47 protein-coding genes, 1 pseudogene and 1 riboswitch (1 of these 49 only partly in view) are annotated in these 57671 nt (G+C 56.5%); of the genes and pseudogenes, 20 read left to right on the plus strand and 28 right to left on the minus strand.

Translation table 11 applies throughout. From position 1 onward, the window contains the following. Window positions 1-624 (plus strand): hypothetical protein (locus SACSAC_RS09200; protein ID WP_169833765.1); only part of this gene is annotated, 624 nt, incomplete at its 5' end. Window positions 625-820: 196 nt separating this feature from the next. On the opposite strand, the gene SACSAC_RS09205 is transcribed toward SACSAC_RS09200, so the two are convergent. The 4 genes from SACSAC_RS09205 to SACSAC_RS09220 form a co-directional block, all read right to left on the minus strand. After that, the gene (locus SACSAC_RS09205) at window positions 821-3370 is read right to left on the minus strand and encodes an MMPL family transporter (protein ID WP_037285518.1); all 2550 of its coding nucleotides are present in this window, start codon (window positions 3368-3370) and stop codon (window positions 821-823) included. Between the two features lie 13 nt (window positions 3371-3383). Continuing rightward, window positions 3384-4016, minus strand: a complete 633-nt coding sequence (locus tag SACSAC_RS09210; RefSeq protein WP_037285519.1) for a TetR/AcrR family transcriptional regulator — start codon at window positions 4014-4016, stop codon at window positions 3384-3386. Window positions 4017-4219: 203 nt separating this feature from the next. Next, entirely contained in the window at window positions 4220-5632 is a 1413-nt protein-coding gene (gene brnQ, locus SACSAC_RS09215) for a branched-chain amino acid transport system II carrier protein (protein WP_037285520.1), read from the minus strand. A 138-nt stretch (window positions 5633-5770) separates the two neighbouring features. Further along, window positions 5771-6439 carry a GntR family transcriptional regulator gene (locus SACSAC_RS09220; RefSeq protein ID WP_037285526.1) on the minus strand — a complete coding sequence of 223 codons (669 nt, stop codon included), beginning with the start codon at window positions 6437-6439 and terminating at the stop codon, window positions 5771-5773. Window positions 6440-6932: 493 nt separating this feature from the next. Here SACSAC_RS09220 and SACSAC_RS27005 point away from each other — a divergent pair, with 493 nt between their 5' ends. The 3 genes from SACSAC_RS27005 to SACSAC_RS09240 all read left to right on the plus strand — a co-directional run bounded on the left by SACSAC_RS27005 (window position 6933) and on the right by SACSAC_RS09240 (window position 12790). After that, window positions 6933-8666, plus strand: coding sequence for a hypothetical protein (locus SACSAC_RS27005; RefSeq protein ID WP_051507006.1), 1734 nt, complete (start codon window positions 6933-6935; stop codon window positions 8664-8666). Continuing rightward, window positions 8663-11863, plus strand: coding sequence for a DEAD/DEAH box helicase (locus SACSAC_RS09235; RefSeq protein ID WP_037285528.1), 3201 nt, complete (start codon window positions 8663-8665; stop codon window positions 11861-11863). Before SACSAC_RS27005 ends, SACSAC_RS09235 begins: the two co-directional genes overlap by 4 nt. Window positions 11864-12349: 486 nt before the next feature. Further along, window positions 12350-12790, plus strand: coding sequence for a GNAT family N-acetyltransferase (locus SACSAC_RS09240; RefSeq protein WP_037285529.1), 441 nt, complete (start codon window positions 12350-12352; stop codon window positions 12788-12790). Between the two features lie 136 nt (window positions 12791-12926). Here the strand turns inward: SACSAC_RS09240 and SACSAC_RS09245 are convergent, their stop codons facing one another. The 4 genes from SACSAC_RS09245 to SACSAC_RS27010 all read right to left on the minus strand — a co-directional run bounded on the left by SACSAC_RS09245 (window position 12927) and on the right by SACSAC_RS27010 (window position 17949). After that, complete coding sequence (locus SACSAC_RS09245; protein ID WP_037285531.1) at window positions 12927-13763, minus strand: endonuclease/exonuclease/phosphatase family protein; 837 nt, start codon at window positions 13761-13763, stop codon at window positions 12927-12929. A gap of 263 nt (window positions 13764-14026) precedes the next feature. Beyond that, complete coding sequence (locus tag SACSAC_RS09250; RefSeq protein ID WP_037285532.1) at window positions 14027-14476, minus strand: Lrp/AsnC family transcriptional regulator; 450 nt, start codon at window positions 14474-14476, stop codon at window positions 14027-14029. 58 nt (window positions 14477-14534) lie between these two features. Beyond that, on the minus strand, window positions 14535-15239 hold the full coding sequence (locus SACSAC_RS09255) for a response regulator (RefSeq protein ID WP_037285533.1): 705 nt from the start codon (window positions 15237-15239) through the stop codon (window positions 14535-14537). Next, complete coding sequence (locus SACSAC_RS27010; RefSeq protein ID WP_051507007.1) at window positions 15229-17949, minus strand: ATP-binding protein; 2721 nt, start codon at window positions 17947-17949, stop codon at window positions 15229-15231. Before SACSAC_RS27010 ends, SACSAC_RS09255 begins: the two co-directional genes overlap by 11 nt. Before the next feature lie 361 nt (window positions 17950-18310). Here SACSAC_RS27010 and SACSAC_RS27970 point away from each other — a divergent pair, with 361 nt between their 5' ends. The 7 genes from SACSAC_RS27970 to SACSAC_RS09285 all read left to right on the plus strand — a co-directional run bounded on the left by SACSAC_RS27970 (window position 18311) and on the right by SACSAC_RS09285 (window position 26618). Next, on the plus strand, window positions 18311-18418 hold the full coding sequence (locus SACSAC_RS27970; protein WP_156950980.1) for a hypothetical protein: 108 nt from the start codon (window positions 18311-18313) through the stop codon (window positions 18416-18418). After that, on the plus strand, window positions 18415-18495 hold the full coding sequence (gene kdpF / locus SACSAC_RS28770) for a K(+)-transporting ATPase subunit F (RefSeq protein WP_084777988.1): 81 nt from the start codon (window positions 18415-18417) through the stop codon (window positions 18493-18495). The genes SACSAC_RS27970 and kdpF overlap by 4 nt, the downstream gene beginning before the upstream one ends. A 28-nt stretch (window positions 18496-18523) precedes the next feature. Then, window positions 18524-20185, plus strand: a complete 1662-nt coding sequence (gene kdpA, locus SACSAC_RS09265; RefSeq protein ID WP_037292512.1) for a potassium-transporting ATPase subunit KdpA — start codon at window positions 18524-18526, stop codon at window positions 20183-20185. Window positions 20186-20231: 46 nt separating this feature from the next. After that, window positions 20232-22262, plus strand: coding sequence for a potassium-transporting ATPase subunit KdpB (gene kdpB / locus SACSAC_RS09270; RefSeq protein ID WP_037285534.1), 2031 nt, complete (start codon window positions 20232-20234; stop codon window positions 22260-22262). A 49-nt stretch (window positions 22263-22311) separates the two neighbouring features. Then, window positions 22312-22878: a potassium-transporting ATPase subunit KdpC gene (gene kdpC, locus SACSAC_RS09275; protein ID WP_037285535.1), complete on the plus strand. Its 567-nt coding sequence runs from the start codon at window positions 22312-22314 to the stop codon at window positions 22876-22878. A gap of 484 nt (window positions 22879-23362) precedes the next feature. Further along, a complete protein-coding gene (locus SACSAC_RS09280) occupies window positions 23363-25708 on the plus strand; it encodes a universal stress protein (protein WP_037285538.1) in 2346 nt (781 codons plus the stop codon). 187 nt (window positions 25709-25895) lie between these two features. Then, the gene (locus tag SACSAC_RS09285; protein WP_037285541.1) at window positions 25896-26618 is read left to right on the plus strand and encodes a hypothetical protein; all 723 of its coding nucleotides are present in this window, start codon (window positions 25896-25898) and stop codon (window positions 26616-26618) included. 167 nt (window positions 26619-26785) lie between these two features. Here the strand turns inward: SACSAC_RS09285 and SACSAC_RS09290 are convergent, their stop codons facing one another. From SACSAC_RS09290 to SACSAC_RS09300, 3 genes are all read right to left on the minus strand, one after another. Beyond that, on the minus strand, window positions 26786-28057 hold the full coding sequence (locus SACSAC_RS09290) for an outer membrane protein assembly factor BamB family protein (protein ID WP_037285544.1): 1272 nt from the start codon (window positions 28055-28057) through the stop codon (window positions 26786-26788). Between the two features lie 31 nt (window positions 28058-28088). After that, complete coding sequence (locus tag SACSAC_RS09295; RefSeq protein WP_037285546.1) at window positions 28089-29369, minus strand: hypothetical protein; 1281 nt, start codon at window positions 29367-29369, stop codon at window positions 28089-28091. A 567-nt stretch (window positions 29370-29936) separates the two neighbouring features. Continuing rightward, window positions 29937-30779, minus strand: a complete 843-nt coding sequence (locus SACSAC_RS09300; protein WP_037285549.1) for a helix-turn-helix domain-containing protein — start codon at window positions 30777-30779, stop codon at window positions 29937-29939. A gap of 160 nt (window positions 30780-30939) precedes the next feature. Here SACSAC_RS09300 and SACSAC_RS09305 point away from each other — a divergent pair, with 160 nt between their 5' ends. Beyond that, window positions 30940-31599, plus strand: a complete 660-nt coding sequence (locus SACSAC_RS09305; RefSeq protein ID WP_037285550.1) for a ThuA domain-containing protein — start codon at window positions 30940-30942, stop codon at window positions 31597-31599. Window positions 31600-31643: 44 nt separating this feature from the next. Further along, window positions 31644-32747, plus strand: a complete 1104-nt coding sequence (locus tag SACSAC_RS09310) for a Gfo/Idh/MocA family protein (protein WP_037285552.1) — start codon at window positions 31644-31646, stop codon at window positions 32745-32747. Between the two features lie 131 nt (window positions 32748-32878). Here SACSAC_RS09310 and SACSAC_RS09315 read toward each other — a convergent pair whose 3' ends face one another. The 4 genes from SACSAC_RS09315 to SACSAC_RS09330 form a co-directional block, all read right to left on the minus strand. After that, a complete protein-coding gene (locus tag SACSAC_RS09315; RefSeq protein WP_245608612.1) occupies window positions 32879-33388 on the minus strand; it encodes a GNAT family N-acetyltransferase in 510 nt (169 codons plus the stop codon). A 32-nt stretch (window positions 33389-33420) separates the two neighbouring features. Beyond that, window positions 33421-34158, minus strand: a complete 738-nt coding sequence (locus SACSAC_RS09320; protein WP_037285554.1) for a tetratricopeptide repeat protein — start codon at window positions 34156-34158, stop codon at window positions 33421-33423. A 266-nt stretch (window positions 34159-34424) separates the two neighbouring features. Further along, window positions 34425-34931: a peptide-methionine (S)-S-oxide reductase MsrA gene (msrA, locus tag SACSAC_RS09325; RefSeq protein ID WP_037285561.1), complete on the minus strand. Its 507-nt coding sequence runs from the start codon at window positions 34929-34931 to the stop codon at window positions 34425-34427. A 431-nt stretch (window positions 34932-35362) separates the two neighbouring features. Further along, the gene (locus tag SACSAC_RS09330) at window positions 35363-37690 is read right to left on the minus strand and encodes a glycoside hydrolase family 3 protein (protein ID WP_211251336.1); all 2328 of its coding nucleotides are present in this window, start codon (window positions 37688-37690) and stop codon (window positions 35363-35365) included. 137 nt (window positions 37691-37827) lie between these two features. Between SACSAC_RS09330 and SACSAC_RS09335 the strand changes: the two genes are divergently transcribed. Then, complete coding sequence (locus SACSAC_RS09335) at window positions 37828-38703, plus strand: aldose 1-epimerase family protein (protein WP_037285563.1); 876 nt, start codon at window positions 37828-37830, stop codon at window positions 38701-38703. A 57-nt stretch (window positions 38704-38760) separates the two neighbouring features. Here the strand turns inward: SACSAC_RS09335 and SACSAC_RS09340 are convergent, their stop codons facing one another. Continuing rightward, window positions 38761-39306 (minus strand): hypothetical protein, encoded by a 546-nt coding sequence (locus SACSAC_RS09340; protein ID WP_037285564.1) that lies wholly within the window; start codon window positions 39304-39306, stop codon window positions 38761-38763. Window positions 39307-39392: 86 nt separating this feature from the next. After that, window positions 39393-39887 (minus strand): MerR family transcriptional regulator, encoded by a 495-nt coding sequence (locus SACSAC_RS09345; protein ID WP_245608613.1) that lies wholly within the window; start codon window positions 39885-39887, stop codon window positions 39393-39395. Between the two features lie 145 nt (window positions 39888-40032). Here SACSAC_RS09345 and SACSAC_RS09350 point away from each other — a divergent pair, with 145 nt between their 5' ends. After that, a complete protein-coding gene (locus SACSAC_RS09350) occupies window positions 40033-40896 on the plus strand; it encodes an SDR family NAD(P)-dependent oxidoreductase (protein ID WP_051507008.1) in 864 nt (287 codons plus the stop codon). A 487-nt stretch (window positions 40897-41383) separates the two neighbouring features. After that, on the plus strand, window positions 41384-41875 hold the full coding sequence (locus SACSAC_RS09355; protein WP_037292520.1) for an EVE domain-containing protein: 492 nt from the start codon (window positions 41384-41386) through the stop codon (window positions 41873-41875). Window positions 41876-42034: 159 nt separating this feature from the next. Here the strand turns inward: SACSAC_RS09355 and SACSAC_RS09360 are convergent. Next, window positions 42035-43135: pseudogene (locus tag SACSAC_RS09360) on the minus strand (threonine aldolase family protein). A gap of 142 nt (window positions 43136-43277) precedes the next feature. Between SACSAC_RS09360 and nudC the strand changes: the two are divergent. Beyond that, window positions 43278-44132, plus strand: coding sequence for an NAD(+) diphosphatase (gene nudC / locus SACSAC_RS09365; RefSeq protein WP_037285565.1), 855 nt, complete (start codon window positions 43278-43280; stop codon window positions 44130-44132). 369 nt (window positions 44133-44501) lie between these two features. Then, window positions 44502-45434 (plus strand): cation diffusion facilitator family transporter, encoded by a 933-nt coding sequence (locus SACSAC_RS09370; protein WP_084778441.1) that lies wholly within the window; start codon window positions 44502-44504, stop codon window positions 45432-45434. A gap of 128 nt (window positions 45435-45562) precedes the next feature. Here SACSAC_RS09370 and ribD read toward each other — a convergent pair whose 3' ends face one another. The 3 genes from ribD to SACSAC_RS09385 form a co-directional block, all read right to left on the minus strand. Next, window positions 45563-46663, minus strand: coding sequence for a bifunctional diaminohydroxyphosphoribosylaminopyrimidine deaminase/5-amino-6-(5-phosphoribosylamino)uracil reductase RibD (gene ribD / locus SACSAC_RS09375; RefSeq protein WP_037285566.1), 1101 nt, complete (start codon window positions 46661-46663; stop codon window positions 45563-45565). A 6-nt stretch (window positions 46664-46669) separates the two neighbouring features. Beyond that, window positions 46670-47458, minus strand: coding sequence for a GTP cyclohydrolase II (locus SACSAC_RS09380; RefSeq protein WP_037285567.1), 789 nt, complete (start codon window positions 47456-47458; stop codon window positions 46670-46672). A 474-nt stretch (window positions 47459-47932) separates the two neighbouring features. Further along, window positions 47933-49024, minus strand: coding sequence for an FAD-dependent monooxygenase (locus SACSAC_RS09385; RefSeq protein WP_037285568.1), 1092 nt, complete (start codon window positions 49022-49024; stop codon window positions 47933-47935). A 326-nt stretch (window positions 49025-49350) separates the two neighbouring features. Here SACSAC_RS09385 and SACSAC_RS09390 point away from each other — a divergent pair, with 326 nt between their 5' ends. Next, a complete protein-coding gene (locus tag SACSAC_RS09390) occupies window positions 49351-49686 on the plus strand; it encodes a winged helix-turn-helix transcriptional regulator (protein ID WP_084777990.1) in 336 nt (111 codons plus the stop codon). Window positions 49687-50026: 340 nt separating this feature from the next. Here the strand turns inward: SACSAC_RS09390 and SACSAC_RS09395 are convergent, their stop codons facing one another. From SACSAC_RS09395 to SACSAC_RS09405, 3 genes are all read right to left on the minus strand, one after another. Beyond that, complete coding sequence (locus tag SACSAC_RS09395; protein WP_037285569.1) at window positions 50027-50341, minus strand: DMT family transporter; 315 nt, start codon at window positions 50339-50341, stop codon at window positions 50027-50029. A 2-nt stretch (window positions 50342-50343) separates the two neighbouring features. Further along, window positions 50344-50685, minus strand: a complete 342-nt coding sequence (locus SACSAC_RS09400) for a DMT family transporter (RefSeq protein WP_037285571.1) — start codon at window positions 50683-50685, stop codon at window positions 50344-50346. Window positions 50686-50763: 78 nt separating this feature from the next. Continuing rightward, window positions 50764-50862, minus strand: a riboswitch (guanidine-I (ykkC/yxkD leader). Window positions 50863-50934: 72 nt separating this feature from the next. Then, window positions 50935-51630 carry a thermonuclease family protein gene (locus SACSAC_RS09405; protein ID WP_051507009.1) on the minus strand — a complete coding sequence of 232 codons (696 nt, stop codon included), beginning with the start codon at window positions 51628-51630 and terminating at the stop codon, window positions 50935-50937. Window positions 51631-51830: 200 nt separating this feature from the next. On the opposite strand from SACSAC_RS09405, the gene SACSAC_RS09410 reads away from it, so the two are divergent. Beyond that, a complete protein-coding gene (locus tag SACSAC_RS09410; RefSeq protein WP_037285574.1) occupies window positions 51831-52403 on the plus strand; it encodes a 5' nucleotidase, NT5C type in 573 nt (190 codons plus the stop codon). A 92-nt stretch (window positions 52404-52495) separates the two neighbouring features. Here SACSAC_RS09410 and SACSAC_RS28640 read toward each other — a convergent pair whose 3' ends face one another. The 4 genes from SACSAC_RS28640 to SACSAC_RS09430 all read right to left on the minus strand — a co-directional run. Further along, window positions 52496-52630, minus strand: coding sequence for a hypothetical protein (locus tag SACSAC_RS28640; protein ID WP_281175770.1), 135 nt, complete (start codon window positions 52628-52630; stop codon window positions 52496-52498). A gap of 107 nt (window positions 52631-52737) precedes the next feature. Continuing rightward, window positions 52738-53559 carry a methyl-accepting chemotaxis protein gene (locus tag SACSAC_RS09415; protein ID WP_037285577.1) on the minus strand — a complete coding sequence of 274 codons (822 nt, stop codon included), beginning with the start codon at window positions 53557-53559 and terminating at the stop codon, window positions 52738-52740. A 113-nt stretch (window positions 53560-53672) separates the two neighbouring features. After that, complete coding sequence (locus SACSAC_RS09420; protein WP_156950981.1) at window positions 53673-55481, minus strand: right-handed parallel beta-helix repeat-containing protein; 1809 nt, start codon at window positions 55479-55481, stop codon at window positions 53673-53675. A gap of 477 nt (window positions 55482-55958) precedes the next feature. Beyond that, window positions 55959-57671, minus strand: partial view of an NAD-dependent malic enzyme gene (locus SACSAC_RS09430; protein WP_037285583.1) — the 3' portion only. Its footprint extends 87 nt past the window's final position; the window shows 1713 of its 1800 coding nt (coding positions 88-1800); its start codon lies beyond the right edge, outside the window; it ends in the stop codon at window positions 55959-55961.

Consider the following 57671-nt stretch of genomic DNA (forward strand, 5'->3'; position numbering starts at 1 on the left):
ATTGTGACGAAAGAAGCGCCTGAGCCTCAAAGAATCGAGAACCTCGATCGGCAGCAGATTGACAACCTGCCCGTAACCATGATCGTGTCAGCTCAAACGTCTGTACCAGAAAGTCTCCCGACGCCGGTAATTCCGGCAAGAAAGCTGCCTGATGCTTCCGTCACTTCCGTCGCTTCCATCATCTCGGCTGATCCAGCAGCTAAGGAAAGTGTTCCGACGGAATCAGAAGTATCCGCAATCACGACTCCAATTATCCCCAATCCGGTCCGGCCGGTCGGAATTACGGACCCTTACATGGTGGCTTCTATCAAAACGGCGGTAAAATTTCCAGAAACTCCGGTTGCTCCGGTTGTCGAAATACCGCAAGCTTCAATTCCAAAAAAAGTTCTTATAAACGCAACTATCAAAAATCCTACGCCCAAACCGGTGCTTGCGACTATGGTACAGCACGTTCGACATAAACCTGCCATTTCGCCTCAAGGCTTTATGAGAGCGGCAGTCCACCATTCTCTCCCCGATCGCCTACCCAAAACCAGCGAAGCTTCGCCAGCTTCTCTATATATGCTCGGCATACTGTTAATCGCGCTCGGGTCTAGAATAGGTAAGTCGGTTAATATAAAATAAAAGTGAAATAGTGCATATTTCGCTTTTTTTCATAACAGTCTACACTCTCCTTATACAGGAAAAGTGTAGACTGTTTCGTTAACCGATACTTTAATTAATTAGGGTCCATACATAAACTCATGCTTTTCTGCATACAAAAAAGCACCCGGTTCATCACCGGGTGCTTTCGTTTGCGATTTTTTTACGTGAACAATGCTTAACGCCCTCTCGCAGCCTCGGCCGCTTCCTGCGCCTTCAACTCTTCGATCAGCTTATCCCCTTCGACATCCAGGTTCGGCAAGATGCGATCCAGCCATTTCGGCAGCGACCAGGCTTTGTCGCCGAACAGCGACATAACGGCCGGAACAAGCGTCATGCGGATCACGAACGCGTCGATCAGGATGCCGATCGCCAGCGCGAAGCCGATCTGCTTGATCATGATGTCGTGCGTGAAGATGAAGCCCGCGAATACGGCGACCATGATGACCGCCGCCGCCAGTACGACGCGGCTGGCTTGGCCGTACCCATGGATCACGCTGTCGTTGCCGCGGTGTCCGTGCACGTAGGATTCGCGCATGGACGATACAAGGAACACCTGATAGTCCATCGCCAGGCCGTACAGGATGCCCGTAACCATGATCGGCATGAAGCTCAGGATTGGACCCGCCGTATCGAACGCGAACAGGTCATGCAGCCAGCCCCATTGGAACACGGCCGTCGTCAGGCCGAACGTCGCCAGGATACTGAGCAGGAAGCCGACCGTCGCCTTGATCGGCACGACGATCGAGCGGAATACCAGCAGCAGGATGATCAGCGACAGCACCACGATGATGCCGACGTAGATCGGGAATACTTCCGCCAGCTTCGCCGACATGTCGATATTGACCGCCGTAACGCCGGTAACGCCCAACTTGACGCCGTTGTCGGCGGACAATGCGGCATTTTCGTCGCGCAGCGTCGTCACCAGATCTTTCGTCGCTTCGTCGTTCGGACCCGTTTTCGGAATGACGCTGAACAGCGCCAGCTTGCCGTTCTCGCTGATGCCCAGAGGAGAAGCGACGGAGACGTTATCCACCTGCTGGATACCCTGCGTCAGCGCGCCTAACGTCTGCGGCGTTACGTCCTCGCCGTTTGCCGATTCGGCGACGATCAGCAGCGTGCCGTTGAAGCCTTCGCCGAAGCTTTTCGAGATGGCATCATAACTTTGACGCTTGGCGGTATCCAGATCGGCCGAAGCCGCCGAAGGAATCGCAAGATCCATTTTCAAAGCCGGAATTGCCGCGACGCCGAGCACGACGACGATTAGCAGGATTACCGGCCAACGGAATTTGATCACGCCGTGAATCCAACGTGCTTTGGACTGTTTTTGCGCGCGGGAAGCTTGGTTTGCCGCTTCTTTGTCGCGTGCTTTGCGGGAGCAGATGCGCTCGCCGATCAGGCCGAGCAGCGCCGGCAGCAGCGTGAGCGCGATCAGCACGTTCAGCAGGACCGTCACCGAAGCGACCAGAGCCATCGTGCTGAGGAATCCGATTCCGATCACGAGCAGGCCGCATAGAGCGATAATCACGGTCAGACCCGCGAAGAACACGGCGCTGCCCGCGGTTCCGATCGAACGGCTGGCCGCTTCTTTGGCACTCAGTCCTTGATCGAAGATCAGGCGGCGTTGACGGTTGATAATGAACAGCGCGTAATCGATGCCGACCGCCAGGCCGACCATCAAGGCCAGTACCGGCGTGATCGAACTCATGCTTAAGTAAGTCGAGAGCGCGTACGCGCCGCCGACCCCGATGCCGACGCCGAACAGCGCGACAACCAGCGGCAGACCCGCGCTGACTACGGAGCCGAGCGTCATGATCAGAACGATCACGGCAACGACCAGGCCGTAGACTTCATTCGTGCCGATCGGAATATCGAGCGGCAGCAGCGATTCGCTCGGAAGCGCTTGAAGACCGGTTTCGTTTGCTACGCCTTCAACCGTGCTGATGACCGATTCTTTGACTTCGTCGGAGATCGCGGATTGCTGTACGGTAAATTGGAATTGGAACAACGCCGCGCTGCCGTCGTTGGCGATCGTTACGCCGATCACCGGCATGCCGTCGACGACAAGCTGCGTGTAAGGCGGCAGTTCCATCGAACCCGCTGCACCCTGCTGAGCAGCAGCGTCCGCCCCTGCGGCCGGATCGGTTCCGGCTGCGCCTTCCTGTGCCGCGCCCGCTCCTTGCTGGGCATCGGCATCACTTCCGGTAGCGCCGGGCTGAGCCATCTCGGCTCCCTGCTGGGCGTCCGCGTCGGTTCCGGCCTGCGTATCGTTGCCGGCTGCGCCTTCGGCCCCCTGCTGCGTCGCGGCATCGGCTCCTTGAGCCGCTCCGGCGGACGTATCGCCCATGCCCGCTGCTCCTTGAGCAGCCTGTGCTTGAGCCATCGCCTGCGCGGCCAATTCAGGCGCATTCAACACTTGGTCGAGGCCGTATACTTCATTAACGGCTTCCTGAATCGCCGCGAGACGTTCGGGCGTATTCAGGCTTTCGCCCTCGGGGGCGACGAATACGACGCTGCCCTGTCCGCCGGAAGCTTCCGGCTGAACTTCGGCCAACTGGTCGAGCACCTTTTGCGACTCCGTGCCTTCCAGCTTCATTTCCGAGCTGACGCTGACTCCGTTAATGCCGAGCATCGAGATGACAAGCGCCAGAACGACAATCCATCCCCCAATAAACAACCAAGGTTTGCTGTATGCCGACTTGCCTAATCTGTAGAGAAATTTAGACACTTATTTTCGCTCCTCAAAATCCGTTTTTCAAATATCCGAACGTCATATCCAAAAATTCATCGAACGTCATCGCATCCGCTTCTTTCCGAGGTTCTTCTCCCGGAAGCTGAACCTGAATCTCTCCTTCAAGCACCGACAAGACGGCTCCGAATACGGCTCCTGCCAAAATATGCGGATAACCTTGCGCGTAGCGATCGCCGCACACCCGCTGCAACTCGATCTGAGCCGCCGCTTGAAGACGATGCAGGACGTTCAGCACATAAGGTTCCAACGTCGGGTACGACTTGGAAAGCCCGACCAGCTCGCGCAGCTTGCGCAGCAAATTGGCCGTAAAGTTCATGCGCAGCCACTGATACAACGCTTCGACGGGCGAGCCTTCCGCCGGAAGCGAATCCACTTCGCGCAGAACTTCTTCCCGCTGCTGATCCCCATTGACGCTGCTCAACGAAACGACCGCCATCGCGACCGCTTCTTCTTTGCATGAAAAATGGTTGGCGAACGTTCTCCGCGAATAATGCGCACGCTGCACTACATCCTCGATCGTAAAGCCGTCCAATCCTTTTTCCAACGCCAGTTCAAAAGAAGTCCGCGCCAAAACGTGCCAGGTTTCTTCCTTTTTCAGATCCCGTAGGCTTTGCTTGGTCATCTTCCTCCTCCTTTCCCTATCAAGCTCTTTCATTCATTTACTGAAACATCTGAAAATGACTATAACACTTCATTGCCCATTGTGCAACGTTTCCCATTGGGAATGGATTGAATTTTATATTTTGCGCTTTAAATAACACAAAAAAACCGGAATCCCGACAAATGTCGGTCCCGGTTTGATCGATATTCCAAGCATTTTTCGAGTCAGTCGCCAGCCGTCGATCCTTTATCCGCGTTGACCCGCGTCGTCGTTTTCGAAGCAGAGTCGGACGAGGTTTCGCGCGCGGTCAGTCCTTCCGGTTTACCGGTAAACTTGGCTACGAGCAATCCGCCGACCCCGCCGACAATCGCAGGAAGCAGCCAACCCAGACCTACGCTGTACAGCGGCAAAATTTCGGCAAACACATGCTCGACCGCCGTCAGTTCGATCCCCGCCGCTTTGATTCCGTCGAACAAACTCACCAGGAAGGTCAGCAGCATCACGCCTTGATACACTTCTTTTCTGCCTTTGAACAGCGGGTGCAGGAACGTCAGGATCACCAGCGCAATGACCAACGGATAGAGCATCATCAGGACGGGCACGGAGACTTTGATCAGCCCGTTCAGACCGATGTTGGCCACGAGCGCGCTGAACGCCGCCAATACGACCGCGATCTTTTTATAAGACAGCTTCGGGAACAGTCCGTGGAAAAAAGTCGAGCAAGACGTAATCAGTCCGACGCAGGTCGTCATGCAGGCTACCGTGATCATCAAGCCGAGCAACACGGAGCCGTAAGCGCCGAAGTAATGCGACGATACCGCGGCCAGCACGTCGGCGCCGTTGCCGAGCACGCCCAGCTTGCCGACGCTCGATGCGCCCATGTAGGCCAGCGACGTATAGATGAAGGCCAGCAGCACAGCGGCGATCAGAATCGCTTTGGCGCAGGCGCTCATCAGAGCCCCGCGTCCTTCTACGCCCCGGTCTTTCAACGCGCCGACGATGATGATCCCGAAGATGACCGCAGCCAGCGCGTCCAGCGTAAGATATCCTTCCTGGAATCCTTTGAAAAAGGCGTTCGCCGCGTAGCTCGCATCCGGTGCTTCGAATTTCGCGATCGGATAGATCAACGCAGCGGCGACAAGCACCCCGATAAAGGTCAGCTTAAGCGGCGTCAGCACCCGACCCACGACGTCGATGATCCGCGTCGGATTCAGCGACAGCAAGCAGGCGATGCCGAAAAAGATAATCGTGAAGATCGCCAGCGCCAGATGATGCGAATCGGCGGCGGGCAGCAGCGGCTTGACGCCGATCTCGAACGAGACGCTACCGGTTCTCGGCATGGCGAAGAACGGACCGATCGCCAGGTAAAGCACAACGGTGAAAATAAGTCCGAACGTCGGGTTGACGCGATTGGACATCCCCCGCAGATCGCGTTCGCCCGAGAATACGAAGGAAGCGACGGCGATCAGCGGCAGACCGACCCCGGTTACGAGGAAGCCCGCGTTGGCGGACCAGACGTTCGATCCGGCCATCTGGCCGAGCATCGGCGGGAAGATCAGGTTGCCTGCTCCGAAGAACAGGGCGAACAGCATGGCACCGAGTATGATGACGAACGACAAAGGCGCTTTTTTCGACATAATGATAAATCCTCCAGTTGTAAAACCCGATGCGTAGGCTGAGTGCGATGAATGCAGTCGACATACCAGGGAATCTAAGTGTGGCGGGCGACGCCTTCGCGTACACGCCCTAATGCGATAAAGGTAACAGGCAAGCGATTAACGAGTCGATTCGGACTTCGCATGATAAATGTCGACGGCGCGCAGCCAATTTCGACGGGAAATCAGTCTCGCTTCCTCGCTGTCGCCTCGTTCGAAAGCCTGAAGCAGCAATTCGTGATCCTCGATCGAATCCTGCGTCAGAATGATCGAGTTATGGAAAAACAAACGGCGAACATGCGCCTGGAACATGGAGAGGGTATTGGAAATGTACGAATTCTCCGTCAGTTCGACGATCGCGCCGTGAAATTCTTCATCAAGTTTCAGCGCATAGGCGGTGTCGCCTTTGCTTAATGCTTCGCCGAACTCGGCATTGAGCCGACGCAGCTCTTCGATCTGCTCGGGTACGATCGTCGTAGCCACAAGCTCGGAAGCCAATGATTGCAAAGCGGCAAGCGGCGGCAGAATCTTGGTGATGTCTTCTCCGTCCACCTCGGTCACCTGCGTGGACACGCCCGGATTCATCTCGACGAAGCCTTCGGCGTTCAGGAGTTGAAGCGCTTCGCGGACCGGCGTACGGCTTACTCCGAGCGCGCCCGCAAGCTCCGCATCGTTTAACTTTTCCCCCGGCCTCAACGTTCCGTCGATGATCCATTCCTGCAATTGCTGGAAGGCGCGCTGTTTCGCCGAGAGTCGGTTGGGTGTGGAAAATCCTGCTGGAATCGGCATAACGTCCTCCTTCAAATCTAGGGCGTGTCTTAAAACTCCGATGAAAGCAGATTTTGCCGAATTTTTGTGTTCAGCAAGGAACTTTTTCGAAGTCGTGCCGGGGCACGTCAAGAAACAGTGACGCCGCGGAGCGCGAAAAGGCGGTAAAATCTGTACATCGTTGAGTTTTAAGACACGACCTAACATTGTCATGACAAGATTCGTTCATTATAGACCTTCAAAAACCTTCATGCAATATATTGCATACGTTTTCGGAAAAATTTTATATCCGCGTCAGGCGTACATGGTGTTCGGAATCGTTTTCGAGAACCTTGATTCTACGTCCTCCGCTGGCAGAAGCGTCCGCGGTATAGCGCTTATATTCCGGGATGCGCTTTTCGACGGCAAAAAATCGCGTGCGCTGGCCGGGTACAGACGTTCGCTTATGCGTGTTATAATAGGCGGACATTGCAATCACTGCCCTTACGGGAGAAGAACGGGAGACGATAACGGAATGGACGGAAATATAGCATTCACCGACGAACAATGGAATACGCTCGTGCAGGGAGTCGCGGAAGCTTATGACGACCTGACGTTGAAAAAAGGCTTTATGCTCGAACGGATCGGGAGCATTCAGCAGTTGTCCCTGACCGAAGAGCGGCGGCTCGAAGCCGAGGTCAAAGATAACGACGGCATCCGCCGTGTCGAGCTGGCGTTGGACTTTCCCGCCGGAGGCAGCTGCGACTGCACGGACCGGAAGCCCTGCCGCCACCAGGCCGCTGCCCTGATGAAGCTGGCCCGGCTGTACGGGCGCCCGGTCTCTGCGCTGGCCAATGCGAGCGCCGCGGCCGCCGCTTCCGCCAAAGCCGCTGATCCCTCGAAAGAAGGTTTACCCGCGTTGGGAAAAGCAGCACGCAGGCAGACCGATTCCGCCTCGCCGCCAAATTCGACCTCGGATTCCGCGGCGGGTTCCGATGCGGGACACCCGACCGATCGCTCGGCAAGCCGCGCCGCCACCGAGGAAGAACAAGCCAAAGAAGCCAGCATCGAGCAAGCGTCGGTGCTCGCCGCTTCCGGCATTTCCGCTTGGCATCGTCGCTTCGAACAAGCGGCTGCGGCATTGGCCGGACGTACCCGCAATCCGAAGTTCGCGGAGCTGACACTAGCCAAAATTTTCGAAGAACTGCCGCCTTTTCGCCCGGGAATCGAGCAGTTGTATCGCTTGAATGCGCATCTGTTCGTTTTAAAAACAATGATCGCGTCCTCGACCGGATATTACGCGCATCTGGCTGTATCCGACACGGCCGCCGCGATGAAGGAATGTCTCACCGCACCGCTGACCGATCGAGATGATGCCCAGGTCAAGGAACGCTTGAGCGAGACGGTCGGGCTGACGCGGCGGCAGATGCTGACCGAAGACCGCGAACAAAGCGCTTTTTCGCAGGCTTATTATTCGCTGCTTCATCACTGGGCCGCTCCTTCGCAAGAAACAAGTCCGGCAGAACGCGACGACGTCTACGAGTCCGAGCTTCAATATTTAATGGATGAAGAGCGCGAGCTCGGACGTTCCTTGAACCGGCAGGCCTGGCTCGGAGCCAACGCCTGGAGCCGCTTCTGCCTGAAGCAGGACGAGAAAGCCGAAACCCTGCTGAACGAAGCGGCGGACAAACCTTATTTTTCGCTCAAAAAACTGCCCGACTTCCTTTCTACGCTCGAAGAAAACGGAGAATGGGATCGGCTGCTCGTCTGGTTGGAGACGTTCGGCCCTTTATTGGAACGCGCGCGTGCCGGCCTGACCGATTACGGACGATTATGGGACGAGATGCTGGCACAGCGGCCCGAGGCCGAAGAGATCATGTGGAAAACGCTCGGCGGCATGCTGCCGTACGCGTCGGACTTTTACGAAGCCAAGCTGCTGGAACGGGAACGTTGGGACGATTGGATGGACTTTCAACTGGCGACGGGCGCCGAGCCTTCCAACTTCAAAGTAACGGACCTCGCGCCGATCGAAAAAAACGCGCCCGAACTGCTGCTGCCTTTTTACCATCAGGCGGTCGAGCGGTTCGTGGAGCAGCGCAACCGCGACGGCTACAAGCGTGCGGCGAAACTGCTCAAGCGGCTGGAGAAATTATATAAAAAAACGAAGCGCGAAGAGCGTTGGGACGTGTTTATGGCGGGTTTTAACGCTAGGTACGGACGGCTGCGCGCGCTTCAAGAAGAATTGAAGAAAGGAAAGCTGATGCTATGAACGCAGTGATGGAGACCGTTACGGTGCATGCCGTGCTCAGCGAGTACGGCGACGCCCTGATTTACGGAACGAAGCCGACGTACGGCGCGGTGCCGGGATTGTATTTCAAGCAGTTGTTGTTCGCGCGGCACGAAGAGTCTTTTTACGGGACGGATCTTGAGATTCAAAACAGCGGCGATATGGAGCTTGTGCTGCTGCCCGCGGAAATGGTGCTGTCGTTTTTCGCGGATCAACCGTTGTTGAAGTCGATCGACTGGAGCTTCGAGGGCGATGCCGAGCTGCTGGCGCGCCATGCTCCGGCACTCGCGGCCAGCATCGCCAAGCGGGCGTTCAAACCGGACTTCGGCGCTTACCGCTCGGGCAAGCTGCAATGGAAATGGGATCGGCACGCGCTGAAAGAGCGTCAGTATGCTTCGGTGCTGGCGGCGCTGGATCGCGGCAAGCTTCAAGCGGCGAACGCGGAAGCCGAAGCGCAGGATGCGCGTAAAAAGCAGAGCAACGAAGAAGCGTACGAGGAAGCCATGTTCGGCGGGCGGGAAGAAGACGAGGTTACGGCGGAAGAGACGTTTCTGACCGGGCTGCGCGCGGCGTATTCGGCAGCCGTGTTCCAGCGCCGTTACGGCACCGAACATGCGGCGCTCGACCTGCGGCGCGAGCATCCGCGACTGTTCGACCGCGGCGCGTCGGCGGCCGGTCTGGACGAGGACGCATGGCTGGTGGCGGTCGGCTGGCGCGAAGATTCCATGCCGTTCCGTCCGGTCGTGCGCTTCCTGGAGCCGGATGAGGACAGCGCGGATTGGCGGTTGGAACTGGCTTTGCAGGATAAAAAAGACGAGACGTCGCTGTCTCCGATCACGCTGTCGGATACGGGCGTCGCGGCGGGAAAATGGCCTGCGGCCTGGGAAAAGCATGTGCGCGAACGCAGCGCGGAATGGCTCAAAAGCCTGCGTACCGGACTGCCGACTTCGCGCGTGGCGGCGGGGACGGATATTTTGGGACGCGGCATGAGCGGACCTGCCGCTTGGCAATTTCTGACGAAAGACAGCCCGAGGTTGTTGGATAACGGTTGGCGCGTGCTGCTGCCGGCTTGGTGGCAGGCCGCGAGCAAAAAGAAACCCAAGCTCAAAGCGCGGGTCAACGAAGAAGAAGGCGACGGCAAGAAGGGCGGCAAGTCCGTGTTCGGCCTCGATTCCGTGCTCAACTTCGATTGGCGCATCGCGATCGGCGACACGGAGTTCAGCGAAGAAGAATATATGGAGCTTGCGGCGCGCAACGAGCGGCTGGTGCAATTCCGCGGCGAATGGGTCGCGCTCGATCCGGCTTTGCTGACGCAGATCAGCCGGGCGATGAACGGATTGGACAAACGCAGCGGCTTGTCGTTCCAGGACATTATTCAGCTTCAATTGTTGAAAAAAGAAGAACAGGAAGGCGAGGACGAAGATCACGCCAAAGCAGAACTTCAGGCGCGGCTGGAGATCGAAGTGCAGCTCAGCGGCCATCTGTCCGCGCTGATCGACCAGCTCGGCCAAAAAGAAGCTTGGCCGGAGGTCAAGATCCCGCGCGGCCTGCGCGCCGATCTGCGCAATTACCAGCGCGAAGGCTTCGGCTGGCTGGCGTTCCTGCGCCGCTTGGGGCTTGGCGCCTGCCTGGCCGACGATATGGGCCTCGGCAAAACCGTGCAGCTCATCTCGTATCTGCTGCACGTCAAAGAAAGCCGCGCCGAAGCGTTCGCGGCCGGACAGCCGCTGCGCGGCGGCGATCCCGGCCGCTATGCTTCCGGCTCCGGCGGCGCGGCGAATCCCGCCGCGCCGGGCGGCTTGCCGGCCGCTCCCGCATGGCTGCCCAAGGACGACGGCATCATCCGTCCCGGTTCCTATCCGCTGGAGGCTTCCCTGATCATCTGCCCGACTTCGTTGCTCGGCAACTGGCAGAAGGAAATCGCGCGCTTCGCGCCCGACCTCCGCGTCATGCTGCACTACGGCGGCAACCGGCGAACCGGCGAAGCGTTCGCCGCCGCGGCCTCGGACGCCGACGTCGTGCTGACGTCCTATGCCACGTCCGCACTCGACCAAGACCTGCTGCGCGGCTTCGACTGGCTGACCATCTGCCTCGACGAAGCGCAAACGATCAAAAACGCGCAGACCAAGCAGTCCACCGCGATCCGCAGTTTCAAAGCGCTGCACAAGATCGCGCTGACCGGCACGCCGATCGAAAACCGCTTGGCCGAGCTGTGGTCGATCTACGACTTTATGGTCCCCGGCTATCTCGGCGGACCGAAGTCGTTCCAGGAACGCTTCGCGAACCCGATCGAAAAAGAACAAAGCGAAGACAAAATCGTCGAGCTGCAAAAGCTGGTCAAACCGTTCATGCTGCGCCGCAAAAAGAAAGATCCGAACATCCAGCTGGACCTGCCGGAAAAGAACGAAATGAAAACCTACATCCATCTCACGCCGGAACAAAGCGTCCTGTACGAACAGGTCGTCAAGCAGCTGCTCAAAGAAATGCCGCAGCTTGAAGGCATGAAGCGCAAAGGCGCGATCCTGTCGGCGCTGACGCAGCTCAAGCGGCTGTGCGACCATCCGGCGCTGACCGCCGGCGCCGACGGCGCGGTCGATCCGGACGAAGCGCCGGATCTCGATACGCTGATCGAGCAATCGGCCAAGCTGTCGCGGCTCGTCGCAATGGTCAAAGAGCTGCGCGCCGAAGGCGAGCGCTGCCTGATCTTCACCCAGTACATCGGCATGGGCGAAATGATGCAGCGCGTGCTGAGCGAAGAACTCGGCGAGAACGTGCTGTACCTCAACGGCAGCACGCCGCGAACGGTGCGCGAGCGCATGATCGAGCAGTTCCAGGAGAAAGAGCAGCCGGCCGGCGAGACGACCGCCGTGTTCATTCTCTCGCTCAAAGCAGGCGGCGTCGGCTTGAACCTGACGGCAGCCAACCACGTTTTCCACGTGGACCGCTGGTGGAACCCGGCCGTCGAGAACCAGGCGACCGACCGGGCGTACCGGATGGGTCAGACCAAAGACGTCCAGGTGCATAAATTCATCTCGATCGGCACGCTGGAAGAGCGGATCGACGATATGCTGGAAAGCAAACAGCAGCTCAGCGACAGCGTCATCGCGGGTTCGGAAGGCTGGATCACCGAGCTGTCGGACAGCGCGCTGCGCGATCTGTTTACGTTGCGGCAAGGCTGATCGGAGCATCACGTACGCGGTACCGAGCGCAGCAGCGACCTTTTCGACAACATCGGAGTTCACTCCCGTCGCTGTCCGTCGCTGTCCGTCGCTGTCCGTCGCTGTCCGTCGCTGTCGCAAATGTTGACGTTTTGATCATATTTTTGCTATAAAAAGACGCCTTGGAGTAAAATGTGTGCATTTCGTCAAGATTTTCGCTCCAAATTCGCCCCGAATGCTGATTTCAGACAAAAATGTGTGCATTTCGTCAGCATTTTTTCGAAAGCGGCCAAAATCAAGCCAAAATGTGCGCATTCAGTCAACATTTTTTGCGCCTGCGTCATCGTTCTATGAGCAGAACTGTTTGCAGTCGATTCTGTATCTGCGCCAAGGGCCAAGTTGCTTGATGCCCGACTATCCCGTGCCGCAAGCGGCAAGGCAAAATCATGTATGCCGTTCCATTCTACTTTTTACACCAACATTACTGCACACGCGAAGGAGACCCACATGACCGATCACGCACAACGCTCCGAACCGATTCTTGCCCACGAAATCCCGCAGCCGGAGGAATATATCGAACTGCGCGTCGCGGCAGGCATGAGCCCGCGCACGCTCGAAGCCGCGCAAAATGGCCTGCCGAACTCGCTGTTTTGCGTGACGTTGCGCGAAGAAGGCCGCCTCGTCGGCATGGGACGCGTGCTCGGAGACGGAGGCTGCGCCTACCTGATTTCCGATATCGTCGTCCATCCTTCGATGCATCGTCGCGGTCTCGGCAAGCGAATCATGATCGAGATCGAAACGTACCTGGACGCCAACGTCCCTCCCCGCTCGTTCGTCAGCCTGATCGCCGATACTCCTGCGGACGCGCTGTATCGGCACTTCGGATTTATCGATACGGCTCCGGCTTCGATCGGCATGTATCGCCCGAGTCCTCCGCGCCAGTCTTGAGCTTTTTTCAAAATCGGCCTGCAAAAAGCAATGCGCGCTTGAAGGCCAACGTTCGCCCAACGCCGAAAAGACCTCGTTCTCCGCTCTCCTGCGGATTTCGAGGTCTTTTTCATATTCAAATTCACTTGCTACCCGACTACACTTCCGCCGCAACTCCGAAATGATCGGATACGACCGGGCCGTTTTTACCGTCCAATACGACCTCCGACTTCTTCGCCGTGATCGGGCTACCGGACAGAATATAGTCGATCCGCAGAGGCCGCTTGTTATCCTCCCAGCCGCCGATCGCTTTGAGCACCGTCGAGCCTTCATCTTTTTCCAACGCGGACGTATACAGATCGCACCAACCATGCTCCATGACATAGTCATAGCCTTCGCCGCGAATCTGTGCCACATTGTTCAAATCGCCCAGCAGGAACAACTTCTCGCCTGCATCGCGCAGAGGCTTAAGCAGGGCTTCCGCCCGATCCCACTGCGGACGGAACGGCTCTTCCTCGTCATGCCACCAGCCGCAATGCGCGCTGCATAGCCAGATCGGCTCCGTATGAGGTCCGCCAAGGGTCGTCTTCACCCCGAGCAAACGTCGCGTCTTGTAGTTCAGGTAGTCGCGAAGACCCGAGACATAACCGTATACGGTATCCGTAATCGGCTCGCGCGTCAGCACGGCTACTCCTTCGTCGTAACGACCGTGGTAAGCGCCGTGCGTCGGCAGCCAGGTCCAATAATAAGGCGCGTCCAATTGTTCGAGCAGAAGCAGCGCGTAATTATCGGCACGAATGACGACGCCCGGCTCTGCCTCGACGTATTGCGTCAAACGTTCCGCTCCGGCCGCTTCGGCCGTCGCCAACTGATTCACTTCTTGCAGCGCAATGCCGTCGAAGCCTCTTTCGTTGATAAAGTCCGCCAATTGCGCGATCTTCTTCTCCTGCTCTTCTTCATGCCAAGCATGCGTGTTCAGTGTTAGCAACTTCATGATGATCACCCGTATCCTTGAATTTCCGCTAGCGTTGACCGTTGACAAGGTACCAGCGAATCGATAGCTTCAGTGTAACATACCCCCAAAAAACGACGCATGAAAGCAGGCAAAAGAAAAGCCGAAGCCGGCTCTTTCGAGCCAAGCTTCGACTTTCCGTTTCGTCCGCTCCGCCTGAAAACAGGCAAGCGACATAGCAAGCATGCTTTCGAGTTCTTCTTGTCGGTTGATCGAGGCTGTTCCCCGCAGATCCGGAGCGTCGTTTACTTCATCGCTTCTTCCGGCGGCAAAATCGGCCGATTCGCCACAGGCGAAGCTAACACGACAGACGTCTGCACATTGCCAAAATCCATCAGGCGGTCGACCAGCTCCCGCAGTCCTTGAGTTCCCGCAACGGTCGCCTGCAAGAAGTGACTCGCAGTTCCCGTTACACGATGACATTCAACGATATCGGATTCCCCCTGTGCCCATTCTTCGAACTGCTTCGGCGTGACCCGAAGATCCGAAACCTGGATGACAAGCCGGGTATCCCGCCCGACCGCCTGTGGAGAGACGCGAGCCGTATAGCCCTCGATCACTCCCCGCTCTTCTAGCCGGTGAAGCCTTTCCGCTACGCTGGGACGGCTAAGCGCCAATTCCTGCGACAGCGAAGTAACATTCATACGAGCGTTTTGTTGCAGCAAACTGAGAATCTTTACATCCAAAGCGTCCAAATCCCCATCACCCTATTCCGCTTTGCCATATTAAACGTTGAAACGTTTCTTAATTATATCATTCTTGAGCAAGGAAGCGGTATCCGACTCCAGGTTCGGTTACGATCAGGCGCGGCTGGGAAGGATCTTCCTCCAACTTTTTGCGCAGATGGCCGATGTAGATCCGCAAGTAATGGCTATCTCCTTCGTCATGCTGGTTTCCCCACACCTGCTGAAGCAGCTGGCGCTGCGTCACAACCTTACCCGCGTTGGACGCCAAAGCCTTGAGCAGATCGTATTCCGTCGGCGTCAGCTTGATCCGCTCCCCGCCGGATTCGACGATGCGCTGAGCGAGATCGATGGTCAGCGTTCCGCTGCGAATGACCGGCTCCTCTGCCGATTTGGCCGTATGGCGCAAAGCTACGCGGATACGCGCCACCAACTCCCCCATGCCAAACGGCTTGGTTACATAATCGTCCGCTCCTGCGTCCAGGGCAGCAATTTTGTCTTCTTCCCGATCCTTCGCCGTGAGCACAATGACAGGGATGCCCGACCAGTCCCGAATACGCTCCAATACTTCCATCCCTGTCAGATCCGGCAGACCCAGGTCCAATACGATCAGATCGGGATGAACCATGGAAGCTTGCAGCACGCCTTCTTGTCCCGTCTCCGCCTCATGTACGGAATAGCCGTGCGCGGCCAGCGTGACTTTTAACAGCTTCCGAATTTGCGGTTCGTCATCCACAACCAAAATCCGCGCTCCCGCCGTCGTTTCATTCGCCATCTGTTTTCCCCTTTTCCTCGTACGCTTCCTTTACGTCTTGCGACTTCCTGCTTGTATCGGATACCGACAGCTCAGGAAGCGGCAACGAAATCAGGACGATCGCCCCATCTTTTCCGTCCGTTCGGGATGCGGCCGATATCTCTCCGCCATGCAGGTCCACGATGCCTTTGCAGATCGCCAGACCCAGTCCCGTACCGGATACGTGCCGGGTCGAGTTGGATCGGTAGAACTTTTCGAATACGCGCTGCTCTTCGCCCGATGGCAGACCCGGCCCTTCATCCGAAATGCTCAGTACCAGCCGATTCCCGGTTGCCCGCGCTGCAATGCCGATCTCGCTGCCGTCCGGACTGTATTTGATCGCATTGCCCAGCACATTGCCCAATACCTGCTCCAGCAGCACCTCGTCCCCGCGCACCATCGGCAGATCATCCGGCAGATCCACGGTAATCTTGCGGCGACCGCGAATATCCCGGATCTGCGCCAATGATACACCGATGAGATCCTGAATATCGCACCATTCCCGCCGCAATTGCAGCATGCCGCTCTCCAGCCTCACCATGCCGAGCAGATTCTGCACCAGGCGGCTCATGCGCATGGCCCCGCTGCGAATCGTCTCGAGCAACTCCATCCGGTCCTGCTTGGAAAAAAGTTCGTCATTCTCGATCAATCCGGTTGCCGATCCGATCACCGCAGCCAGCGGCGTGCGCAGCTCGTGCGACACCGAATCGAGAATGGCCGACCGCAGGCGTTCCGATTCGGCAGTCAGATGCGCCAGCTTGGCCTCCTCGGCCAGCTTGAAGCGCGCAATGGCCGCAGCAGCCAAGCCGCACAACGCCGCAAGCAGGCGCTGCTGTTCGTCCGTGAGCGTCTTTTTGGGCGGATGTTCGCCTTGAGCCAAACGAACCACCAATACTCCGTAAGTTCGATCTTCTGTCCGAAGCGGCAGATAACGTCCCGGCAGCTCGCGCAGCGTATGCGAACCTTGTCCGGCTTCCTCGCCTTCTTCGTAAACCATGCGCACCACAACTTCCTCTTCCCGCACGCGCTCGCCGCTGTCAATCGCTTCCGCCGAAGAGACATGCACGCGGCGAAGCGCACCGGATTCGTCCGGCAAATAGACCGCCGTCTCGGCACCGATCGTTTGCGACAATTGCTTGGTCACGCCGTCGAGCAGGGAAGACACATCCGATACGGCGCCGATCTGCTGACTGAATGCGTACAGCGAGGCGGTATGAGCTTCGCGCTGATGCGCCTGTACGGCCTGACGCTTAAGCCTCTCGGCCATACTTGCGGTCAGACCCGCTACCGATAGATAAACGCCGAACGAAATGAGATAACGCAAATCCGAGACCGTGAAGCTCAACTGCGGTGCAACGAAGAAAAAGTCAAGCGCCAACACGCCGATCCCCGCCGCGAAAAGAGCCGGGCCGAGTCCGCCGTATACGGCGCTGAGCAGAACCGGGAACAAGTAGATCAACGCGATATTCACGATCTCCAGCTCGTCCGCGTACCGGCTCATGACAAGCGTCAACACGACGGTCAGCAGCGTGATGAGTCCATACGCGGACCACCGCGGCAGCGCTCTCGACTTCAGGCTGGCGCTCGAATGATGCCGCACGCTCCGATCTGGCAGCGAATCCCGGGTCTGTCCGCTATTAGGCACGACCCGTATATGAACGTCCCGACTCGCCCGGACTAACTTCTCGGCCAACGTGGCGCCCCGGCGCATACCGAAACGCGGACGAATACTTTCACCGACGAGAAGCTGCCTCACATGATGCTGCTCCGCGAAGCGCAATAGCTCGCCGGCCACATCCGTTCCCTCGATCACGCTGACCTGCGCGCCCAGTTCTTTGGCCAATCGCAAATTCCGTTCGGGTTCTCCCTGCCTCTGAACGCCGGTGCCGATAGCGCCTTCCGGAACACGCACATAGACCGCGAACCAGCCTGTTTTAAGCGCCGCCGCCGTTCGTCTTCCGATCCGAAGCAGCTCCTCCGTGGAAGGCGCCGGCCCGATCGCCACCATGACCTTTTCCGCAACCGGCCAGGGACCGGCGATTCCTCCTCCTGCTGTGCGTCGGCCGTGCAAATAATCGTCGAGATGGCTGTCCGTGCGCTCGGCGGCATATCGGAACAGCATTTCACGCATCGCGGATAACGCGCCGACTTCCGACGGACTTTGTCCGCTGCGGCGGATCATCTCCTCCGGCGGGGCATCGGCGATGCGCAGCGTATCGGCTTGCTCGACGAAAGCATCCGGAACGGTCTCCGGCAGCGCTTGCCCGAGTATCCGGCTTGCCAGTGCGTTCAAACTCTCCACATGTCCCACATTCAGCGCCGCATACACGTCGATTCCGTTCAACAGCAACGCTTCGACATCCATATATCGTTTGCTGCGCAGCGTTTGCGGCGAATTCCGGGCTTCCAGCCGATCCACGACCACGAGTCCGGGCTTCGTCTCCATCAGCTGCTCGACGTCCAACTCGCCGCCGCGCTCCGGCGCTCCGGGAAGCCCCGAACCTTTGAGCAGTGCCAGCGTATCGGGATATCTAGCTTCTGCTCCGGATACCGCGCAGCACACCGCCGTCCCTGCCGCCGCCTCGCGAATCGCCGCGCGGAGCATGGCCTGAGTCTTGCCCGCGCCGGGCGCGGCTCCCATAAACAACGTCAATTTGCCTTTACGCAGTCCGTTTCTCTCCAAGTCGCTCACTTACGCTCTCCTGCCCGGCCGACGGCCCTGATTTCATTCCGTGTTTTCAGTATAAATCACCAGGAGCGGCAATAGCTAAATCCACGCCTGCAAAACCGCATAAAAAAGGTATAAAGATCTGCTATAAAGGCGTAAAAATAGCGTAAAAATCAATAAAATCGAGAGAAAAAGAGCGTATACGGGAATAAACGGAACAATATAGATCTCCAAATTTCAAAAACGATCAAAAAAGAACAAAAATCATCTTTTTTCGCATTTATCTTGTTTTACACCTTTCCGCTTCGGGACTAAGATACGTCACATGAATCGCGAAGCTTGGACATGTCGCGGTATCCCATCCCAAAGTCAAAGGAAGGTTAACATGACCGATATTTTAATGCTCGGCTTGATCGCATTGATGACGCTGGCGGTGCTGGGGCTGTCGCTTTGGTCCGGCAGCGTCGTCAAGGAAGGACGTGACGACCGATGATCGCAGTGCTTGCCGGCGTCGTCGCCTTATTGTTTTTGTATCTCTGCTACGCCCTGATCAACCCGGAAAAGTTCTAGTACAAATGGAGGGAATTTCGTGACCACAATCAGTATCCTCGCAATAGTCGTCACCCTGCTGATCGTCGTGCTTCTGGCGAAGCCGGTCGGCCTGTACCTGGCGGCGGCGTTCGATTACGCGCCGAACCGGCTGAACCGGATTTACGGTCCGGTCGAACGGATCATTTATAAAATCAGCGGCATCCGCGAAGACAATCAAAGTTGGAAAATGTACGCGGCGTCGCTGATCGGCAGTAACGCCGTCATGATCTTGATCGTGTACCTGGTGCTCCGTTTTCAAGGCATGCTGCCGCTCAATCCGGCGGGGATCGCCAACATGGAGCCGTCGCTCGCTTTTAACACCGCAATCAGCTTCATGGCCAACACCGACTTGCAGCATTACAGCGGCGAAAGCGGCGTCTCGTACCTGTCGCAAGCCAGCGTGCTGGTGTTCGCGATGTTCGTGTCGCCCGCGACCGGCCTCGCGCTCGTCATGGCGTTCATTCGCGGCCTGACGGGCAAAGCGGCGGGCAACTTTTTCGTCGACCTGATCCGCGGCCTGACCCGCGTCCTGCTGCCGGTCGCGTTCGTCTCGGCGCTGCTGTTCGTGTTTATGGGCGTTCCGCAAACGTTCGAGCCGGCTGCGACCGCAACCACGCTAGAAGGCGCGCAGCAGACCATCGCCCGCGGACCGATCGCTTCGTTTCTTGCGATCAAAGAAGTCGGCAATAACGGCGGCGGCTTCCTCGGCGTCAACTCGGCGCATCCGTTCGAGAATCCGAGCGGCTTGAGCAATCTGCTGCAAATCCTGCTCATGATGTTAGTGACCTCGGCGCTGCCTTTTGCTTACGGCAAAATGGCCGGTTCGATCAAGCAAGGCCGCGTGCTGTTCGTGTCCATGCTGATGATGCTCATCATCATGACGACCCTCTCGCTCACTGCGGAAAGCGCGGGCAACCCGGCGCTGAACAATCTCGGCATCCAGCATGAGCAAGGTTCGATGGAAGGCAAGGAAGTCCGCTTTGGCGAAGCGCAGTCGGCCTTCTACTCCGTGATTACAACAGCCGCCGAGACGGGCGCGGTCAACACGATGCACGATACGCTGACCCCGATCGGCGGCATGGTCCCGCTGGCGAACATGATGCTCAATACCGTGTTTGGCGGCATGGGCGTAGGCTTTGTCAACGTTCTGATGTACGCGATCATCGCCGTGTTCCTGTCCGGTCTGATGGTCGGACGCACGCCGGAATTCCTCGGACGCAAGATCGAAGGCAAAGAAATGAAGCTGATCGCCGTCACGCTGCTTGTCCAGCCGTTCCTGATTCTCGTTCCGACCGCGATCGCGCTGGCGACGAATCCGGAAACGATCTCCAATCCCGGGTTTCACGGACTCACTCAAGCGCTGTACGAGTTCACGTCGGCCGCGGCCAACAACGGCTCCGGGTTCGAAGGGTTGGGCGACGCGACGACGTTCTGGAACGTCTCGACCGGCATCGTCATGTTCCTCGGCCGCTACATCTCGATGGTAACGCTGCTTGCCGTGGCCGGTTCGCTCGCCGCCAAAAAGCCGATCCCGGAATCGTCCGGCACGTTCCGCACCGATACGGCGATGTTCGGCGCGGTATTCGTCGGCATCGTGCTGATCGTCGGCGCGCTGACGTTCTTCCCGGCGCTGGTGCTGGGCCCGATCGCGGAACAACTGACCTTATAACCCGGAACGCTTATACACCTCACACACGGAATGGAGACGCTGATTTATGGATAAGAAAAAGACCATGCTGAGCGGCGAGATTGCGAGCGCCGCTTTGCGGGAGTCGTTCGTGAAACTCGACCCGCGCATCATGATGCGCAACCCGGTCATGTTCGTCGTCGAGATCGGTTTTCTGGTCACCCTGCTGCTGTGCTTCGTGCCGGACGCGTTCGGCGGCACCGTGCCGCGTTGGTTCAACATCGTCACGACGGTCATCTTGCTGCTGACGCTGCTGTTCGCCAATTTTGCCGAAGCGCTGGCGGAAGGACGCGGCAAAGCGCAGGCCGATTCGCTCAAAAAAACCAAGCAGGACATCAGCGCCAATAAAGTCTCGAGCAGCGGCGCAATCAAAGTCGTACCCGCCTCCGAGCTGCGCAAAGGCGACTTCGTCGTCGTGGAAGCCGGCGAACTGATTCCCGGCGACGGCGAAGTGGTCGAAGGACTCGCTTCCGTCGATGAATCGGCGATCACGGGCGAATCCGCTCCGGTCATCAAAGAAGCCGGCGGCGACTTCAGCTCCGTTACGGGCGGCACGAAAGTCGTCAGCGACAAGATCAAGGTCCGCATTTCCGCAGATCCCGGCGAATCGTTCCTGGATCGCATGATCTCGCTCGTCGAAGGCGCGAAGCGTCAAAAAACGCCGAACGAAATCGCGCTGAATACCGTGCTGGTCAGCCTGACCCTGATCTTCCTGATTGTCGTCGTCACCCTGCCGTTCCTGTCGGACTTCCTCGGCATCCAAATGGAAATCCCGATCTTGATCGCCCTGCTCGTCTGCCTGATTCCGACCACCATCGGCGGCCTGCTCTCCGCGATCGGCATCGCGGGCATGGACCGGGTCACGCAATTTAATGTACTCGCCATGTCCGGTAAAGCGGTCGAAGCGTCGGGCGACATCAACACGATCATTCTCGATAAAACAGGCACGATCACCTTCGGTAACCGGATGGCGAGCGAATTTGTTCCGGTCAAAGCAATCCGCGAAGAAGAAACTGCCTATTGGGCGGCAATCAGCTCGCTCAAAGACGAGACGCCGGAAGGACGCTCCGTACTGGAATTGATGAAAAAGAACGGTTTTCCGTACGACGAAAAGCTCGGCGAAGGCGGCGAGTTTATCGAATTCCAAGCCGAGACCCGCATGAGCGGCATCGATCTGCCGGACGGACGCCAAGTGCGCAAAGGCGCGGTCGACTCGGTGAAGCAGTGGGTCCGCTCGCAAGGCGGTTCGGTGCCGGACGATCTGGACGACGGCAGCAGCGCGATCGCCACGGCAGGCGGCACGCCGCTGGCCGTGGCGGTAGACAACCGGATCTACGGATTGATCCATCTTAAAGACACCGTGAAGCCCGGCATGCGCGAACGGTTCGAACAGATGCGCCGCATGGGCATCAAGACGATCATGTGTACCGGCGACAATCCGCTGACGGCGGCGACCATCGCCCGCGAAGCGGGCGTGGACGACTTTATCGCCGAAAGCAAACCGGAAGACAAGATCGCCGTGATCCGCCGCGAGCAGGCCGAAGGCAAGCTTGTCGCCATGACCGGCGACGGCACGAACGACGCGCCCGCGTTGGCGCAGGCCGACGTCGGCATCGCCATGAACAGCGGCACCGTCGCCGCCAAAGAAGCGGCCAACATGGTCGATCTGGATTCCGACCCGTCGAAAATCATCGAAGTGGTCGCGATCGGCAAGCAGCTGCTCATGACGCGCGGCGCGCTGACCACGTTCAGTATCGCCAACGACGTCGCTAAATATTTCGCCATCATTCCGGCGATGTTCATGGTCGCCATTCCGCAGATGCAGACGCTGAACATCATGCGGCTTGATTCGCCGCTGTCGGCGATCCTGTCCGCGTTGATCTTCAACGCGATCATTATCCCGCTGCTGATTCCGCTCGCGATGAAAGGCGTCGCCTACAAGCCGATGAGCACCAGCCGCTTGCTCGGCAAAAATCTGCTGATTTACGGCTTCGGCGGTCTGGTCGCCCCGTTTATCGGGATCAAATTGATCGATCTTGCGGTGCAGGTATTTATCTGATCCGCCGTTTTTTACCAGTCGCTTCTTATTATAATGGAGGAATTTACTTATGCGAATCATCTGGATGACGCTGCGCACGACCTTTTCCGTAGCCATCGTCTGCTGCATTATTTACAATATCGCCGTCTGGGCCGTCGCCCAGGCCGCCGCGCCGGACAAAGCGAACGGCAGCTTGATCGAAAACGCCGAAGGCCAAGTAGTCGGCTCGTCGCTGATCGGCCAAAGCTTCACCGATCCCGGTTATTTCCACGGCCGCGTGTCGAGCATCGACTATGACGCGAACGGCTCCGGCACGCCGAACTACGCTCCGTCCAATCCCGAGCTGCTGGCCCGGGCCGAGCAGTCGATTACCGATTGGCAGTCCCAAAACCCGGACGTTCCGGTCTCGGAGCTGCCCATCGATCTGATCACCAACTCCGGTTCCGGCCTCGATCCGCATATCAGTCCGGCTTCCGCCGAAGCGCAGGTTCCTCGCGTTAGCGGAGCAACCGGCATCGCGGCCGAAAAGCTGGAGCAGATGATCGCGGAACATACGCAAGGACGCTCGCTGGGCTTATTCGGCGAACCGGCGGTCAACGTGCTGGAGCTGAATATGGCGGTGCAGGCGGCTCGATGAGCCGGCTCGTTTTGAACGAATCGGGACGAATATCGGGATCCGGACACGTCCACGCAAGCTGCGCGTGCAAAACGATGCCCTCTATAAGCTGACCGCCGACGCGGGCAGACGCACTTTCCGTTGCTCCGATAAAAGTCGCTCTGACCGTCGGAATACGCCGCTGCTGAATCTAACGGATTGACATGACGCTTAGCGTACGTACTTGACGCTTTCGAATTTTTAACGGATCGAGGTGACGCTTAACCGGTAAAGCAGAGCGTTTTCACGCCTTTTTTCCTGCTTTTGCGCAGCTAAGCGCTTGTACGATCCGTTAAAATTCCACGACCCGCCGGATGGGACTTCTAACGGACATGCGATCCTTTAGAGCATAGAGCAACCGCTGGCGGCAATTTCGCTATTTCACTATTTCACTATTTCGCCGTTTCCCGACATCCCCCGGCATGCCCCGGCACGCCGGACCGCTCAACCGAAAGGAAGAACGACCATGCCCGACTTCAAACGCAAATCGCCGGAAGAAATCCTGCAATCGATCCACGCGCTCTACACCGGACGGCTCAAGATCATTATCGGAGCCATCTCCGGTTCCGGCAAAACGTACCATATGCTGCGCGACGGCCAAACTTTAAAAAGTCAAGGCGTCGACGTGGTGCTCTGCGCCGTATCCACCATGCAGCGCCCGGAAACGATGGAGCAGCTGCAAGGGTTGGAGCGCGTCCCGAGCATCCATTGGCGGTACGGCGACGGCAGCGAACGCAAAGACCTGGATCTCGACGCCATCCTGGCGCGCAATCCCGAGGTGCTGCTAACCGACGGGCTGGCTCATCGCAACCGCCCCGGCGCCGCGAACGCGAACAGACTCGACGACATTCGCTTTTTGCTGGAAAAAGGCATCAGCGTGATCGCCACCGTCAACGTGTACGAGCTTCAGGGGATCACGGAAATGGCTCGCAAGCTGATCGGCATCGAGGTGAAAGAAACCGTCCCTGCCGACACGCTGGAACTGGCGGACGAGGTGCGGCTGATCGACGTCACGCCCGAAGCGCTGCTTGCGCGGATCGAAGACGGCCTGCTCAAAAACATGCCGGACAAAAGCCTGTTCAGCCGCGGCAATATCGGCGTGCTGCGCGAGCTGACGCTGCGGCTGGTCGCCGAAGGCGTTAACGGATCGCTGCTCAAATACCGCGACGAACAAGGCTACGTGGGCGCTTCCGGCACGGCCGAGCATATCCTCGTATCCGCGCAATACCATTGGAACGGCTCGATCCATATTCGCCGCGGCCAGCAGATCGCGCAGCGGCTCGGCGGCGAACTGTCGGTCGTCACCTTCGTCAATCCAGGCGAAAAGCTCGGACCGGAACGCGAAGAGTTTCGGCGTTCGATCCGCAAGCTGTGCGAAAAAATCGGCGCGACGCTGCACGAAATCCATATTCGTTCCAGACGCGACATTCCGCCTACGCTGGTCCGTTTGGCCCTGGAACAAAACGTGTCGCGGATCGTGATCGGACATTCGAACCAAACTCGGTCGCAGGAGTTTTTCAAAGGCTCGATCGTCGCGGAAATGGTCAAATGCATGCGCAACGTGGACATGTTCGTCGTCGCGGATCGTTCGGCAGGCGGCGGCGAGCGCATTCTGCCCACGAAACGCAAAGAGCCGCTGCAAGACCCGGCAGGCCCGTATCGGCGGTTGAGCGAAGAGCAGGCGGGACGCAAGATCGAGGAGATTACGCGCGGACGGTTCAAAGTCTATATCGGAGCCGCTCCCGGCGTCGGCAAAACGTACACGATGCTGAGGGAAGGCAATATTTTGCGCAAAAAGAACATCGACGTCGTCATCGGACTGCTGGAAACGCACGGACGCAAAGAAACGCAGGAACAAGTGAGCGAACTGGAACTGGTGCCGCGCGCGGTCGTTCCGTACAAAGGCGCGCAGCTTCAGGAAATGGACACCGACGCCATCATCGCCCGCGATCCCGAAGTGGTGCTGGTCGACGAGTTGGCGCACACGAACGTGCCGGGCAGCGTCAATAAAAAGCGGTACGAAGACGTGATCCGTTTGCTGAACGCGGGCATTTCCGTCATTTCGACGCTCAACGTGCAGCATCTGGAAAGCCTGAACGATAACGTGGAGCAGCTGACGGGCGTGAGAGTACGGGAAACCGTACCGGATTCGCTGCTGAGTCTCGCCGACGAGGTCGAACTGATCGACGTCACGCCCAAAGCCTTGCAGGAACGCATGCGGGCAGGACGGATTTACGCGCGGGAAAAGGTGGATCAGGCGCTCGGCAACTTTTTTAAAACGGGCAATCTGATCGCGCTGCGGGAACTAGCGCTGCGCGAGATCGCGGACGACGTGGACGAGCGACTGGAGTCGTGGGAGCGGAAAACGTCGCTGCGCGGCCCGTGGCGGCGCGAAGAAGTCATTTTCGTCGCGGTAACGATGAGCGACAACGCCGAACGGTTGATCCGGCGCGGCTTCCGGATCGCGTACCGGCTTAAAGCCCCGTGGCATGTCTGCTATATCCCCGACGGCGCATGCGCGATCGAACAGGAACGGGAGCGAATCGAACAGCTTCGGCGCCTGACCCGACGGCTCGGCGGCAGCTTCGATCTCGGCGAACGCGTTCCCGCAAGAAGGCTGCACGAAGAGCTGCTGATACGAGCGGACGCCAGACGCTGCACGCAGCTGATCGTCGGCCAGTCGCGGCGATCCAGGCTGTACCGGCTGCTATTCGGTTCGCTTACCCGGAGGCTGCTGCGGACGGCGCGCCATATGGACCTGCTGGTGGTGGCGAGATTCGACCACGCGGCTCAGGTGAAAAAGGATGAATAAACCGGCGCGCACAGACGCATAAAACTTTTTCATAAGCGGGGCTTTTTCTATTCAAATGGACGCACGAAATGCCGATCTATGTAGAGGGAACGCAATGGGCTGCCTGATGCCGACACTTCCGTCGGCTGGAGGAACGGCTGCATTGCGATGCAAAATACAGGCTGAGCCAAGGAGGAGAACAGGCAGAATGAACGAAAGAAAGTTGTCGGGTATCGAGATGTTCGCGTTTGACGTAGTGGAGGAAGCACGGGAAAATGAGCCGCGCAAAACCGTGCGCCGCTACGGTCTGCTCAAGCTGTCTTGCGGGACCGCCGCCGGATACGGCGTCTGCCTGATCTCCGAAGGCTTTGCCCCGGCCGATCTGGTGCGCTGGAGCACCTGCTTCGGCCGGCTGCGCGGCCTGACACCGGAAGAAGCGTCGGCTGCTGTCGCGGCCGACCGCTGGGGCGCGCGCGAGCGGCATGCTGAGCAATACGCGCTGCTTCGCCGCGCGCTAGCCGATCTGCTCGTTGCGCTGGAAGCGCGCCGCGCCGGCGCGCGGCTGCTGCTCGGCCTCGGCGCGGCCGGCCTGCTGGGCGGCATGGCCGCCCGGGCGTCGGCGCACGGCCCCGACGCTCAGATCGTCTCGGCCGCAAGCAGCCGAGACCTCTCCGGCGGCTATGCGCCGCACCCGCCGGTCCGCTACGCGCCGGACGCGGTGCTCCGCGCGGTGCGCGGCGCGGCGGCGACCATGGTCGCCGAACGCGAAGAAGCGCCGACCTCGTTCGTCGGCGCTTCAAGCCCGTCCGGCGGCAATCCGCAGCCGGACGACAACGACATGCTGCGGCAGCTCTACATCGCTGCCGCGATCGAACGCCCTTCGTCCGATGCGCTCATGGATCGCGCGGACTCGTATTGCGCGTTTTTCTAAACGCCGCAAACCGTTCGAACAAAGGCAAAGTGCTTGGTTTATGCGGCTTCCGACGCATGCGCTGTTTATCCATACAAAACGCTCCGGCATCTGCCGGAGCGTTTTTTTGATTCGCCATCCGTTTTGCATTGCATGATTGGTTGAAGTTTAAGACGGGATTCGAAACGTTACTTCAACGTATACGCAGACACGACGTTACTGTCTTCGGCTTCGGCATCATGGACGTACAGCTTGCCTTGTCCCGCATACAGGAACCCGTATTTGTCTTTCCCGTCAGCCGAAGGCTCCAATTCGACATGATGATTCACGCTCAGGGTTTCCGCGTCCAGCGCGTAAAATTCTCCGCTCGCCGCATTGGACATGACGATTTCTTCATTTGGTGCTTTGTAAAGGTTGAAATCTGCCTCTTCGAAAGTCTTGCTCGTTTTCAGTTTGTTGTCCGGACCGTAAAGTTCCAACTTCAGGCCGTTTTTAACCAGCAGGTTCTTGCCTGCTTGAATCGCTACTGCGCCTTTCGGAAGCTTGCGTTCCCAGACCTTTTTGCCTTTGCTGTCGAAGAAGACGAACGTGGTCGATTTTTGGTGATCGGCAGGGTCGAGGATTTCGACGCCCGGACCTTTGCTTTTCGTTTGCTCGTTCCATTCGAACCCGACCAGCTTGCCCCCGTTGAAGGGGTATACCGCAGGTCTTGACGCGTTATCCCACGATCGGAAATCGCTCGCTACGGCGGTTTGCTTCAGCAGCGAATACGAGAATGTCGGTTTGCTCAGATTGTTGATGCTCGGGTACAGTTCCAACTTTTGGCCCATCGTGTCGGCGACTTGACCGTTCGGCAGAACCGCCAGGTTCTTGCTTCCCTTCACCGTGCTCTTTTTCTTTAATTTGCCGTCTTTCGCGAAATTATAGACGGTGGTCGTTTTTCCGTCCATCGCTCCCGTGGCCAGCATGATATCTTCGTTAGGCTGGATTTGCAGCGTGCCTATAATTTCGACGTCGACGGGCTTGCTCCATTTCAGTTTGCCTTGCGAACTTATCGCATACAGTTTGTACGATTTTTCGTTGTCCTTTTTGGCTGCATAATAAACGTCTCCGCTGGTCGGGGAAATGATCGGCTGTCCGAACATGCTGATACTTTCCGAATCGCCTTTAAGGTCGTAAATCCAGTTTTTCTTTCCGTCTTTGCGGTCGAACGACTGAAGCTGCGTGCCGCCGCCTTCCGGCGTATACAGCGTAACGTACAAGCGGTCTTTGGTCGCCTTGCCGAAATCGAACACCCATCCCAGATCGTGGCCGGAAGGAACGTCGTACGTCCAATCCGCGCTCGGCAATTTGCTTGTCGGTTGCGCCGCTGCGGCAACCGCGCCTCCCGCGTTCAGACTCGCGCCTACGCCTACCGCCATCGCCATGCCGAGCATCAAAGGTTTGAATCGAAATTTCATAAGTTACTCCTCCTTTTGGTTGTTTGTCGGATTATTTCAAACTGTAGTGCGAGATCGATTTGTTCACGTTCCAGTCCATCGTGTGCACGTACAATTCGCCGTCGCCTTCGTAAAGGAACGAATAGTCGGCTTTTTCCCCGGCCGTTTTCTTCATGTCGATCTCGTATTTGACGCTCAGGTCTTTCGGATCCAGCGCTTTGAACGTGCCGGCTTTTTTGCTGGTCAGCACGATTTCGTCCGTCGTTTTGGCTTTGGCCAGCCAGAGATCGTCGCCTTCGAACGTTTTGCTCGTTTTGAGCTTGTTGTCTTTGCCGTACAGTTCAAGCTTATTGTCTTTTTGCAGCACGAATCCGTTTGCGGTCGGCACGGCAGCCGCGTCTTTCCACAGCTCGCGTTCCCATTTCTTTTTGCCTTTCGCGTCGAACAGCACCAGCGACCTGCTTTGTTTGACGATGTCCAAGTCGATCTCCTGGAAGCCTTCCTTGAATTCCACCGCGCTGTAATCTTCTTCGCGAAGCGCAAGGAGGATATCGCCTCCGGCGAGGGAATAGACGGCATCGCTGAAGTTGCCGCCGCGCACGTCGAAATCGAGCGAATTCCATTCCGGCAGCTCGTATTCGAGAATCGGCTTTTTCAAATCGTTCAGGCTTTTGAAAAGCTGAAGTTTCGGCGCCATCGCCAACACTTTTCCGTCGGGAAGAATTTTCACGTACGCGCCTTTGTTTTTGATGTCCGCGTCCCCGATTTTCTTCGTGTTTTTCAGCTTGCCTTCTTTTCCGAAAACATAAAAGATCTGATGGCCTTCAGTCTTCTTGGTCGGAGCGATGCTGCCGCTGGCGATCACATCCCCGCTATCAAGCACCTGCAGCCGTTCGATCGCTTTGCTGCCGGTATCTTTCGACCACTTCAATTTGCCGTTCGCGTCGACGGCTTCCAGCTTGTACGTTTTGTCTCCGTCTTTTTTGCGGACGAAATACGAATTTCCGTCTTTGTCCTGAATCGCGTACCCGCTGCTCGTCAGCTGCTTGGTATCGCCTCGGAAATCATAGATCCAATTGTCTTTGCCGCCGTTTTCTTGATCGAATGCCTGCACCATGCTCGAGTTCCGTCCTTCGACCGCCCAGAGATACAGATTGTCGCCCGCGAACGTACCGAATCTCAGACCGCTGTCGAGATCCAAAGCGGCCGGAACGTCGTACGTCCATTCCAACTTACTTGTCGACTGTGCCGCAAAAGCACCTCCTGCACCAATGCCGGTAATTCCTACTACGATCGCCATACCGAGTACGGTAGGCTTGAATTTAAATTTCATGGGTAGCACCTCCTGAAAAGTGAATAATGCGCGGAATGGGTTAAGTTATTCGCAGCGCGCGCTTGCCTCGCATTCTGTACAAGGGACGATTTACTCTTGAATACGGTTCGCAAAAAAGAATATTTTTCTTCAAATTCTTTTTTTTGCATAAAAAAAGGCCACCTGATTGAAGGCGGCTGGATTATGGAGAAAGTCACTTTGGCGGGGGAAGCGAGAAGACTGCGAGAGAAATTGCCAGCATAGGCTTCCGAAGTGCATTTCTTCGAAATGCTTCACAAAACGTTGTCTCACTCGGAAAATGGATGGGATTTGAATAAGGAATTTTCCTCAAAGGCTTCAACATGGTGCTGAATGTTACCGCAGGTTTTCTTCGAAAACCTGTATTTCACTGAATTTCTCTCTCCGTCTTCTCGCTTCTAGCTACGTTGGATTTTCTTGATAAGTAACCGATAGATCAAAGGCGGCTTGTTTGCTGCGAACTTGCGCATATTCGCTTTTGCTTTTGGTCTCTTTCTTTTTGACGGTCAAGGTGGACGAACGGTTTGCGTCATCGCGATTTTTATTTATTTAACGCAGCTCCGACGGCGTGCAGCCTCGAAGTTGTCTGAATACTCGGTTGAATGTGCGCACGTTGCCGAATCCGCATTCTAAAGCAATATCGATTAATTTTGTATGGCTTTCGGCGATCATGCGCTCCGCGCGACCGATCCGCAGTTCGTTGACGTAGGTGTTGTAATTCATTCCGGTCACGTTTTTGAAAAAGCGGGAGAAGTGGAAGACGCTCATCCGCGCGCGGTCCGCTCCGTCTTGAAGCGTCAGCGGCAGCTCGCAGTGATGTTCCAGATACTCCAGCAGTTCCTGCATCGTTTTGAGGTGGGAGGCCGAACGGGCGCTGCGCTTGGGTTCGGATGCGCCGATAGGCACGTAACGCAGCGTCAGGCCGCATAGCATATGCAAAAGCCCGGTGATCACCGTATCCGATTGCTCCGACTGTCGCTCGTTTTCGTCCATAATCCGCTGCATGACCGATGCCAGATCCGCCAGTGCTTGCTTTTCGAATTCCGAAGCGGCCGCGCCTTTGGCATAGGGGATAAACGAAGACAATACGCCCCGCTCCTCGGGCCAACCGGCCGGACTGCCGACCAATCTCGGGTTGAAAATAATCATCAGCACTTCGGAGTCCGTCTTCCCGCTATCGTAATAATGGATATCCCCGCTGCCGCTGAACGCGAATTCGCCTTTTTGCAGCAGTCTCGTTTCCGAGTTGATGCCGATCTGAATCGCGCCTTCGCGTACATAAATAAATTCCAGATCATGATGCCAATGCGCCAAAAAGTTCATGTTGCGCACGCAGGAGATTTGTACGGGCAGTCCGCTGCCGTAGATTCGGTTTTCATGAAAAGCACGCATCTCCCTCACTCCGATTCCTTTTCGTCATGGCTAGACTTTAGCAAAAATTGTCCACTTGTACAATGAAAATGACGCGAAAAAGAGAACGCTTTCCTTTACAATGTGGCTGTAAGCGTCAAACGCAACCTCAACTAACTTATTCAGATAGGAGTTTGATGTCATGAGCAAGCAAGCCTTGATCGTAAGCGGCGGATGGGACGGCCACCAGCCGAAGGAAGTCGCCGATATTTTCGCTGACGTTCTGCGCCAAGAGGGCTTCGAGGCGGAGATTGCCTATACACTGGATGCCTTTTTGGATGAAGAACGCCTGATGAAGCTCGATCTGATCGTGCCGGTATGGACGATGGGCGAGATCAGTAACGAGCAGCTTCAACCCGTGCTCAAAGCGGTCGAATCGGGCGTCGGCATGGCGGGCTGCCACGGCGGGATGTGCGACTCGTTCCGCAACAGCGTCGAGTGGCAATTTTTGACCGGATCGCAGTGGGTGGCGCATCCGTTCAACGACGGCGTGGAATATGAAGTCCGCATGACTCGTTCTTCGTCCAGCCCTCTGATCGAAGGCATTCCGGACTTCACCGTGAAGTCGGAGCAGTATTACCTGCATGTCGATCCCGTCGTGGACGTGCTCGCCACGACGACGTTCCGCATCAGCGAAGGCCCGCACTCCGCCAACGGCGAGATCGTCATGCCCGTCGTATACACGAAGCGTTGGGGCGCCGGCAAAGTGTTCTACAATTCGCTCGGCCATCAGGCCAACATTTTCGATATTCCGGAAGCCAAGGAATTGATGCGTCGCGGAATGCTGTGGGCGGCGAAGTAAGACTTACTTGCAGACGAAACCAGGTCAGAGAGGCGGAAATATAGATGCGTAAAGTGAAGATCGGTATCATCGGATGCGGCAATATCAGCGGAATCTATCTGGAGAACCTGACTCATACCTTCACCAATACGGAAGTATTCGCGGTGTCCGACATCAGCGCAGAACGGATGCAGGCGGCAGCAGAAAAGTACGGCGTGCCTAATCAATGGACTTCAGAACAAGTGTTGAACAGTCCGGACGTCGAAATCATCGTGAACCTGACGACGCCAGGCGATCACTTTAAGTTTTGCAAATTGGCGTTGGAACACGGCAAACACGTCTATGTGGAAAAACCGCTATCCCTGCTGCCCGAGCAAGGTCACGAGCTGGTGGAACTGGCGCGTGAAAAAGGATTGCTGCTCGGCGGCGCGCCGGACACGTTCCTCGGCGCGGGCCTGCAAACGTGCCGCAAGCTGATCGACGACGGCTACATCGGCCAGCCTGTCGCCGCAACGGCATTCATGCTGGGGCACGGCCACGAAAACTGGCATCCGAACCCGGCCTTTTATTATCAGGCAGGCGGCGGCCCGATGTTCGATATGGGACCGTATTACCTGACGGCGCTCGTCTCGCTGCTCGGTCCCGCGCAGACCGTGGCCGGCATGACCGCCAAGTCTTTCGAGCAGCGCACGATCACCAGCCAACCGCATTTCGGCGAAAAAATCGATGTTGAAGTGCCGACGCATATCGCAGGCACGCTGCGGTTCCAAAGCGGCGCGATCGCAACCATGATCACCAGCTTCGACGTCTGGAGCAGCACGCTGCCGCCGATCGAAATCTACGGCACGCAAGGCACGCTGTTGGTTCCCGACCCGAATAACTTCGGCGGTCCGATCTCGCTTCGCCCTGCCGGAGCGACGGAGTTCAAAGAAATTCCGGTCGTCCACCAATATGCGGAAAACAGCCGGGGCATCGGCGTGTCGGATATGGCGAACTGCGTGCTGAACGGCGGCACTCCGCGCGCAAACGGCGAGTTGACGAACCACGTGCTGGAGATCATGCATGCGTTCCATGAAAGTTCGGACAGCGGCAGCTATGTGGAGTTGAAGTCGAACTGCGAGCAGCCGAGACCGCTGAAGACGGGCTTGGTGAAGGGGTATTTGGAGTAAATCGGCTTGCGGCGGGCGAGATCAGGTATTCGTTAAGTTCGAAGCATGAAAAAAGGCAAAGATTCGTACGCCGGAGCGTCGAGGTCTGCATATGCTGCGGACCCGGCGCTCCTTTGTCTTCTTTGCCTTCCTCACTTTAACTTTTTTCTCATCACGTAATGCGGAATTCCCATCTCTTCGAACAGTTCGCCTTCGCGAGTATACCCCAGCTTTTCGTAAAAGATCACCGCGACTTCACGGGCATGCAGCATGATCTCCCTGCAGCCTTGCCGCGCCGCAAGCTCTTCCGCGTATTTGACGAGTTTGCGCCCCACATTCATGCCGCGCAACGATTCGTCTACCGCCACCTGCTTCATCTGAAGCAGGCCCTCGCTTTTGGGCTTCAGCAGCAGGATGCCGACCAGACACTCCTCCGCAAACGCGCCTACATGCAGCGCTTCGACGTCTCCCGACAGATCGTCGTCCGCGATGCTGCGCCCGAGAGGGCGGCGCAATACAGCGTCTCGCAATTGCAGCGAGCGCCGGTAATCGTCGCCTCCGTAATCGATCCGGCGCGCTGCGACCTCGCTCGATGCCGGAACATTAGAGTTTGCTCGAAGCATCGTATCGGGCCGAGGCCGGATTTGTTTTTGATCGCTCATTGATCGGCCCCTTTCTCAACCATTGATCGGAATTACGTCTGGCTTCCGTCGCGCCCGTCATATAATTTTCGCTTACGGGCACGATCCAGACATTGTTCCGCCTTGCTGTACTGACGATCCCTTTTATATAGCTCCGCTAATTCCAGATTCGCTTCCCGGTCCTGCGGATTGATCGCCAGCAGCTTTTCAAAAGCCGTCTTGCTTGCGCCGTAACGACGTAAATCCTTATAAATCAACCCTTTGTTGAATAACGCATCGGTCGAGTGAGGATTGAGGACAAGCGCCCGATCCAACTGCTCCAGACACTTCGAGTACGGTTCCCACATTTCGTAATACACGACGGCGAGATGAACATGGGCTTCTTCCAATGTCGCATCGAGTTCAAGCGCGCGCAGATAGCAGGATTTGGCTTCCTTGAGCCGCAGCGTTCGTTCGCAGACATACGCCAGAATCGCCCAGCTTTCCGCGGATTCGGCATTGAGCATTAGAGCGCGACGCGCCAAGGCTTCCGCTTCTTCGTATTCCTCCCGATTGGCATGCAGTCTGGCTTTGCCCTCGTAGGGACTTTCCCAAGTCGGCGTGATTTTTATCGTCTGATTGAACAGCTCCAGCGCTCCGCGCGAGTCGCCCAGCATTAAACGGCAGCGGGCCAGGTAGTCCAGGGTCTCCGCCTGTAATCCTTTTTCCACCAATGCTTTTTTAAAATGAAAATCGGCGTTCAGAAAATCTTTCCGTTGATAGCAGTCGATGCCTTTGTCGAAATGATTCATGCGGATTCACCCTCCTCTCCTTATGCTCGATTGTACCTTAAATATGGGGGAGTGGGGAGCGAGTGGCGCTGGCTACGGGAGAAATTCGTTCAAGACGCTGTCTCACTCCTAAAGCTTTCAGCTTTACGAGTTCAAAGGCGTCTTTCACTGAATTTCTCCCTCCGCTTGGTCAGTCGCCGCGAAGTGGAATTATTAAAAACCTAATATGTTCAGTGCATGATCAGCCTGCAAAGGCTGTTTATAGAGTAAATACTAGCTTGATCAAGCTAGTATGACTTAGAGTCGTTTAGTTTTTGGCGCTTTTTCTTTTCGTAATGTTGGTGCTTTTCTTCTGCGGGGTAAAATGGTTGAATGGCCCGTAGGCCGGTTGCTTGGCTGGAGAAGCCTTGGTCGGTCATTTTTTGCTTCATGCGTTCCATCGTGGCTTGCTGCTCCTCGTTTCGGTAGAACAGAAGAGAGCGGTAGCGGGAGTCTTCGGGCTTGTAGCCTTCGATTGCCGACGGATTATGGGTGTTCCAAAAATGTTCCAGCAGCTCTTCCAGCGTGACTTGGCCTGGATCGAATTCGATCTCGACGACTTCGGAGTGGCCGTTCAAGCGGCGATGGGTCGGTGGCATATCAGTATGTCCCTCTTCAGCTTCTCCACCGCTGCCGCTATCGTTGTCGCCGCCCGAATAACCAACCCTCGTTCCGGTTACGCCGGGAATACGGGAAAAGCGATCCTGCGGTCCCCAAAAGCAGCCCATGGCAAAGGTCAATTTTTCGCAGTTCATGTGATCGTTCCTTTCGGGTTGCTGCTTTTTCAGCAGTATGCGGGTTTAACTGCCGACGGTAGAGTCCGGTGCATAAGCGAAAAAGAGCGAAATAAGCAGTTTAGGCATACATGCAGAGCGTTTAGGAGTCTGCCTAGGGCGTGTCTTCAAACCTGCCAACGTGCATCTTTTACCGCCTTTTCGCCCTGCCCAGCGTCTCATCTTGCAAAAATCACAACATTTTCAGCAATAAAAGTCGGTTTCTCAGCTTCAAGTTGCAGGATTTACAACATTTTAGCTCCCATCAGGCTATTTGATTCCGGATTTTATGTAAAATGCTGCATTTTCTGCAACTCGACTTCGAAAATAGGGCCTTTCGCACTTATTATCTTGCATATTTTACAACTTGCTTCCTATCCAACATCGGCTGGTATCTAAGACGTGCACGCATTTCACCGATACTTCCGTACCCGCTCGTCGTCGATCACGCCGCCGAAGTTCAACCCGTAGGCGAAGTCGTACGTGTTTCCTTCCGTATCGACGTGGCATCTCATATCCCTCGGCACGTCCTCTAGCTGTTCTTCGACCGTGCGCATGTCCGCAGGCATCTGCATCGGCAGCAGGCCGGACGGTTCGGCTTTGCCGCACAAAATCTCCAAAAGCGCCTGATCCTGCAAACCGAAATTGACCAGAATGACATCCGCCGCCTGCTCGAACTCCGCGACGATTGCCGGATTCGACAACAGCATGGACACGATGACCGGCTTGTCGCCCATTTGCGCACGGGTATCCAGCACCAAATCCAGATCCGACTCGTTGCGCGTACGCACCGACTTGCCCAGATGCGATCGGTTGAGCACATCGCTGGAGCGCGGGTCGCCCGCCAGACTGACTTCGCGTCCGAACTCTGCCATATAAGGGCGATACTGCAAGCTGATCGGCACGTATCCGCTGCCTCCGGCTTCCGCGTCTTCGCGGCTGTAGCCCATGCCCGAATCCGGGTTTTCGATGCACACGAGCGCAAAATCGGCCTGCGACGGATCGTCGACCGCATCGAAGTATTTGGCGGCGATGTTCCGGTTCAGCGGATCGACCGTTTTCTCCGGCGTCGGATTCCCGAACCAGTCGCGGCCGGGAGCGATGTAGCGGCGCGGGATATAGATCTTTTTACGCGAAAAGGAAGACGGTTCGACTGCGGAAGATTCGCCCCGGGAGTCTTGGAGCGAAGAGCCAGCCCCCAACGGAAGCACGCCGCCTTTGTTTTTCAACAATACGACCGACTTCAACTGCGCCTCGTAACCTGCCTGCATATAATCCGGTTGCCCGACGATCCGCTCGCTCTCCTCCGGGTCGACGTAAGGATTCTCGAACAGGCCCAGCCGGAAAAAGTTCTTCAGCAAACGCACGGCGGAACGTTCGAAACGCGCACGCATCCATTCTTCGCCGTATTCTTGCACGCCCATCTCGTACGCTTCCATTACCGGACCCGCTTCGTTGTTGCCGCCGAACTGGTCCACGCCCGCCAGCAGCAGCTTGTAATGACGTTCCGCGACGCTTAATCCTTCTACGCCCCACGGCTTGCCGCTGAGAAACGAATCTTTTTCCCCGTTCTCGTCTGCGGTAATGAGCCAATCGGTGCAAACGACGCCGTCGTAACCGTACTTTTCGCGCAGCAGATCGGTGATGAGATATTTGCTGTAAGAGTTGCCGACGTTCTCGCCGCCTACGGTATCCTGCTCCCACGACACCGTATAGTACGGCATGACCGCCGAAGCTTGCCCGGTCGCGCCGTCCAGCTTGAACGCCCCTTCGGTGAACGGCTTCAAATGCTCGTCGAACCGTCCGCCCGGATATACCGCGTATTTGCCGCTTGCATAATGCGCGTCGCGGCCGCCTTCGCCCGAACCGCCGCCCGGCCAGTGCTTAACCATCGCATTGACGCTGGCGCGTCCCCAGCCGTTTGCGATCTCGTCTTCGCCTTCGGAAGTCTGGAACCCGTCGATATAGGCGCGTCCAAGATCTGTCGACAGCTGCGGATCTTCGCCGAACGTCCCGTTAAAACGGAACCATCTCGGATCGGTCGCGATGTCCACCTGCGGCGACAGCGCCGTCGTCAGGCCAAGCGCCCGATATTCCCTTGCCGCAATTTCGCCAAAACGGCGGACGAGCTGCGGATCGAAGGTAGCGGCAAGTCCCAGCGTTTCCGGCCACATCGAGATTTTGCCGCCGGAACCCGCATTGAACTCCGAGCTGGAATCCGAGCCGTGGCGCGGGTCCGAGCTGTTATTCGCCGGAATGCCCAGGCCGACCGATTCCGCGTACGCCTGCACGAGATTGTTCCAACGCGCGGCAACGCCCGGACTCTCCACCGTCGTCACGAGGATGTGGCGCAGGTGGTCGTTTTCCAAAAAGTTTCGCTGCTCGTCGGTCAGATCCCACGCGTTCGCGCCGCTCTCCTCGTAAGGCTTACCATTGTAGGTAGAAGACATCCAATTGGTGCTGCCGGCCGGGATCGATTGGTGACGGCTGTACAGCATCAAGCCCGCGATCTGTTCCGGCGTCATGCGGGAAGCGAGGTCTTGGGCACGCTCTTCGGCCGGAAGCCGCCAGTCTTTGTAAGGCTCCAACGCTCCGCTGCGGTTCAAGTCTTTGAAAAACAAACCGCCCTGCTCGATCACATTCACGCCGGATAAAGCGGACAGGCCGATCGTCGGCCCTCCTTCGTTATGTACGTAGCGGATTTCCCCCGATGCTTGGTCTTGCCGGGTATCGTTGCTCATGCCATCGCCTCCCTTTTTCTTCATTATAGCTAATCTGCTCCGCTCTCGCCTGTGGCAACCTTTCTCCGGCGGGTGCTTTTTTGCTACACTAAAGGCAGATTCAGATCGACAATCCATTCGCCCGGAGGGAAAAGCCCATGAATGCCATCTTGAAAAGCGAGTCCGCCACGGTCGAAATCCGGCCGCTCGGCGCTGAATTGATCAGCTTCAAAGACAACGAAAGCGGACGCGAATACATGTGGAGCGGCGATGCGGAGTTTTGGACAGGACGCTCGCCGGTGCTGTTTCCGATCGTCGGATCGGTGTACGACGGCGTGATGCGCGCTGAAGGCGGCGAATATGCGCTGAAAAACCACGGCTTCGCGCGCAATCGCGAATTCCGGCTGGTCGAGTCGGAAGAGACGCGCGCGGTGTTCCATCTGTCCGCGGACGAGGAGACGCTGGCGATCTACCCGTACAATTTCGCGCTGACGCTCACCTATACGCTGGAAGGCTCAAGCCTGCGCATCCAGTACCGGGTAGACAACGACGACGATAAAAACATCTACTTCCAGCTCGGCACGCATCCGGCCTTCAACTGCCCGATCGGCGGCGACGGCGAGTTCGAAGATTACGTGTTGGAATTTAATCAGGAAGAAACGCTGGAGCGCTTTTACGTAACAGGCGGCAACATCCAAATTCCGGACAAATCGGAGATCGTGTTGGAAAAAGGAACCGTATTGCCGCTGACGCGCGCGCAGTTCGAAGAAGGTGCCATGATCTTCCGCGACGTGAAATCGGACCGCGTGACGCTAAAAAGCGAAAAAAGCGAGCACAGCGTCAGCGTGTCGTCCGAAAACTTTCCGTACCTGGGCGTCTGGCAGCCGAAAAACGCGCCGTTTCTCTGCATCGAGCCGTGGCACGGATTGGCGGACGCGGATCAGTTCGACGGTGAGCTGAAGGATAAAGAATTGGCTGTGGAGCTTGCTCCGGGGGAGTATTTCGAGGCGGCTTTGGTGATTGAAGTGAAATAAATGCAATAAAAAGAAGCTGCGGTTCCCATCATCGGGATCCCGCGCTTCTTTTGCGTTTCAAGGAATGAATTCTTCGATTTTTCGCATAAAGCGCTTGGTATCCTGCTCAGACAGCTCTACGTTTTCGTTGAACCCTTCTTCCAAATAAAAAGCATGAACCCGGTTCACGAACTCGATAAGCCGATTCATTTGCGTCAAAGACTCGTCGTTCAATTGGATTTTCTTCGCGGCGGCATCCGGTGAATCCCGATCCTGCACGTCCGCATTCAGATAAATCGCATAGAAGTCCACGAATTCCATTTTTGTCGCATTAACAAAAGACTCGTCTTGAAACAAAAGGAACAAATCCTGATAATGCAGCATAAGACCGCTTTGCTCCTGCTCGATGTCTTTCAACTGTTGAACGGTATATTGTCGTCGATCGGGTTCGGCCAAATCATGGATTTGAACCGCGCCGGATACGATATCGGACACCGCTTCTCGATAAAAGTATTGGCTTGTTGCTTTGTAATGAGAATAAGATCGGAAGAACAAAACGGCTACGACAACAAGCGCCAGCATACAGAATAAAGCAGCGTACATGATCTTTTTGGAATGCTTCATAACCCCTCCTTAAGACTGATCGGCCTTTCTTTTTATGAACGTGCATTATCCGTATTTGGTTTGACTTCCGCGCGATCGAAACACAATCAGCGGAACTTGCTGTCCCGCTTCGCAGGCAGCCCCGGCCCTTCCTGGGGATCGGCGCCGCAATCCTGCTTGTTCATCAGCGTCCCCTGCGCGAGCTTGAGGTCGATAAAATCGACGATCGTTTGCAGCGAGGAGATCTGCTCCAGCACATTTGCGCGATACTGCCGGATGCGTTCGAACGCTTCGGGCGTTTCCGACAGGTCTCCGGTGCGGGACATATCCAGATACGGCTTCATTTCATCCAGCGGCATCCCCGTTTTTTTCAGGCACAGAATCAACTTCATGGTCTCGACGTCGCTCTCCGCGTAGATCCGATGACTGTTCGCGCGCCGCTTCGCTCTCGGCAGCAGGCCGATCTTCTCGTAATATCGAATCGTGTCCTCGGGCAGTCCGGTCAACTCCGAGGTTTGCTTGATCGTATATCCCGTCGGTTCGGCTTCGGCCGTATCGGTTCTCGGCATAACTTCCGTATATTCAAGTGCCTGCTTTGCCATGATCATCTCTCCTTTGCTGACGGCTCATCGTTCGTGTGGGTTGAACCGAGTATACCGCTTGGAGCCGGCTCCAAGTTATACACTGTCTCCAATCCGCGAGAATACTCGCAATTCCGACTACGTTGACCACATTGGAGGCTTTTCCATGAATACTTTAACTCTCGCTCGTCCGGCTGCACGAACAGCCTTAATTACCGGCGCCAACAACGGCATCGGCTTGGAATTGACGCGCCGTCTGTTGACGGAAGGCTGGCATGTCGCGGCGCTGATCCGCTCTTCTTTTGCCGCAGACGACGAAGTGACGGCCTGCGCAATCCGCGACGGCCGAGTTCGAATCTACGCGGCGGAACTGACCGACTTTTCGCAACTGGCTGCCGCGCTTCAAAAGATTCAAACCAACGAAACGGCAATCGACGTCCTGTTCAACAATGCGGGCGGAAGCCTGCCGGAACTCCGTTTCTCTCCGCAAGGACGCGAGATGCACTACGAATTGCAAACGGTCGTGCCGTATATCATCTACCGCGAGCTAAAAGATTTACTGCTGCGCGGTTCGCTCAAGACCGTCATCGGCACCTCGTCGAACGCGTTCAACTACACGAAAATATTCGATGCCGACAACCTGGCTCAACCCCAACGTTTCAAGCAATTGACCGGCGCTTACGCCGACACCAAACTCGCCATGTCCCTCTGGACGCAAGCACTCGCTCCACGCGAAGCGAAAGACGGCATCTTTCTGCGCAGCGCCGATCCCGGACCGAACAACACGATCCGCAAAGGCAAAAAGTCCGGCCTGCCGTTCCCTGTCAATTACTTGATGCGATTCTTCTTCGCGCCGCCAACGCAAGGAGCAGGACGCTTGCACGATGCGGCTTTCGGCTCCCATAAAAGCGACGTCGGCGCATTGATCGACAAGAAAGGCATCGTAACCTTAAAATTCGCCGACCAGGCAGAACGCATACTGGAGAACGTGGACCGAATTTACCAAGAAGAGTTTCGAGTTTTGATGTAAAAAATACTACTGATCATAGAGTTGATAGAGCATAGTAGCCAACTCGCCTAGGGCGTGTCGCATAAAGGTATTTCAAACAAAGCCACATCGTGTCGAAAAAGTCCAACGCAGCTGGAAGCGAGAAGACGGAGAGAGAAATTCAGTGAAATACAGGATTTCGAAGAAAACCTGCGGTAACATTCAGTTCTATGTTGACGCCTTTGAACTTGGAAAACTTCAACTCAAACTTTCAATCGACTTTTCCAAGTGAGACAGCGAATTGTGAAGCATTTCGAAGAAATGCACTTCGGGAGCCTATGCTGGCAATTTCTCTCGCAGTCTTCTCGCTCCCCCCCACCAAAGTAACTTTCAAGAGCAGCCTGACTACTGACACTAAGATGTCAGCAGCAGTTGTCTATACTATGGAGGAAACCATCTCGCATCCACAGGAGGATTCTCCATGACACACACAAGTTCCGCCATCTCGCTTTCACCTTCAGCTGATCTCATGCTGCCCGGACTTCGCTATTGGGTCGGCGTCGTCTCCGCGTCCCATGTCGATCACGCGATCGAGCAAGGAATTGCGCAGACCTGCCACGGCAAAGCCCACGCGCTTAACCGGATGCAACCCGGTGACTGGCTGATCTACTATTCGCCGCGTACGGATATGAACGGCGGCGCGCCGCTGCAAGCTTTTACGGCCATTGGGCAGGTTGCCGACGATCGGGTGTACCGCCATAAGGTGAGCGATGCGTTTATTCCATATCGGAGAGATATGCAGTATCTGCCTGCGAAACCGGTGCGGATTGCGGGCTTGCTGGAGCAGTTGTCTTTTACGAAGGGCCGACGCAGTTGGGGGCAGGCTTTTCGCTTCGGGCAGTTCGAGATCACGCCGGAGGACTTTCGGCTGATCGCGGATTTGATGCTGGAAGACGCGGATGAGCAAGAAATAAAGCCCGAAGCTCCTTTACGCGAGTCTCAGCTCGAATTCGAGTGGTAATGTCGGCGCGTTCGGGAATGCCGGATCGTGATCGCCGTAAAACATGCGAACGCGAACAAGCAATAAAAAGCTTTGTGAAACAACCGCGCAAAAAGCCGCCGCGATCAGGCATCCACCTGACTGCGACGGCTTTCTTTTCGAATGACCGGATGGTTGATTCTATTTTTGCGCGTCCGAAATTCTTTTGCCCAGCAGTTCGATCGCCTCGCGCAGTTTATCCTTCGGCACCGCCTCGTACAGATCGCCGATCGCAATCTCCGTCGCGCAAGCCGTATCGCTGATCTCCTTCAGATAAGCAACCAACGCAATGCCCGTCTCTGCCTGCACGCCTGCAATGATCGGTCCGGCCGCTTCGGCCGACAGGCCGTTCACATGCAAATGGAACATATTCGACACCGGCACTTCCGGCCGCGTTCGAATATTCGGCTGCTAGTTGTACCACGCCGCCAGTTCCTTGGCCTCCTCGTAATACTGTTCCATCTTCGGCAAACGAAGATCCAGATAATACTCCGAACTGAGAATGTACGGATACAAGCTGATCAGATCGCCGCCGTGGCGTCTTTTCCAGACTTTCGATTGCTGCGCCAGATCGGCGTCGCCCAGCAGCATCGCACCCGCAATTCCGCCGACTCCTTTATAAAACGATACATAGATGCTGTCGAATAACGCACTGACTTGCTCGGCCGTTCTCCCGTAGTACGGCAGGATCTCGAACAGTCTGGCTCCGTCGAGATGCAGCGCGATGCCCTTTTCCCGGCAATAGGCCGAAATGGCTTCGATCTCCGCGTAATCCGGCAGTTCGCCGCCGATCTCGCGCTGAGGCAGCTCCAGCAGCAGGCAGGCGACGTTTTCCGGCAGCTTTTTCACATCGTCCAACGTGATCAACCGTTCCTCGTCCGCAAGCAGGATCGGTTCCAGATGATGCAACTCCTTCAAGCCGTCCTGCTCGTGAATTTCCAAATGGCAGAGCGGGTGGTAAGCGACGGTCTTGCTGCCTTTGCGATCGCTCCAGATGCGCAGGGCGATCTGTTGGGCCATCGTGCCGCTCGGGAAAAAGACCGCCGATTCCTTGCCCAGCATCTCCGCCAGCTTGCGCTCGAACTTCTCGATCGTCTCGCCGCGCCCGTACATATCGCTCGGCGTATCGCCGTCCGCGCCTTGCAGCGCCTGAAGCAGCACGTTTACGTCGCGCGGGCCGTTTCCGACCGTGCGGTATTCGGCTTGCTTGAACGTATCTGCCAAAGTTAAAGCTTGATTCATAGGGAAATGCCTCCTTTTGCCCGAACGGCTTGGTTTAATCCGTCCGATTCGCATACGAATATTGTAACGCTCTTGCCCCGGATCGACCATGCTTTCATAATAAAGGATGTACTTCCATTCCAATCCGAAAGGTTCTGCTTCCATGCAAAAATCGAAATCCGGCATCTATGATCGTTACACGCCCGCTCTGAACGCGGAGCCTACGGATACTCCTGCTTACTGGTTCGTCTTTCTCGCGGATACCGGACGGCTGCTGCTGAACGAACAAGAAGGCCTGGCGGCGCTGGCGACAGCGACCGACGCAGACCAACTCGGCTTCCGGTCCGTTCGCTCGCTCTATCTCGGCACGCTGGACGGCGCGCCGTGTTATGCCGCCGAAGCGCCGGAAGGAACCGAGCCTCCGGTCGGATCGGACTTTCTGCCGCTGCGAGCGCTGTACGACCGAATGGACGAGGACTTGTTCCATCTGGCCGGACGCGCGCTTCAGATTCTGAATTGGGACGACACCCACCGATTCTGCGGGCGCTGCGGCAGCACTTTGACACTGGCCGCTCGGGACCGCGCCAAGGTCTGCCCGAACTGCGGCCTCAGCCATTACCCTCGTCTCTCGCCTGCCGTCATCACCGCAATTTTGAAGGACGGGAAAATTTTGCTTGCGCATGCGCCGCATTTCCCGGACAATATGTACGGTCTGATCGCGGGCTTCGCGGAGCCGGGCGAGACGCTGGAAGATTGCGTGCGGCGCGAAACGATGGAAGAAGTCGGCATCGAATTGGGCGAAATCCGCTACTTCGGAAGCCAACAGTGGCCTTTTCCCAACTCGCTGATGATCGGATTCGTCGCGGAATACGCAGGCGGCGAGATCGCGGTGGACGGCGAAGAGATCGAGCATGCGGACTGGTTCGCTCCGAACGAGCTGCCGAATATCCCGCCGAAGGTCAGCATCGCGCGCAAAATCATCGACTGGTATACGGAAGAATACGGCGGCAAAGCGTGAGTTTTCCCGCGAATCTTCACTCGGTTTTAAAAATGCCGTCCGCGATTTTCCGGATGCGAGGCTGACCGGACGCGGACAGCCGTACCGTCACCCGATGCGGAAGCAGGCAATCCGCGATCGCGCCGGAATCGATGCAGCGATTTGTTCCAGCTCGCCGATTCCGGGTACATATGCTATACCGTCGTACCCTTTCAACTCTTAATCAGAGGATTACGTTTAACGTTGACAAGGTAGCCGTGCACTAAAGTAACTTTCACACCCAACTTGAAGGAGGCGTCGTTCGTGGCTGAAGCCAATCCGTCCGATATCGGACAGAAAGAAACACTAGGTTCGCTGATCAAAAAAGGAAATACGTCTTCGGCCGTCGCCATGGCGGGCAACGCGGTACTCGCAGCCGCCAAAGGCGGAGCCGCTTTATTCACCGGAAGCGGCGCCATGTTCGCTTCGGCGATGCACTCGCTGGCGGATGCCGTGAACCAAGGCTTTGTCTTCGTCGGCAGCGTATTATCCGAAAAGCGGCCAAGCCGCCGGTTCCCGGTAGGATTCGGACGCGTCATCAACATTTTCTGCATGATCGCCGTGATTGTCGTCACGATCATGGCTTACGAGACGATCCACGAAGGCATTCATCTGCTTCAGCATCCCGGGGAAGCATCCGGGGGCTTTTGGATCAACGTCGGCGTGCTCCTGCTGAACATTTTGGTCGACGGCGCGATCCTGATCAAAGCGTCCAAGGAAATCCTGAAGGAAGCCCGTGCGCCCAAGGCAAGCGGATTCGCGCTTCTGCCGGCCGCTTTCAAAAACGTCGGCCGTGCCGCGCCTCCGACTCGCCTGGTCTTCTATGAAGACATCGTAGCCGTGCTCGGTGCCTTTTTCGCCCTGATTGCCGTCGTGGTCGTATCGTTTACGAACTTCGCCCTGATCGACGGCATCGCGACGACGCTGATCGGCTTCCTCATGATCGCGGTCGCGTTCCGCGTCGGCTACGACAATATGATCGGCCTCATCGGCGTATCCGCTCCGCAGGACGTCGAAGACAAAGTCTCCGCCGCCATTCTCGGAGACGCGGACGTTCGGGATATCGAAAGCATGCGGATCATTCAAGAAGGGCGTTACTACCATGTCGATGCAGTCGTGGAGCTGCGTACCGGACTGACGCTCGGCGATGCGGACGATATCAAGATCCGTATCCAGCAGCATCTCACGACGGACCCGGACATCGCGGACGCCGCGATTTCGATCGTCGAAGACGACGGGAAAACAAGCTGGAAGCGGCGGGAAGCGGAAGTAGAGAAAAACTAGGCGCTCCAAGTCGCTTGTCTCGAATATATAAAAAAACGTCAAAAAACCGGCTCTCCATTCGGAGAAGCCGGTTTTTTATATCGAATCCAGTTAAGACTTGTCATACGGACGGAGTCTCGCAGCTTAGCTCAACCTTTCGGAAAATACGCCTCGAACTTCAAATCCGGTCCCAATTGCTCGACGGTAAGCCCGGTCAATCCGACCGCCTCGTTCATATTCGCGATCCCCAAGCCTTCGATAAAGGTCGGAGCATCCTTGCCGCCCACGAGCTTCGGCGCCATGTACAGCACCAGCTTGTCCGCAAGACCCTGCTCCACGAACGAAGCGATGACCTGTCCGCCGCCTTCGACCAGCAGCGAGGAGATTTCGCTTTCCCCGAGCGCGTCCAGCACTTGTTCCAGTTTCACTCGCTCGCCTGACGTCTCGATCACGCGCACGCCTGCCGCTTCCAGCCTTTCCCGCTTGGCGGCGTCGGCGTTCGAGCCGGTAAAAATCCAGGTCGGCGCTTCGCCGTCCGTAACCACGCGCGCATCTTCCGGAATGCGAAGCGTGCTGTCCAGCACGACGCGCAGCGGATTGCGGCCGTTCGGCAGACGGGTGTTGAGCTGCGAATCGTCATGCAGAATCGTCTGCACGCCGACCAGAATCGCCCCGCTCTCATGACGCAGCTTATGTACGTCTTCGCGAGCTTCGGCCGACGTGATCCAACGGCTGCTGTTCGTGCGCGTCGCGATTTTCCCGTCCAGCGTCGTAGCCGATTTCACCGTGACAAAAGGGCGCTTGCTGACGATATAGCGGTTGAATACTTCATTCAACTGCTCGGACTCCTCGCGCAGCACGCCTTCGATCACTTCGATTCCCGCATCGCGCAGAATCTTGATCCCGCGTCCCGCAACGAGCGGGTTTGGATCGGGTGCGGCAACCACGACGCGAGACAGACCGGCCTTCACGACGGCCTCCGCGCACGGACCTGTACGGCCATGGTGCGAGCAAGGCTCCAGCGTGACGTAGATCGTGCCGCCTTTTGCATGCTCCCCGGCCATACGCAGCGCATGAATCTCCGCGTGCGGCTCGCCCGGCTTCAGATGCGCGCCGATGCCGACGATCCGACCGTCATTGACGATGACCGAGCCGACCAGCGGGTTAGGCGCGGTTTGACCTTTTGCGGCACGCGCATTTTCCAACGCGAGCCGCATATATTTTTCATGGATAGACTGTTCGTCGCTCATGCTTGTTCAGTCTCCTCCTTCGGCAGTCGGCAGTTGCGTCAAGCCTTCGATCGGATTTTGCGTCGCGAAGTGACCCGACCGATTGACTTTGGTACGCAGGTATTTCTCGTTAAACTCGGAGACGTCGCCCCACAGCGGCGTACGCCCGGATACGTTCATGCCCGACGCTCTCAAAGCCTCCAGTTTGCGCGGATTATTCGTAATCAACGTGACCGGCTGCTCGCGCAGGAACTTCAACACGCCGATCGCGCCGTCATAGTCGCGGGTATCGTCTTCGAAGCCGAGAGCCAAGTTGGCTTCGACGGTGTCCATGCCTTGCTCTTGCAGGATGTACGCCATGGCTTTGCTGAACAGGCCGATGCCGCGTCCTTCGTGATTCGCCAGGTAAAAGAGCGCACCCGAACCATGTTCCGAGATCATTTTCATCGATTGGTGCAGCTGGTAGCCGCAATCGCATCGTCTGCTGCCGAAAATATCGCCGGTATGGCAGATGCTGTGCATGCGGATCAGCGCGTCAGGCGAATTTTCGAAGTCGCCGTACACGAGCACGCTGGATTGTTGGCCTTCGGCCAGATTCATCGTCGGCAGGCTGCGGATCAATTCCTCAGGCGACATGTTCTCTCCGCCTTCGGGCTGCTTCATCCAGCTGTACCAGCGGAACACGATCGTTTCGCCTTCCAGATTGACAGGCAGCTTGATCGGACCGACCAGGACATAGCCTTCGTTGGAATTTTTCGGGGAAGGGATATTATGAATGCTATCTTTGAGCAAAAAAGCCGCATTGTTGTTCACCATGATGGCACATCCTTATTTTCGTATTGGTTAGGGCTTGTACGCAGACTCTGCCGAGAGCAGATTGGGCTGAATTTTCGTTCTCGGCAAGGAATTTTTCCGCAGGCGTGCCGGGGCATGTCAAGGGGAAATGACGCGGCCATTGGTGGATGACTATACGCTTCAAGTAGACATCCGCCGAGGACGAAAAGGCAGGTCAAGATGCACGGCATTGAGTTTGCGTACATGCCCTAAGTCGGGTAAGCCGCCAAGCAGGCATTCGGGCAGCCGGCAGGTTTTCTTCCTACAGCAAGCTGCTCTCCTGTCGCGGACCGTGTATGGTTCCTCGATAAAATGGACACGGCACCTGTCGGTTCCGCATCCTCGTTACTTATACGTTCGCAGCCCAAGCAAATTCGGATCACTTTTCAGCCTGCATTTATTTGAGCAGTGCTTTTCATTGTAGCGTCTGTCTGTATATTATCGTCGCTTTGAATGTTAAATATTAAAATTTTGAGCATAAGTCAATTCCATATCGACCTGCTCGCGCTGTCTGCGCTCTACATCGCCGCGACGGCGTTGTTCCAATCGATCCAACGGCTCGCTGGTATCCTGCCTGCGTTCCAGACAAGTCAGAAGCTCCTCATGCAATACGTCCGCGTCGCGCAAAGCTTCGTTCAGTCCAAAGGCGCCTGTAGGCGTCATCGTATGCGCGGCATCGCCAATCAATACCAGACCGGGCTGCGCCCAACGTTCCGACTTACTGCTAAAAATATCAAGCAGCACGAAGTCCTGCCAGGACGTGATATGCTCCCGCACGCTAGGTTCAAGCTTCGGAAAAGCATCGATCAGCGTCTGCGTCAATTCTTCGAACGGCCGCTTGCGCAGCTCCTTGTACGAGTCTTCTTCGATATTCCAGCCGACCTGCACATAGCCGCGGGCCTGCGTGAACAGATGAAGCTGCTGGCCGTTCTGGATGGTGGAGCACATCACCGGCTCCCAGCCTTCCGGCGCAGGAATTCTCGCCCACAGCAGATCGTATCCGTGTCCTTCGGCGCTCACCGGGATTCCCGCATATTTGCGCACCGACGAATATCGGCCGTCCGCTCCGACGACCACATTACTGTGAATCTCCAAGTCATGGCCTTCCGCAGTGCGGACTTTCACGCCTGTATACCGTCCATCCTCGCTTTGCAACAAACCGCGTACCATCGTGCCGGGCATATACGTGAAGTTGGGATATTGCTTGGCTTCGTCCAGCAGGGCATGGAGCAGATCAGCTTGCGGGATATGAATCCCTACATTACCGTCCAGCGTATCCGGCAGGATCGTCTTGACGACCTGGCGGTGATCCCAATATTCAAGCCGAACGAGCGGCAGTACGGCTTCCGGGTTAATTTTGTCCAAAATGCCGTGCTTGTTCAATACGCGTTCGCCGTCACCGTTTATGATTTCTCCGCGGAACGACGGTCCGGGTACCGGTTGCTTTTCGACCAGCACAACGTCCGCTCCGCGACGGGCCAGCAGGCACGCCAGCAACGTGCCGGCCGGGCCTCCACCCGCGATACAAATCTCCGTATGTCGTTCCATCTTTCTGTCCTCCGATTTCGCTTGCATTTAAACCAACGAATATGATTGGTTTCTTTATTAGGGATAGACGCTTATACATTGTTCGTATAAGCGATACGAGTCATAGAATTACTTTATGTAACCAAGTATATTTATTTAACACATCATAGTCAAGTATTAATTATTACGAAATGTAAGCTTGTTTATTTTAATCACCACATGTATAATAAAGAAGCAACAACGCAAATGTAACCCTCTCAGTGCCTGGAACTTCGGGCTTATCTTTTATAGATTTTTTTAACGCATGAGCAAGATAACAACCAATCATATACTGGAGAGTGATACCATTGGCCGCAGAGTTGACCCAACTGTGCCCGAGATTTGAGAAAGCGATTGAAGTTCTGAGCAAACGCTGGACGACCTTAATCATTTATCGGCTAATGGACGGCCCCCGCCGCTTCGTGGACATCGAAAGCTCGTTGTCCAACCTGAGCGGCAAGGTGCTGTCGGAACGACTGAAGGAACTTGAAGAAGAAGGCATCGTCCTTCGCACGGTATACCCGGAGAAGCCGGTACGGATCGAATATTCGTTGACGGATATGGGACGGGACTTGGCTCCGGTGATGGACGATATTCAAGGATGGGCGACGCGGTGGATTAAGGTGAAGCAGGAGCAGGTTTAAAAAAGACACCCGCAGGGGTGTCCGCATTGTCGAGAAAGTCACTCCGGCGTGGGAAGCGAGAAGACTGCGAGAGAAATTGCCAGCATAGGCTCCCGAAGTGCATTTCTTCGAAATGCTTCACAATCCGCTGTCTCACTTGGAAAACCTGATTAGAATTTAAGGTGTAGTTTTCCAAGTTCAAAGGCGTCTTTCACTGAATTTCTCTCTCCGTCTTCTCGCTTCCAGCTACGTTGGACTTTCTTGACACATCGAGACACCCGCAAGGGTGTCTTTTTTTCATGCTCCGGCTATTTTAAAATAGATTTGGAATAGGATCTTCATGTTGGAGATTATTCATTTATCAGCTCACCAACTTCAACCCCACCGCAGAACCGAGCACCAACGCGATGCAGAGAACCCGCATGACGTTCTTCGATTCCCCGTAGAAAATCATCCCGAGAATCGCGCCGCCGGAGGCGCCGATGCCGGTCCAGACGGCGTATGCGGTGCCCATCGGCAATGTCTCCATCGCGAGCGACAGGAAAATAAAGCTTAAGCCGAAACTGCCTGCCATCATCATGAAAGCTTTGATATTTTTATCTTGGTGCAGTTTGTTGATCATCAGTACGCCGACCATCTCGAAAATTCCTGCCAGAATCAAAAATGTCCAGTTCATCGTCAAGCCCCTCCTTTTTCTTCGGTTTTACCGTGACTCAGCAGTTTCAAGCCGATGACGCCCAGCAGCAGCGTGCCGATCATCACCAGCTTCGCCAATTGAATCTCGGCTCCGAACAACACGATCTCCGCAATGACCGTACCCGCCGTACCCAAGCCCACGAACACCGCATATACCGTACCGACAGGCAGCGTTCGCGAAGCGGCGATCATCAGGTAAAAGCTGACCACGATCGCAATGAACGTTCCGGCCCATTCCCAGACTCCCGATGCGTGTTTCAACCCGATCACCCAACCTACCTCGAACAGCGCGGCAATTACGACGGACATCCAAATTTTATTCATGATTTCATTTCCTCCTCTTTTCACTCAATCGACATGAACGCAAAAAAGCCCGGGAGAATAAACCGCTCTTCGCAGTTCATCTCCCGGGCTTTTGTCCCTCCGTGGCACGGCATGCGCCGTGAGTTTTCTCTCGGACCTGTCCGACCTTATAGCCGCGGAACCCTAGAAAACATTCGCTCATGTAATTGTTCCCTTCATTATACACACCGGGTCTCCCGGGTCAAGCCTTATGCATCATTGAAACAACGATTATTCCGCAGCTTCCGGGTGGAATCCGCGATTGTCCGCGTACCCCTCAATGCTCCATACGCCCAGTTTCTTCTGCTTGGCCTGGTCTTGAATCTTCCGGAACTCGTCGATATATTTGTCGTTCGGTTGATACACCACGACGCGCGCCAAGCCTTGTTCCAACAGCTGCTCATTGACCATGTGGCCGTCCAGATAAACGTAAGCCAACATCCGGTCGTACTGATCGCGCTGCTCCTCGTCGAACTCCAGCTCAACCTGTTTCCCGCCCAGCAGCTTTTTCGCATACTCGCTCGCTTCCGGGCCGAACGGCTGTACCGGGGTTCCTTCCTTCTTCGTCTCCGGCGTGTCCAGCAGCAGCATGCGCACGCGCTCGCGGCTGCCGTCCTCAAGAATCGCGATAAACGTATCCCCGTCGACGGTGCGCTCTACGGTAGCCGATACGCGCCCGTCAGCCGAAACAGCGTCTTCCGAAGTCTGGTCGCCACTTGCCGCGCTTCCTTGCGTATCCGTTTGCGGACTGTTGTCCGTCGATGCGGTTCCGCCCTGATCCAGCAGATTGCCCAACATCTCCCGACCCGGCCCCGTAAAAAGAAGCAGTCCCAATACAACGACGGTCGCGATGATCGAGAGCAGACTCCGCTTCGGCCCTCCGCCGGGATTTCCGTTTTGCGGATTGCGATGTTCTGGTGATGTCATGTCCGTTCCTCCGATTCCTCATACTGCGTATTCCTTTGTCTTGCGCTTCATTGTTCATACCCGTTTTTCTTGTAAAAAGCAAGCCGTTCCTGCCGCCTTATCCCGATTTCTTTGCCATTGCGCGTCAAGTTCGTTACAATGCAGATATCCGCGTTTTCAGGAAATCAACAACGCTTTTTCAAGCAATAGGAGAGATTGTCATGAGCAAAAAAATCGTAGCCATCGACATGGACGACACGATCTGTCATCTGGTGCCGAAAGCCATCCACTACCACAACGCCGCGTACCCGGACCTTCAGTTGAGCATCGATCAGGTAAGCAGCTTCGATCTGAGCACCATCTGGCATCCGGATTGCAACGAGGAGATTTTCTTCGGACGGCCGAAGTTATATGAAGAACTCGAAATTTTCGACGAGCATACGATCGAGGAGGTGCGCCGCATCAGCGAAGAGCACGACGTCATCATTGTCACGGCGGCCCGCCCTTCGGCGGTACCGGAGAAATGGAATTGGCTTCAGCAGCATATGCCGTTTATCCCGTTCGAAAACTTCTTCGTCGCCAAGCGCAAATACCTGCTGGAATTCGATCTGCTGATCGACGACGGTCCGCATAATCTGCTGGCCGCGCGCGACGCCGGCAAACGCACCATCGGCATCCCGCGTCCGTGGAACCTTCCGCTGCAAAGCGAGTTCCTCATGAAGGATTCGTGGGACGGCATGGGCGAACTGGTGAATCGGGTACTGTCCGGACCAGGTTTTCCTGTAAAAGGGTAACGGCAAAGCCGGACGATTCTATGCAAAACTCCCGCAGCAGCGAACGCTCAGGCGCCGTTGTTCCGGGAGTTTTTTTAATAAGCATTTGAAAATTAAGCCTCGTCTTTGTACACGGTATTTTCAAGCTTTTTGAGTCGTTTGGAAAAGGAAATCACACCGAACGCGATTGCCGCGATCCCGACCAAGCCCAGAATTTGCGAAGCTACGGTTTGCCATACGATATGCATCAAAAAACCTCCTTAGGCCCGGAAAATAAAGAAAAACCCTGCCTCGCTTGCCAGCGTACCATAACTTCCAATTATCATCAAATGAAGATAAAGATTTCCTGAGTGAATTATAACTGCTTCGCGAACTCGTTCAACTTCAGCGCCATCTCGCGAATTTCTTCGATCATCGAAGACAACTGCTCCGTCGACTGCGCCTGATCTTGTCCGGTGTCGGCGATGCGTTCGATCGAACCGCTCATCTGCGCCGTCAGCTTTTTAAACGTCCCCAATGTCTCGCGAATGCTGTTCGTCGACGTCACGGTCTGACCGGACAGCTTGCGAATTTCCGAAGCCACGATGCCGAAGCCCGCGCCTTTTTCGCCCGCATGCGCCGCTTCGATCGCCGCATTGATCCCCAGCATATGGGTCTGATCCGCCACTTCCTTGATCATCCGCACAACGCCGTCCGCGCCGTAGGCATTTTGCTCGGCTTGCTTGGACAGCTCCAGCAGCTCGCCCGACGCGTTCGCCAATCCGCCCGAGCCTTCCGCGATATGCGAAATACGCTCATTGGCGTTCGACAAAGCCCCCGCGATGCGATCGGCAATATCGATCAACTCGCTATGCCTGCGCACCTGCACCGCAATGCCGCCAATAACACGACCGCTGGCATCTTTCACAGGGGTTGCCGTTCCGGTAAAAGCAAATCCGTAAAATTCCGCAGGAACTTCGGCGCGCAGCGGCTCGTCGTTGCGAATCGCCATGAGCAGAGGTTCGCCTTCTTGCAGACGCTGTCCGGTTTTGATTTTCAAATCGATATGCTTGCCCGGCCAATAAGCCGTAAATTGCTCCATGTCGCAGAGCGCAATAGAGACTTCGACCGGGAGCGCCGCTTTGAGCAAGGGGATGACTGTTGCCAGCGTATCGAGAGAGTCAATTCCTTTTGTCATGATCTGTTCCTCCAGGGGTCTTTTTGGTCATTGTCTGTTATATCGGTCAGGCGGCAAAGACGAATAAGCAAGACAGTCAGAGGACGAAAAGATCAAGTCGGCGCATCAAGCATTTATTCGTAGGCGCCTCGACTAGGTTTGCCGTTGGCGGAATTTCCGCGGGGCTTTCCCTCCAGATCCGGCGCAGCGGATAAGACCTTGTCGGGCATGCCGGATGCGGAAGCCGTAGAGCCGGATTTTAGGCGATAATTGCTTTTTGCATCAACGAATTCGGGATTGGCGAAGATGGAGTCGGCGTCATTCCCGCTGCCTTTGCGATAAGCGGCGAAGCTGGTATAGGTTTTGCCTTTCCAAGTCCAGGCGGCTTCTTTTTTGTCGGGAGCAAAGTACAGGTTACCGTCGACTTGGTTGCGCGCGTTCTCGGCGTATTCGTTATGGATCAGTACATTAGAGCCGGAAGCCGCAAAAATATTATTGCGGATCGCGTTATCGCGGGTGTCGAACTGGATATAGAGCTGTCCGGTTCCCCACTCCAGCGTATCGTTATAGGCTACCGTGTTCCCGGTGATCGTGCTGCCTGTCGTCGAGCCGCGCTCGTCGTCATAGCCGCCCATCGCGATTCCGGTCAAGGCGTTGCGAACGACCAGATTGCTGCGGACGATGATGCCGGAGGTGGAGCGTCCGCTATGCTCGGATGCGATCTCGATGCCGATATCGTTGCTTTCGCTTACATTGCGTTCCACTATGATGTCCCGTCCTCCGTCGATATAAATGCCGCCGGCGGAATAGCTGCCGTTCGGAATTTTTCGGCCGTAAGACGGATTGCGGGAGGACGTGCTCCCCGTAATCCGATTGCTGCGGATCACGCCGTTACGCGCCTGATCGTATTCGGCATTCGGCGACGTGCCTTCAAAGCCAATCGCGTCGATCCCGATATTGTCGTTGTCATGGACGTCATTGTTCTCCACGATGAACTTCTCGACGTTGCCGTTCAAGACCAACGCTTCGCTCGACCCGAGGATCAGATTGTACACTTCATTGCCCGATACGGTCAGATCGGAGATCGAAGCCGGGGCTTCGGTGCCGTAAACGGCGATGCCGTGCGCATCCCGGCCCGTAAGATCGCTGCCTTTCGGCGAAGACGTGTTGCCGATATCATGGACTTTGTTGTCCAGGATCCGGATATCCGATCCCGCGCCGTGGACATAAATGCCGATCGGCACGCTGCCGGAGGCCGAGGTCTTGAAGTTGCGCAGTTCCAGGCCGCGGACGGTGACGCGGCTGGCGTCATGCAGTTCGATCAGGCTGCCGGTTTCTTGTACGGACAGGCCTTTGCCGTCGAGCACCGCCGTCTCCGACGGATAGCTCGCGACGGTCAGGCGCGCCGCGGAACCTGCGGCGCCCGGGGTTCCGGCCAGCTTCAATTGCTGGCTGTAAACGCCGCCGCGCAGGTAGACGGTGCCGCCGGTCTTCATGGCGGCATCGGCTGCGCGCTGCACGGTCTTCCACGGGCTGCTTTCGGAGCCCGTGCCGGTGGTGTCGCTGCCGCTCGGAGCGACGTAGTAGTACGGCTTGGCGTCCGCCTGCGCAGCGGCGGGCGACGAAGTGCCCGCGTTCGAGGCAGGGGAAGCCGGAGAAGCCGATGCGGCGGAGGCGGCTGAAGGCTTGGACGGCTTGGCAGCGGACAAAGCCGGAAGCGCGACTTCGGCCGCAGCTTCGGCTGCGGTCGCAGCAGCGTCGTTCGCCCGGATCGGCGAAGCGCAAGCGGATAAAGTCGATACGGACAGAACAAGTGCCGTTAAGGCAGTGAAGGATTTCAGGATGCTGGACAGGGGGATTCCTCCTTTATTTAAGCAATATCGTACTCGCAGGCCGGCTGGCGTGACGATATTTATAGGCGATTTTCTATAGTATATCGGCATAATGCATGTTGCGGCTTTATTTTCCGGCATTCGTAGCAAAAAACGACCCGGATCAAAATCCGGGCCGTTCGCTTTGTACGTGTGCAGTATCCGCAAAATCTATGAAATGTGCGCAAAAAGTCAACAATTCCGAAAGATTCGGCTTCTTTTTCGAGAAATGCTGACGTCTCGTCAACATTTGGAGCAGATTTGGCCCGAAGTCGAACAATAACGTTGGAATTGTTGACGTTTGGTCAGCATTTCGCAAAAAAGTTGATTAAAATCAATAAAATGTATGCAAAAGGTCAACATTGGATTGAGCGAAAACCATGAATGATATATGCAGGCGAAACGATTGACGGCGAAATAAGCGTAATCGAATCCCCGAACGTCCATGCTTCATTCAATCCAATCAAAGCCCTCCTCAATACATACGGCTGCGATTAGCGCAAAACGTCAGTCTTCTTATGCGTGATCCGCTCTTTGTATAACAGCCTTTTACGCCAAAGCGGCCTCGCGCGCATCCAGTCGAATTGGCTTATACGCACAATCCCACATCGCGTCTTGCACAGCGGCGCGGACGTCTTCCGGATAGAAGCGTGCCGCTCCGTCTTCCATCGCCGCTTCCGCGACCGCGATCGCGACTTCTTGCGAGACGCGGCGCAGATCGCGCACGCCCGGTAATAGTGCGGCGCCCGGGCGCGACAAGTCGGACAAGCCGGCAACAGCATCTGCTGCGGCCGCAAACATCCGCTCCGTGATCCGTGCCGAGCGGGTCACGATCGAACCCAAACCCAGTCCCGGGAATACCAGCGCGTTGTTGGATTGGCCGATCTCTACCATAACTCCGTCATGCACGACGGGCTCGAACGGACTGCCCGTCGCGATCAGCGCACGCCCATCCGTCCAGTTCAACAGATCGGCCGGAACAGCTTCCGCAAGCTGCGTCGGATTGGACATCGGCATGATGACCGGACGCTCTACATGGCTCGCCATCTCCCGCACGATCTCCTCGGTAAACGCTCCGGCAACGCCGGACGTGCCGATCAGGATCGTCGGCTTGACGCGCCGCACGACTTCAAGCAGCGGAATACGGCCGACGGCCGATTCCCCGGCTGCGCTCGATTCGCCAACGCCGATATCGACGCTGGCCGTGCCGCTTTCTTTTTCCTTTTTCCCAACCTCTTCTCGTTCCCAGTCCGCGCATTCTGTTGCCGTTCGCAGATAAGGCCGCTGGAACTCCAACACGCCTTCCGTTTCCTCGGTCAACAATCCCCGGTAATCGTACGCCCAGAAGCGGCCGCGCGCCTCCTGCTCGCTCAATCCCGCCAGTTCCATCGCCGCCGCGATCTGATCCGCATTGCCGATACCTGCCGCGCCCGGCCCGAATACCAGCACGCGCTGCTCGGCGAGCGGGATGCCCGACAGCTCAACGCCGGACAACACAGCCGCCAGCGTCACCGCGCCCGTTCCCTGAATATCGTCGTTGAAAGTCAGAATTTCGCTGCCGTATTTGTCGATAATCCGGCGCGCGTTCACGTTGCCGAAATCCTCCCAGTGCAATAGCGCATTCGGGAAAAAGTCCAGCGCCGTGCGCACGTAGCTGTCGATGAACGCGTCATATCGCTCGCCGCGCACGCGCTCATGCCTACAGCCCATATACAACGGATCGGCCAGCAGCTCTCCGTTGTTCGTTCCGGCATCCAGCACGACCGCCAGCACCCGGCTCGGGTCGATTCCGGCCGCCGCCGTGTATACGGCAAGCTTGCCGATCGCGATATTGATCCCGCCAACGCCCCAATCTCCGATACCGAGAATGCTTTCCGAGTCGGTCGCGACGATCAGGTCGATGTCTCCCGGCTCTAAGCCGAGATTGCGGAACGCCTGCTCAATCCCGCCGACATGATCGATAGACAGATAAATCCCGCCCGGCTTGTGGTACGCGTGGCTGTATTCCTGAATCGCCCGTCCGACCGTCGGCGTGTAGACGATCGGCAGCATCTCGCTCAAGTGCTCGGTCAGCAGTCGGTAAAAAAGAACCGTATTGCGGTGCATCAGATCGCTAAGCGCGATATTTTTATGTAGATCATCAGGCTGCTTCAAAAACTGCTCGTACACCCGCTGCACCTGTTCTTCGATCGTCAGCACGCCCGGCGGCAGCAAGCCCTCCAGCCCAAGCTCTTTCCGTTCTTCCGGCGTAAACGCCACACC

It is taken from the genome of Saccharibacillus sacchari DSM 19268 (assembly GCF_000585395.1).
Taxonomy (GTDB): Bacteria; Bacillota; Bacilli; order Paenibacillales; family Paenibacillaceae; genus Saccharibacillus; species Saccharibacillus sacchari.

What these genes read in the sequence shown, in the direction of transcription:
- SACSAC_RS09210 (WP_037285519.1), bottom strand. Translation starts at nt 4,016, where the DNA reads ATGACCAAGCAAAGCCTACGGGATCTGAAAAAGGAAGAAACCTGGCAC.
- brnQ (WP_037285520.1), bottom strand. Translation starts at nt 5,632, where the DNA reads ATGTCGAAAAAAGCGCCTTTGTCGTTCGTCATCATACTCGGTGCCATG.
- SACSAC_RS09220 (WP_037285526.1), bottom strand. Translation starts at nt 6,439, where the DNA reads ATGCCGATTCCAGCAGGATTTTCCACACCCAACCGACTCTCGGCGAAA.
- SACSAC_RS27005 (WP_051507006.1), top strand. Translation starts at nt 6,933, where the DNA reads ATGGACGGAAATATAGCATTCACCGACGAACAATGGAATACGCTCGTG.
- SACSAC_RS09235 (WP_037285528.1), top strand. Translation starts at nt 8,663, where the DNA reads ATGAACGCAGTGATGGAGACCGTTACGGTGCATGCCGTGCTCAGCGAG.
- SACSAC_RS09240 (WP_037285529.1), top strand. Translation starts at nt 12,350, where the DNA reads ATGACCGATCACGCACAACGCTCCGAACCGATTCTTGCCCACGAAATC.
- SACSAC_RS09245 (WP_037285531.1), bottom strand. Translation starts at nt 13,763, where the DNA reads ATGAAGTTGCTAACACTGAACACGCATGCTTGGCATGAAGAAGAGCAG.
- SACSAC_RS09255 (WP_037285533.1), bottom strand. Translation starts at nt 15,239, where the DNA reads ATGGCGAATGAAACGACGGCGGGAGCGCGGATTTTGGTTGTGGATGAC.
- SACSAC_RS27970 (WP_156950980.1), top strand. Translation starts at nt 18,311, where the DNA reads ATGACCGATATTTTAATGCTCGGCTTGATCGCATTGATGACGCTGGCG.
- kdpF (WP_084777988.1), top strand. Translation starts at nt 18,415, where the DNA reads ATGATCGCAGTGCTTGCCGGCGTCGTCGCCTTATTGTTTTTGTATCTC.
- kdpB (WP_037285534.1), top strand. Translation starts at nt 20,232, where the DNA reads ATGGATAAGAAAAAGACCATGCTGAGCGGCGAGATTGCGAGCGCCGCT.
- kdpC (WP_037285535.1), top strand. Translation starts at nt 22,312, where the DNA reads ATGCGAATCATCTGGATGACGCTGCGCACGACCTTTTCCGTAGCCATC.
- SACSAC_RS09280 (WP_037285538.1), top strand. Translation starts at nt 23,363, where the DNA reads ATGCCCGACTTCAAACGCAAATCGCCGGAAGAAATCCTGCAATCGATC.
- SACSAC_RS09285 (WP_037285541.1), top strand. Translation starts at nt 25,896, where the DNA reads ATGAACGAAAGAAAGTTGTCGGGTATCGAGATGTTCGCGTTTGACGTA.
- SACSAC_RS09290 (WP_037285544.1), bottom strand. Translation starts at nt 28,057, where the DNA reads ATGAAATTTCGATTCAAACCTTTGATGCTCGGCATGGCGATGGCGGTA.
- SACSAC_RS09295 (WP_037285546.1), bottom strand. Translation starts at nt 29,369, where the DNA reads ATGAAATTTAAATTCAAGCCTACCGTACTCGGTATGGCGATCGTAGTA.
- SACSAC_RS09300 (WP_037285549.1), bottom strand. Translation starts at nt 30,779, where the DNA reads ATGCGTGCTTTTCATGAAAACCGAATCTACGGCAGCGGACTGCCCGTA.
- SACSAC_RS09305 (WP_037285550.1), top strand. Translation starts at nt 30,940, where the DNA reads ATGAGCAAGCAAGCCTTGATCGTAAGCGGCGGATGGGACGGCCACCAG.
- SACSAC_RS09310 (WP_037285552.1), top strand. Translation starts at nt 31,644, where the DNA reads ATGCGTAAAGTGAAGATCGGTATCATCGGATGCGGCAATATCAGCGGA.
- SACSAC_RS09315 (WP_245608612.1), bottom strand. Translation starts at nt 33,388, where the DNA reads ATGAGCGATCAAAAACAAATCCGGCCTCGGCCCGATACGATGCTTCGA.
- SACSAC_RS09320 (WP_037285554.1), bottom strand. Translation starts at nt 34,158, where the DNA reads ATGAATCATTTCGACAAAGGCATCGACTGCTATCAACGGAAAGATTTT.
- msrA (WP_037285561.1), bottom strand. Translation starts at nt 34,931, where the DNA reads ATGAACTGCGAAAAATTGACCTTTGCCATGGGCTGCTTTTGGGGACCG.
- SACSAC_RS09330 (WP_211251336.1), bottom strand. Translation starts at nt 37,690, where the DNA reads ATGAGCAACGATACCCGGCAAGACCAAGCATCGGGGGAAATCCGCTAC.
- SACSAC_RS09335 (WP_037285563.1), top strand. Translation starts at nt 37,828, where the DNA reads ATGAATGCCATCTTGAAAAGCGAGTCCGCCACGGTCGAAATCCGGCCG.
- SACSAC_RS09340 (WP_037285564.1), bottom strand. Translation starts at nt 39,306, where the DNA reads ATGAAGCATTCCAAAAAGATCATGTACGCTGCTTTATTCTGTATGCTG.
- SACSAC_RS09345 (WP_245608613.1), bottom strand. Translation starts at nt 39,887, where the DNA reads ATGGCAAAGCAGGCACTTGAATATACGGAAGTTATGCCGAGAACCGAT.
- SACSAC_RS09350 (WP_051507008.1), top strand. Translation starts at nt 40,033, where the DNA reads ATGAATACTTTAACTCTCGCTCGTCCGGCTGCACGAACAGCCTTAATT.
- SACSAC_RS09355 (WP_037292520.1), top strand. Translation starts at nt 41,384, where the DNA reads ATGCTGCCCGGACTTCGCTATTGGGTCGGCGTCGTCTCCGCGTCCCAT.
- nudC (WP_037285565.1), top strand. Translation starts at nt 43,278, where the DNA reads ATGCAAAAATCGAAATCCGGCATCTATGATCGTTACACGCCCGCTCTG.
- SACSAC_RS09370 (WP_084778441.1), top strand. Translation starts at nt 44,502, where the DNA reads ATGGCGGGCAACGCGGTACTCGCAGCCGCCAAAGGCGGAGCCGCTTTA.
- ribD (WP_037285566.1), bottom strand. Translation starts at nt 46,663, where the DNA reads ATGAGCGACGAACAGTCTATCCATGAAAAATATATGCGGCTCGCGTTG.
- SACSAC_RS09380 (WP_037285567.1), bottom strand. Translation starts at nt 47,458, where the DNA reads ATGGTGAACAACAATGCGGCTTTTTTGCTCAAAGATAGCATTCATAAT.
- SACSAC_RS09385 (WP_037285568.1), bottom strand. Translation starts at nt 49,024, where the DNA reads ATGGAACGACATACGGAGATTTGTATCGCGGGTGGAGGCCCGGCCGGC.
- SACSAC_RS09395 (WP_037285569.1), bottom strand. Translation starts at nt 50,341, where the DNA reads ATGAACTGGACATTTTTGATTCTGGCAGGAATTTTCGAGATGGTCGGC.
- SACSAC_RS09400 (WP_037285571.1), bottom strand. Translation starts at nt 50,685, where the DNA reads ATGAATAAAATTTGGATGTCCGTCGTAATTGCCGCGCTGTTCGAGGTA.
- SACSAC_RS09405 (WP_051507009.1), bottom strand. Translation starts at nt 51,630, where the DNA reads ATGACATCACCAGAACATCGCAATCCGCAAAACGGAAATCCCGGCGGA.
- SACSAC_RS09410 (WP_037285574.1), top strand. Translation starts at nt 51,831, where the DNA reads ATGAGCAAAAAAATCGTAGCCATCGACATGGACGACACGATCTGTCAT.
- SACSAC_RS28640 (WP_281175770.1), bottom strand. Translation starts at nt 52,630, where the DNA reads ATGCATATCGTATGGCAAACCGTAGCTTCGCAAATTCTGGGCTTGGTC.
- SACSAC_RS09415 (WP_037285577.1), bottom strand. Translation starts at nt 53,559, where the DNA reads ATGACAAAAGGAATTGACTCTCTCGATACGCTGGCAACAGTCATCCCC.
- SACSAC_RS09420 (WP_156950981.1), bottom strand. Translation starts at nt 55,481, where the DNA reads ATGCCGATATACTATAGAAAATCGCCTATAAATATCGTCACGCCAGCC.